The organism is Gracilibacillus boraciitolerans JCM 21714 (assembly GCF_000521485.1).
In the GTDB taxonomy this organism is placed as follows: Bacteria; Bacillota; Bacilli; order Bacillales; family Amphibacillaceae; genus Gracilibacillus; species Gracilibacillus boraciitolerans.
This window is the reverse complement of record NZ_BAVS01000002.1, coordinates 1-57,671: the sequence shown is the minus strand read 5'-3', so window position 1 is coordinate 57,671 and position 57,671 is coordinate 1. Positions and strand designations below refer to the sequence as shown.

The 57,671-nt window shown below is 35.5% G+C and carries 59 protein-coding genes, 1 tRNA gene, 9 pseudogenes and 1 CRISPR repeat array (1 of these 70 running past the window's edge); of the genes and pseudogenes, 14 read left to right on the top strand and 55 right to left on the bottom strand.

Annotated features, from left to right (window positions below; translation table 11 throughout):
• The 6 genes and pseudogenes from JCM21714_RS20810 to JCM21714_RS03440 all read right to left on the bottom strand — a co-directional run.
• Positions 1-390 (bottom strand): annotated as a pseudogene (locus tag JCM21714_RS20810) (glycosyl hydrolase 2 galactose-binding domain-containing protein) (its annotated part extends 118 nt beyond the left edge of the window); the annotation flags it as partial.
• 227 nt (positions 391-617) lie between these two features.
• Positions 618-1,382 carry a sugar phosphate isomerase/epimerase family protein gene (locus JCM21714_RS03460; protein ID WP_035721906.1) on the bottom strand — a complete coding sequence of 255 codons (765 nt, stop codon included), beginning with the start codon at positions 1,380-1,382 and terminating at the stop codon, positions 618-620.
• Between the two features lie 152 nt (positions 1,383-1,534).
• Positions 1,535-2,578 (bottom strand): Gfo/Idh/MocA family protein, encoded by a 1,044-nt coding sequence (locus JCM21714_RS03455; protein ID WP_035721905.1) that lies wholly within the window; start codon positions 2,576-2,578, stop codon positions 1,535-1,537.
• A gap of 16 nt (positions 2,579-2,594) precedes the next feature.
• Positions 2,595-3,566: a sugar phosphate isomerase/epimerase family protein gene (locus tag JCM21714_RS03450; protein ID WP_035721903.1), complete on the bottom strand. Its 972-nt coding sequence runs from the start codon at positions 3,564-3,566 to the stop codon at positions 2,595-2,597.
• A gap of 21 nt (positions 3,567-3,587) precedes the next feature.
• Positions 3,588-4,614, bottom strand: a pseudogene (locus JCM21714_RS03445) (Gfo/Idh/MocA family protein).
• Between the two features lie 13 nt (positions 4,615-4,627).
• Complete coding sequence (locus tag JCM21714_RS03440) at positions 4,628-5,353, bottom strand: ThuA domain-containing protein (RefSeq protein ID WP_200868430.1); 726 nt, start codon at positions 5,351-5,353, stop codon at positions 4,628-4,630.
• 219 nt (positions 5,354-5,572) lie between these two features.
• Here JCM21714_RS03440 and JCM21714_RS03435 point away from each other — a divergent pair, with 219 nt between their 5' ends.
• A complete protein-coding gene (locus JCM21714_RS03435; protein WP_035721901.1) occupies positions 5,573-6,337 on the top strand; it encodes a helix-turn-helix domain-containing protein in 765 nt (254 codons plus the stop codon).
• A gap of 5 nt (positions 6,338-6,342) precedes the next feature.
• On the opposite strand, the gene JCM21714_RS03430 is transcribed toward JCM21714_RS03435, so the two are convergent.
• From JCM21714_RS03430 to JCM21714_RS03405, 7 genes are all read right to left on the bottom strand, one after another.
• Positions 6,343-7,023 carry a response regulator gene (locus tag JCM21714_RS03430; protein WP_035721900.1) on the bottom strand — a complete coding sequence of 227 codons (681 nt, stop codon included), beginning with the start codon at positions 7,021-7,023 and terminating at the stop codon, positions 6,343-6,345.
• 417 nt (positions 7,024-7,440) lie between these two features.
• The gene (locus JCM21714_RS03425) at positions 7,441-8,400 is read right to left on the bottom strand and encodes a glycosyltransferase (protein WP_035721898.1); all 960 of its coding nucleotides are present in this window, start codon (positions 8,398-8,400) and stop codon (positions 7,441-7,443) included.
• A gap of 47 nt (positions 8,401-8,447) precedes the next feature.
• Positions 8,448-8,813, bottom strand: coding sequence for a helix-turn-helix domain-containing protein (locus JCM21714_RS03420; RefSeq protein WP_035721896.1), 366 nt, complete (start codon positions 8,811-8,813; stop codon positions 8,448-8,450).
• A 238-nt stretch (positions 8,814-9,051) separates the two neighbouring features.
• Positions 9,052-9,186 (bottom strand): hypothetical protein, encoded by a 135-nt coding sequence (locus tag JCM21714_RS22695; RefSeq protein WP_268748275.1) that lies wholly within the window; start codon positions 9,184-9,186, stop codon positions 9,052-9,054.
• Positions 9,187-9,308: 122 nt separating this feature from the next.
• Entirely contained in the window at positions 9,309-10,172 is an 864-nt protein-coding gene (locus JCM21714_RS03415; protein WP_235182572.1) for a glycosyltransferase, read from the bottom strand.
• 213 nt (positions 10,173-10,385) lie between these two features.
• Positions 10,386-10,841: a YveK family protein gene (locus JCM21714_RS03410; RefSeq protein WP_235182571.1), complete on the bottom strand. Its 456-nt coding sequence runs from the start codon at positions 10,839-10,841 to the stop codon at positions 10,386-10,388.
• 276 nt (positions 10,842-11,117) lie between these two features.
• Positions 11,118-11,513 carry a DUF5392 family protein gene (locus tag JCM21714_RS03405; RefSeq protein WP_235182570.1) on the bottom strand — a complete coding sequence of 132 codons (396 nt, stop codon included), beginning with the start codon at positions 11,511-11,513 and terminating at the stop codon, positions 11,118-11,120.
• Positions 11,514-11,735: 222 nt separating this feature from the next.
• Here JCM21714_RS03405 and JCM21714_RS03400 point away from each other — a divergent pair, with 222 nt between their 5' ends.
• From JCM21714_RS03400 to JCM21714_RS03395, 3 genes are all read left to right on the top strand, one after another.
• Complete coding sequence (locus JCM21714_RS03400) at positions 11,736-12,455, top strand: metallophosphoesterase family protein (RefSeq protein ID WP_035721892.1); 720 nt, start codon at positions 11,736-11,738, stop codon at positions 12,453-12,455.
• Positions 12,456-12,784: 329 nt separating this feature from the next.
• Positions 12,785-12,943, top strand: coding sequence for a hypothetical protein (locus JCM21714_RS20045; protein WP_158413465.1), 159 nt, complete (start codon positions 12,785-12,787; stop codon positions 12,941-12,943).
• A gap of 275 nt (positions 12,944-13,218) precedes the next feature.
• On the top strand, positions 13,219-13,635 hold the full coding sequence (locus JCM21714_RS03395; RefSeq protein ID WP_235182569.1) for a hypothetical protein: 417 nt from the start codon (positions 13,219-13,221) through the stop codon (positions 13,633-13,635).
• A gap of 98 nt (positions 13,636-13,733) precedes the next feature.
• Here the strand turns inward: JCM21714_RS03395 and JCM21714_RS23590 are convergent, their stop codons facing one another.
• From JCM21714_RS23590 to JCM21714_RS03380, 4 genes are all read right to left on the bottom strand, one after another.
• On the bottom strand, positions 13,734-13,940 hold the full coding sequence (locus tag JCM21714_RS23590) for an HD domain-containing protein (protein WP_369403430.1): 207 nt from the start codon (positions 13,938-13,940) through the stop codon (positions 13,734-13,736).
• Between the two features lie 117 nt (positions 13,941-14,057).
• The gene (locus JCM21714_RS23585; RefSeq protein ID WP_369403429.1) at positions 14,058-14,375 is read right to left on the bottom strand and encodes an HD domain-containing protein; all 318 of its coding nucleotides are present in this window, start codon (positions 14,373-14,375) and stop codon (positions 14,058-14,060) included.
• 61 nt (positions 14,376-14,436) lie between these two features.
• Complete coding sequence (locus tag JCM21714_RS03385; protein ID WP_035721888.1) at positions 14,437-14,913, bottom strand: tRNA (cytidine(34)-2'-O)-methyltransferase; 477 nt, start codon at positions 14,911-14,913, stop codon at positions 14,437-14,439.
• A 68-nt stretch (positions 14,914-14,981) separates the two neighbouring features.
• Positions 14,982-15,827, bottom strand: a complete 846-nt coding sequence (locus JCM21714_RS03380) for an amidase domain-containing protein (RefSeq protein WP_035721886.1) — start codon at positions 15,825-15,827, stop codon at positions 14,982-14,984.
• Between the two features lie 212 nt (positions 15,828-16,039).
• Between JCM21714_RS03380 and JCM21714_RS20460 the strand changes: the two genes are divergently transcribed.
• The gene (locus tag JCM21714_RS20460) at positions 16,040-16,330 is read left to right on the top strand and encodes a hypothetical protein (protein WP_052000354.1); all 291 of its coding nucleotides are present in this window, start codon (positions 16,040-16,042) and stop codon (positions 16,328-16,330) included.
• 171 nt (positions 16,331-16,501) lie between these two features.
• The gene (locus JCM21714_RS20040) at positions 16,502-16,642 is read left to right on the top strand and encodes a hypothetical protein (protein ID WP_158413464.1); all 141 of its coding nucleotides are present in this window, start codon (positions 16,502-16,504) and stop codon (positions 16,640-16,642) included.
• 56 nt (positions 16,643-16,698) lie between these two features.
• Here JCM21714_RS20040 and JCM21714_RS20805 read toward each other — a convergent pair.
• From JCM21714_RS20805 to JCM21714_RS03355, 4 genes and pseudogenes are all read right to left on the bottom strand, one after another.
• Positions 16,699-17,195 (bottom strand): annotated as a pseudogene (locus tag JCM21714_RS20805) (methylated-DNA--[protein]-cysteine S-methyltransferase).
• A 25-nt stretch (positions 17,196-17,220) separates the two neighbouring features.
• Positions 17,221-18,363, bottom strand: coding sequence for a tRNA epoxyqueuosine(34) reductase QueG (queG, locus tag JCM21714_RS03365; RefSeq protein ID WP_035721884.1), 1,143 nt, complete (start codon positions 18,361-18,363; stop codon positions 17,221-17,223).
• 14 nt (positions 18,364-18,377) lie between these two features.
• Positions 18,378-20,087: an ABC-ATPase domain-containing protein gene (locus JCM21714_RS03360; RefSeq protein ID WP_035721882.1), complete on the bottom strand. Its 1,710-nt coding sequence runs from the start codon at positions 20,085-20,087 to the stop codon at positions 18,378-18,380.
• Between the two features lie 319 nt (positions 20,088-20,406).
• A tRNA-Gly gene (locus JCM21714_RS03355) sits at positions 20,407-20,480 on the bottom strand.
• 195 nt (positions 20,481-20,675) lie between these two features.
• On the opposite strand from JCM21714_RS03355, the gene JCM21714_RS19685 reads away from it, so the two are divergent.
• Entirely contained in the window at positions 20,676-20,810 is a 135-nt protein-coding gene (locus JCM21714_RS19685; RefSeq protein WP_148294956.1) for a lmo0937 family membrane protein, read from the top strand.
• On the opposite strand, the pseudogene zupT reads toward JCM21714_RS19685, so the two are convergent.
• The 27 genes and pseudogenes from zupT to JCM21714_RS03240 form a co-directional block, all read right to left on the bottom strand.
• Positions 20,800-21,650: pseudogene (gene zupT, locus JCM21714_RS03350) on the bottom strand (zinc transporter ZupT). The gene JCM21714_RS19685 and the pseudogene zupT overlap by 11 nt on opposite strands.
• Before the next feature lie 208 nt (positions 21,651-21,858).
• Positions 21,859-23,310: a PH domain-containing protein gene (locus JCM21714_RS03345; RefSeq protein WP_035721881.1), complete on the bottom strand. Its 1,452-nt coding sequence runs from the start codon at positions 23,308-23,310 to the stop codon at positions 21,859-21,861.
• Positions 23,303-23,785 (bottom strand): PH domain-containing protein, encoded by a 483-nt coding sequence (locus JCM21714_RS03340; protein ID WP_035721880.1) that lies wholly within the window; start codon positions 23,783-23,785, stop codon positions 23,303-23,305. Before JCM21714_RS03340 ends, JCM21714_RS03345 begins: the two co-directional genes overlap by 8 nt.
• Positions 23,786-23,810: 25 nt before the next feature.
• The gene (locus JCM21714_RS03335) at positions 23,811-24,437 is read right to left on the bottom strand and encodes an ATP-binding cassette domain-containing protein (protein WP_035721878.1); all 627 of its coding nucleotides are present in this window, start codon (positions 24,435-24,437) and stop codon (positions 23,811-23,813) included.
• 46 nt (positions 24,438-24,483) lie between these two features.
• Entirely contained in the window at positions 24,484-25,284 is an 801-nt protein-coding gene (locus tag JCM21714_RS03330; protein ID WP_084040561.1) for an ATP-binding cassette domain-containing protein, read from the bottom strand.
• Positions 25,262-25,633, bottom strand: a complete 372-nt coding sequence (locus tag JCM21714_RS24645; protein ID WP_439644443.1) for an ABC transporter permease subunit — start codon at positions 25,631-25,633, stop codon at positions 25,262-25,264. Before JCM21714_RS24645 ends, JCM21714_RS03330 begins: the two co-directional genes overlap by 23 nt.
• Positions 25,596-26,030, bottom strand: a complete 435-nt coding sequence (locus tag JCM21714_RS24640; RefSeq protein ID WP_439644442.1) for a hypothetical protein — start codon at positions 26,028-26,030, stop codon at positions 25,596-25,598. The genes JCM21714_RS24645 and JCM21714_RS24640 overlap by 38 nt, the downstream gene beginning before the upstream one ends.
• A gap of 37 nt (positions 26,031-26,067) precedes the next feature.
• Positions 26,068-27,057, bottom strand: a pseudogene (locus tag JCM21714_RS22690) (ABC transporter permease).
• Positions 27,058-27,079: 22 nt separating this feature from the next.
• A complete protein-coding gene (locus JCM21714_RS23580; RefSeq protein WP_369403428.1) occupies positions 27,080-27,460 on the bottom strand; it encodes a periplasmic substrate-binding domain-containing protein in 381 nt (126 codons plus the stop codon).
• A gap of 8 nt (positions 27,461-27,468) precedes the next feature.
• Positions 27,469-28,530, bottom strand: coding sequence for an ABC transporter substrate-binding protein (locus tag JCM21714_RS03315; protein ID WP_369403427.1), 1,062 nt, complete (start codon positions 28,528-28,530; stop codon positions 27,469-27,471).
• Complete coding sequence (locus JCM21714_RS23575; RefSeq protein WP_369403426.1) at positions 28,460-28,672, bottom strand: hypothetical protein; 213 nt, start codon at positions 28,670-28,672, stop codon at positions 28,460-28,462. The genes JCM21714_RS03315 and JCM21714_RS23575 overlap by 71 nt, the downstream gene beginning before the upstream one ends.
• A 152-nt stretch (positions 28,673-28,824) precedes the next feature.
• Positions 28,825-29,572, bottom strand: a pseudogene (gene larB, locus JCM21714_RS03310) (nickel pincer cofactor biosynthesis protein LarB).
• A gap of 173 nt (positions 29,573-29,745) precedes the next feature.
• The gene (locus JCM21714_RS03305; RefSeq protein WP_035721877.1) at positions 29,746-31,212 is read right to left on the bottom strand and encodes a gluconokinase; all 1,467 of its coding nucleotides are present in this window, start codon (positions 31,210-31,212) and stop codon (positions 29,746-29,748) included.
• Positions 31,213-31,322: 110 nt separating this feature from the next.
• Positions 31,323-32,122 (bottom strand): annotated as a pseudogene (gene larE, locus JCM21714_RS03300) (ATP-dependent sacrificial sulfur transferase LarE).
• Between the two features lie 30 nt (positions 32,123-32,152).
• Positions 32,153-32,929, bottom strand: a complete 777-nt coding sequence (locus JCM21714_RS03295) for an SDR family oxidoreductase (protein ID WP_035721982.1) — start codon at positions 32,927-32,929, stop codon at positions 32,153-32,155.
• A gap of 19 nt (positions 32,930-32,948) precedes the next feature.
• Positions 32,949-34,220, bottom strand: coding sequence for a nickel pincer cofactor-dependent isomerase, group 22 (locus JCM21714_RS03290; protein WP_035721875.1), 1,272 nt, complete (start codon positions 34,218-34,220; stop codon positions 32,949-32,951).
• 83 nt (positions 34,221-34,303) lie between these two features.
• On the bottom strand, positions 34,304-35,227 hold the full coding sequence (locus tag JCM21714_RS03285) for an AEC family transporter (RefSeq protein WP_035721873.1): 924 nt from the start codon (positions 35,225-35,227) through the stop codon (positions 34,304-34,306).
• A 128-nt stretch (positions 35,228-35,355) separates the two neighbouring features.
• The gene (locus tag JCM21714_RS03280) at positions 35,356-36,432 is read right to left on the bottom strand and encodes a Gfo/Idh/MocA family protein (protein ID WP_035721872.1); all 1,077 of its coding nucleotides are present in this window, start codon (positions 36,430-36,432) and stop codon (positions 35,356-35,358) included.
• Between the two features lie 70 nt (positions 36,433-36,502).
• Complete coding sequence (locus tag JCM21714_RS03275; protein ID WP_235182568.1) at positions 36,503-37,336, bottom strand: sugar phosphate isomerase/epimerase family protein; 834 nt, start codon at positions 37,334-37,336, stop codon at positions 36,503-36,505.
• Between the two features lie 90 nt (positions 37,337-37,426).
• Positions 37,427-38,374, bottom strand: a complete 948-nt coding sequence (locus tag JCM21714_RS03270) for a Gfo/Idh/MocA family protein (protein ID WP_369403425.1) — start codon at positions 38,372-38,374, stop codon at positions 37,427-37,429.
• Between the two features lie 20 nt (positions 38,375-38,394).
• Positions 38,395-39,549 (bottom strand): Gfo/Idh/MocA family protein, encoded by a 1,155-nt coding sequence (locus JCM21714_RS03265; RefSeq protein ID WP_035721870.1) that lies wholly within the window; start codon positions 39,547-39,549, stop codon positions 38,395-38,397.
• A 6-nt stretch (positions 39,550-39,555) separates the two neighbouring features.
• A complete protein-coding gene (locus JCM21714_RS03260) occupies positions 39,556-40,410 on the bottom strand; it encodes an AraC family transcriptional regulator (protein WP_052000352.1) in 855 nt (284 codons plus the stop codon).
• A gap of 116 nt (positions 40,411-40,526) precedes the next feature.
• Positions 40,527-41,399 carry a carbohydrate ABC transporter permease gene (locus JCM21714_RS03255; protein ID WP_035721868.1) on the bottom strand — a complete coding sequence of 291 codons (873 nt, stop codon included), beginning with the start codon at positions 41,397-41,399 and terminating at the stop codon, positions 40,527-40,529.
• The gene (locus JCM21714_RS03250) at positions 41,377-42,318 is read right to left on the bottom strand and encodes a carbohydrate ABC transporter permease (RefSeq protein ID WP_084040560.1); all 942 of its coding nucleotides are present in this window, start codon (positions 42,316-42,318) and stop codon (positions 41,377-41,379) included. Before JCM21714_RS03250 ends, JCM21714_RS03255 begins: the two co-directional genes overlap by 23 nt.
• A 66-nt stretch (positions 42,319-42,384) precedes the next feature.
• On the bottom strand, positions 42,385-43,572 hold the full coding sequence (locus JCM21714_RS03245; RefSeq protein WP_148294955.1) for an ABC transporter substrate-binding protein: 1,188 nt from the start codon (positions 43,570-43,572) through the stop codon (positions 42,385-42,387).
• On the bottom strand, positions 43,536-43,730 hold the full coding sequence (locus JCM21714_RS17980; RefSeq protein ID WP_052000350.1) for a hypothetical protein: 195 nt from the start codon (positions 43,728-43,730) through the stop codon (positions 43,536-43,538). Before JCM21714_RS17980 ends, JCM21714_RS03245 begins: the two co-directional genes overlap by 37 nt.
• Before the next feature lie 64 nt (positions 43,731-43,794).
• Entirely contained in the window at positions 43,795-44,427 is a 633-nt protein-coding gene (locus tag JCM21714_RS03240) for a YesL family protein (protein ID WP_035721866.1), read from the bottom strand.
• Between the two features lie 224 nt (positions 44,428-44,651).
• Here JCM21714_RS03240 and JCM21714_RS03235 point away from each other — a divergent pair, with 224 nt between their 5' ends.
• The 4 genes from JCM21714_RS03235 (at position 44,652) to JCM21714_RS03220 (ending at position 47,189) form a co-directional block, all read left to right on the top strand.
• Positions 44,652-45,404, top strand: a complete 753-nt coding sequence (locus JCM21714_RS03235) for a response regulator transcription factor (RefSeq protein WP_035721865.1) — start codon at positions 44,652-44,654, stop codon at positions 45,402-45,404.
• A 97-nt stretch (positions 45,405-45,501) separates the two neighbouring features.
• On the top strand, positions 45,502-45,666 hold the full coding sequence (locus JCM21714_RS20795) for a hypothetical protein (RefSeq protein WP_235182567.1): 165 nt from the start codon (positions 45,502-45,504) through the stop codon (positions 45,664-45,666).
• A 13-nt stretch (positions 45,667-45,679) separates the two neighbouring features.
• The gene (locus JCM21714_RS03225; protein ID WP_084040558.1) at positions 45,680-46,774 is read left to right on the top strand and encodes a sensor histidine kinase; all 1,095 of its coding nucleotides are present in this window, start codon (positions 45,680-45,682) and stop codon (positions 46,772-46,774) included.
• A gap of 55 nt (positions 46,775-46,829) precedes the next feature.
• Positions 46,830-47,189 carry a sensor histidine kinase gene (locus JCM21714_RS03220; protein ID WP_035721861.1) on the top strand — a complete coding sequence of 120 codons (360 nt, stop codon included), beginning with the start codon at positions 46,830-46,832 and terminating at the stop codon, positions 47,187-47,189.
• A 56-nt stretch (positions 47,190-47,245) separates the two neighbouring features.
• Here JCM21714_RS03220 and JCM21714_RS03215 read toward each other — a convergent pair whose 3' ends face one another.
• Positions 47,246-48,448, bottom strand: a complete 1,203-nt coding sequence (locus tag JCM21714_RS03215) for an ROK family protein (RefSeq protein ID WP_035721860.1) — start codon at positions 48,446-48,448, stop codon at positions 47,246-47,248.
• A gap of 141 nt (positions 48,449-48,589) precedes the next feature.
• Positions 48,590-49,989, bottom strand: a pseudogene (uxaC, locus tag JCM21714_RS03210) (glucuronate isomerase).
• A 334-nt stretch (positions 49,990-50,323) separates the two neighbouring features.
• Here uxaC and JCM21714_RS17975 point away from each other — a divergent pair.
• From JCM21714_RS17975 to JCM21714_RS03200, 3 genes are all read left to right on the top strand, one after another.
• Positions 50,324-50,527, top strand: a complete 204-nt coding sequence (locus tag JCM21714_RS17975; protein WP_052000349.1) for a hypothetical protein — start codon at positions 50,324-50,326, stop codon at positions 50,525-50,527.
• Between the two features lie 8 nt (positions 50,528-50,535).
• Positions 50,536-50,925: a hypothetical protein gene (locus JCM21714_RS17970; RefSeq protein ID WP_052000348.1), complete on the top strand. Its 390-nt coding sequence runs from the start codon at positions 50,536-50,538 to the stop codon at positions 50,923-50,925.
• A gap of 283 nt (positions 50,926-51,208) precedes the next feature.
• Entirely contained in the window at positions 51,209-52,297 is a 1,089-nt protein-coding gene (locus JCM21714_RS03200) for a M14 family metallopeptidase (RefSeq protein ID WP_369403424.1), read from the top strand.
• 167 nt (positions 52,298-52,464) lie between these two features.
• Here JCM21714_RS03200 and JCM21714_RS03195 read toward each other — a convergent pair.
• The 5 genes and pseudogenes from JCM21714_RS03195 to cas2 all read right to left on the bottom strand — a co-directional run bounded on the left by JCM21714_RS03195 (position 52,465) and on the right by cas2 (position 57,532).
• Positions 52,465-53,744, bottom strand: a pseudogene (locus JCM21714_RS03195) (TRAP transporter large permease).
• A 2-nt stretch (positions 53,745-53,746) separates the two neighbouring features.
• Entirely contained in the window at positions 53,747-54,253 is a 507-nt protein-coding gene (locus tag JCM21714_RS03190; RefSeq protein ID WP_035721859.1) for a TRAP transporter small permease, read from the bottom strand.
• Between the two features lie 58 nt (positions 54,254-54,311).
• On the bottom strand, positions 54,312-55,397 hold the full coding sequence (locus tag JCM21714_RS03185) for a TRAP transporter substrate-binding protein (RefSeq protein ID WP_035721858.1): 1,086 nt from the start codon (positions 55,395-55,397) through the stop codon (positions 54,312-54,314).
• A gap of 316 nt (positions 55,398-55,713) precedes the next feature.
• A CRISPR array of direct repeats spans positions 55,714-56,280; the repeat unit is 36 nt; unit sequence GTCTCATTACTACCAAAAAACGCAGAGTACTAAAAC.
• A gap of 16 nt (positions 56,281-56,296) precedes the next feature.
• Positions 56,297-57,310, bottom strand: coding sequence for a hypothetical protein (locus tag JCM21714_RS03180; protein WP_035721857.1), 1,014 nt, complete (start codon positions 57,308-57,310; stop codon positions 56,297-56,299).
• Between the two features lie 12 nt (positions 57,311-57,322).
• Positions 57,323-57,532 carry a CRISPR-associated endonuclease Cas2 gene (cas2, locus tag JCM21714_RS03175; protein ID WP_305037889.1) on the bottom strand — a complete coding sequence of 70 codons (210 nt, stop codon included), beginning with the start codon at positions 57,530-57,532 and terminating at the stop codon, positions 57,323-57,325.
• Between the last annotated feature and the right edge of the window lie 139 nt (positions 57,533-57,671).

Sequence of the window (57,671 nt, the reverse complement as noted above, 5' to 3'; positions counted from 1 at the left end):
GGTGAATGAATAGATTCGTAATGTGTTTTCTCCGATTGATAGAAATGGTTTTACATCAATATTCCATGTACGAAACATATTATTTGTCTCGATTAATTTATGATCATTTAGATAGATATCTGCGTATGTATCTAAACCTTCAAATATTAACACGACTACTTCTTTTGACAGCATTTCATTTGAAACATCAAAAACCGTTTTATATTCCCAATCTTTTTTATCAATCCATTGCATATCCAATTCGTTTTTTCCATAAAAAGGATCTTCAATTATATGATGATCTCTTAAGTCGTGATGTACACAACCAGGTACAGTAGCACTTAACCATATCTTTTCGTTGGCTTGTTTAAATTGCCATTTCTGATTAGTAAGGTTTTGCTTTATTTTCATTTCAATTACCTCCAACTCTATTATAATTTTGTTTGTATGTCGATATTACGGTAACATGAAAAAAATCGCTTGCTTTTCATATATCCATTTTAAATATTTTGACTTATTTCAAATAAATGGCCTGCCTTTTCATGAAAGACAAGCCATTTAAGATTAGTTATAAATGCTTATTTATTTTTTTGTAATTAAGAAAATTCCTTATCTCGTTAACTATGAGAAATGATATTTCAATTTTGTATCAATTTCCTTAAGTTCACTACATTTTCCTTCGCGCTGTCTAATGGATCTCCATCGAACTGCTCCTGTTCAATAATATACCAGTTGACACCAACGGATTCACCAGTTTCCCAAAGCGCTTTGATATCGAGCATTCCTTTACCTATTTCGATACTGCGTTTTACATCATTTTCAATTTTCATATCTTTAATATGTAAGGAAACTACCAGATCATTATATGCTTGTATCGTTTGTAACGGATCCACTCCGGCGTGTGTCGCCCAGTAACAATCCAGTTCCATTTTTACATACTCGCGATCTGTTTCTTCAAAGATTATATCAAATCCTCTTTTTCCATTACCTAAATCAAAAAACTCCATATTATGATTGTGATAGGCAAAAGTAAACCCATTTTCTTTACACTTACGGCCAATTTCATTTAATTCTTCGGCAGCACGATAGTATCCACCCTCATCTTGGCGGTATTCTTCTGGTAACATTGGACAAATAATCAGATCGTTACCTATTGCGCGATTATACGCTAACGATACATTTAATTGATCTCCTGTCAAACTGTCAAAAGGCATATGACTACCAGCAGCTACTAAGCCAGATTCATCCATTACTTGTTTTAATTTTTCTGCAGCTGTATCGAAAAATCCAGCAAATTGAACCGCTTCATAGCCCATTTCTCCTAACTTACTTAGTGTACCTAAAAAATCTTTATTCGTATGCTCACGAACCGAATATAACTGAATTGCTATTTTCCCCCCCATTACTCCTTCACTCTCCTTTAGTAACTAATTTTCAACATCTTGATAGGAATCCTGCAGTGCTAGGCAGGATATATCTCCCTCTTAACGGGAAATAATGACTTATCCCGTCAAGCGAGCAATATATCCCGTGAAGCGAATCCCCTAGCGACTGTTTAGAGATTAACCGCTTTTCCTGTTTCGGCTGATTGATATAGTCCATCGATAATTTTCTGGATGCTTGTTCCTTGTTTGGCAAAACGATCAGATATATTTCCTTCAACACAATCTGTTATAAAAGCATGTATTTCTGTTTCATGCGCATTCACTTCAGGTAAATAAGCTGGAGTTAGATCAATCAATGTATCATGTTTTTCCTGATACATTTTCAGCGGAAAAATATCTGCTCCACCTTGATCTCCCATCAATGAAACCTGCATGGTATCTCTCTTTTCTACATTTGCTGCGAAGGCTGATTCCAATACAAGTGAGGCTCCGTTCTTAAAAGTAATCATCCCAACAGCCATATCTTCAATCGTATAATTTTTATAATCCCAATCGCCAAGCAGTCCGACACCTTTTTTGGTACCTATTTGTTGGTGGGTTTGACCTAACACGACCGCTGGTTCTGGATAACCCATTAAATAAAGTGCCGTATCTAGCATGTGTACTCCAATATCAATTAATGGACCGCCGCCTTGTAATTCTTTATTTGTAAAAACGCCCCCCCATCCTGGTATGCCTCGACGTCTAATTGCCTGGACGCGTCCTGAGTAGATGTTTCCCAGCTCTCCTGCATCAATAAATCGTTTCGCTGCCTGTGTTTCAGACTGGTAGCGATAATGGAATCCGTACATTAACAATTTCCTTGATTTTAAAGCAGCTTGTTCCATTTGCTTTGCTTCTTCTTGATTCATTGCTGGAGGTTTTTCACACAATACGTGACAGCCTGCATCTAAAGCTGCAATCGTGGCCTCTTTATGAAATTTATTGGGAACGCATACACTAACTGCGTCTAATTCAACCGATTCCAACATGGACTGATAGCTATCATAAACATTAGGTATATTATTTTCTTTAGCAACTAATTGTGCTCGCCCATAAGCGACATCTGCTAATGCGACAATTTCGACTTGTTCCGATGCTTTTTTATATGCCGGAATATGCACAGCTGTCGCTATGCCACCAGCACCAATTAAACCAACTTTAAGCTTTGCCATAAAAATCTTCCTTTCCTTATGCCCACCACATATCTGTTGGACTTTCTTTGATAATGACAGCTTGCAAGTTATCAACAGCTCGAGAAAATCCTTCATCAATCGACATGATTGGATCTTCATGTTCAATACTTATCACATAATCATACCCAAACATTTTTAATGCACTTATCATGTTTGACCATTCTTGTAAACTGTGACCACAGCCAACGGATCGAAAATTCCATGCCCTTGTTTGAACGTTCCCATATGGCTGCATGTCCGTTAAACCATACATATTAACATTATCCTGATCAATATAGGTGTCCTTTGCATGAAAATGATGGATCGCATTTTCTTTTCCCAGGATTTTAATTGCTGCTACCGGATCGATTCCTTGCCACCATAAATGACTAGGATCCAAATTTGCACCAATAGCTGGGCTTGTCAACTCTCGCAACTTTAGCATCGTATAAGGTGTATGAACTAAAAATCCTGCATGTAATTCAATGCCAATCTTCACATTATGTTGTTCGGCTAATTGACCAACTTCTTTCCAATATGGCACTAATTTCTCCTGCCATTGCCATTCTAAAAGCTCGGCATATTCATTTGGCCACGGTGCTACTGGCCAATTTGGTGCCTTTGCATTTTCCTGGTCCCCCCCTGGTGTTCCTGAAAAGCAATTAACTACAGGAACTCCTGTTAAACCAGCTAATTTAATTGTTCTACGGAGGACATCATCACTCTCTTTGGCAAATGTATGATCTGGAGTTAATGGATTTCCATGGCAGCTAAAGGCACTGATCGTTAAGTCTCTGTCTTCAACCGCTCGCATAAATAAATCACGTTTGGTTTGATCATTTAACAGTTCATTTATCTTACAATGAGCATCGCCTGGATAACCTCCAGTGCCAATTTCAACAGCATCGAGACCACTTGCTTTCACGTGATCGAGCATATCTTCAAACTTCTTTTCCGAAAAAAGTACAGTAAAAACACCTAGCTTCATCCTATTCCCTCCTCTTGCGTATTAAAGAGTTACATTTTTCTTCGATTGATTTGCTTCTAATGCTGCTAAAATAATTTTAAGAGACTTATAACCTTCTGTTCCATCAATTAGTGGCTTCTGATCATGAAGTACACAGTCAACAAAGTGGTCAATGACACCGGAAGAAGTTTGACCATCACTATCATTTGTCTGAATTTGTCCAAGCTCATAATTTACTTTAGTACCATCGATAAAGGATGCAATTAAACTGTACTTCGGATCATCTTCCAGTCGTAAGTTCCCCCTTTTCTCCATATATTACAGTTGAATTATCTTCTCCCTTCTTGTACGCCCAACTTGCTGTTAGTGTGCCGATAATTCCAGTTTGGCTTCGTAGAATAGTAACAGCTTGATCATCGACATCACTATTTTCTTTTGCAGATGATTCAATCATCGAAGCAACCTCGATAAACTCTTCACCTAATATATATCGAAGTAAATCTGCTTTATGGACACCCAAATCACCTAACGCACCGATAAATGCTTCTTCTTTTCGGAAGAACCAACTGTCTTTTCCATCGATACTCCAACCTTCAGGTCCTCCATGACCAAAAGTAGTACGGAAGCTGTATATTTTTCCTAGTTCACCATCAGCAATCATTTGTTTTGCCTTTTCATGACTCGGAACAAAACGTTGATTATGAGCAATCATTAATTTTTTCCCAGCTTTTTCACTTGCCGAGATCATTTCTTCTGCTTCTTTTTCAGAGGTTGCCATTGGTTTTTCACAGAGCACATGCTTCCCTTGTTCTGCTGCAAAAATCGATACAGGTGCATGCAAGTAATTTGGCAAACAGACACTTACTAGATCTGCACCTGATTCCGTAATAGCTTGTTTATAATCTGTAAAAGCCTTAGCATTGTACTTTGACCCTGTTACTCGCGCACGTTCTTCATTGATATCACAAACCGCTACAATCTCTACATGCTCATTCGCATTAAATTCAGGCAAATGACGATGAATCGCAATACTTCCACATCCAATTACTGCTACTTTTAATTTACTCAATTTTCTACACTCCTTATGATTTTGGTTTTATATTTTCTAATGCTTTTGCATTTCCATAACTTGAGAAAGTTCTATCTGTAGGTTTTGCCCAGCGTACTGCATTTTGAATAACTCTTTGGACATCTTTATGATAATATGTCGGATAGGCTTCATGACCTGGTCGAAAGTAAAAAACCTTACCATGACCTCTGCGATAGGTGCAGCCGGATCTGAATACTTCTCCACCCTCAAACCAGCTTAGCAGCACGAGTTCATCAGGAGCAGGTATATCAAAATGTTCTCCATACATTTCTTCTTTTTCAATTTCGATAAATTCGCCTATGCCTTCCACAATTGGATGTGATGGATTAACTACCCACATTCTTTCTGTTTCGTCTGCTTCCCGCCATTTCAAATCACAACCTGTACCCATCAATTTTTTGAAGATTTTTGAAAAATGTCCTGAATGAAGAACGATTAAACCCATTCCTTCCATCACTCGCTGGTGTACTTGCTCTACAACTTCATCTGCCACTTCATGGTGTGCTAAATGCCCCCCCCACCACAGCATGACATCAGTTTTTGCCAATCTTTCCTCGGTAATGCCATGATTGGGTTCATCCAATGTTGCGGTTTCGACATGTATATCATCTGTTTCCAGAAATTCTTTTATTGCTCCATGTATTCCATCTGGATATATTTTTGCTACCTCTTCGTTCTGTTGTTCATGTCGATGCTCATTCCAAATTAATACGTTCATGATATCCTCCTTCATCAGTTATCCTATTTAGGTAGTTCCATTTACATACTTATGAGATATTCAGGTTCTAAATTATTTTCAAAAAATTTGTTAACCCTTACATATCTAATTTAACTACTTCCTATCATAAAGGAGTGTGTATTAATTGAACATAAATGATATAATCATAACATGAACTATTTTGCTATTATTATTATTTTTATTCAGGAAGGAGATCATATGAGAATAGATTTTTGTGGTTATTCGTATCATGACAGCAGATTTCACACTTCCCATCAGTCACGATTTGCATCTTATTTATTTCGCTTGCAAACAGAAGGTAGTTCACTTGTGAAAGTGAATGATAGAAAACATGTAGTAGAAAAAGGAGATTTACTTATTATTAAACCTGGTGAAAATTATGAATTATACATTGAAGATGGACAACAAAGCGGAGACTTTCATTTATACTGTGAAGGAGAATGGATTGATTTACGATTTCATGCTGCACCAACCATCGCAAATATATCTTTAGATGATACAATATTAGACTTATGGCATCATTTAATTATAGAGGGACGTCGCCCACAAAGGGAAAGAAACAGTGAACTTACCAACTATTTATTAAGTGCACTGTGTGTATCTATAGAGAGATCACTTGATAAAAAGAACATAGATATATACCGACCCTATGTAGTAACTAAAATGATGCGCTATATTGAAGAAAATGCGACAAAACAAGGTTTTAAAGTTCAGGATCTTGCTGATTTATCAAATCTTAGTATATCCCGATGTATACACATTTTTAAAGAACATATCGGTATGACAATAATTGACTATGCCCAGTCGATAAGAATGTCAGCTGCCATTAATCAAATGAAATATACTACCATGACATTAGAGAATATATCACATAATTGCGGATTTGGATCTTATTCTTATTTTCATCGAGTCTTCAAAAAGACATATGGAATTTCACCTGGTTCTTATCGAGAAAAGGTTTAGAAGATTCAGCCCGTCATATCAGAAAGAATTTGTAACAGTTCTACCCTATTTTTAATTTCTAATTTTTTGTAGATAATCGACAAATAGTTTTTGACAGTTCCTTCACTAATCCCTAATTGTTCAGCAATCATACGATTTGTCCAACCTTTTTTCATCAATTGGATGATCTGCCATTCCCTATTATTTAAATCTTTTCGATTATTAAATTGTTCTTTGATATAGTGCAAGGAACTTTCTCTTTCAAGTTTTAGTAAAGATTCTAATCGTTCTGAGAAGTAGTGAACCAGCTTTTGGGGGGGCGCAACAAATTTACCGTCAATGATAAATCGTAAAGTATCTTTAAACTCTTCTAAGCCTGAGCTTTTTAATATATATCCATCTGCAGCGACAGATAATACCGTTTCAATCGATTCTTCGTCATCATAGGCGGATAATAATACTACTTTAATATTCGGATAGATATTCTTTAATTGCCTCGCACATTCCAAGCCATCCATTATCGGCATATGAATATCTAATAATACGAGATATGGTCTTACTTCCTTTTCTTTAATAAAATTGATGACTTCTTGTCCATTCTTCAACGTTCCAATTACTCGGAATTCGTCCATATCTTCTACAAAATTTGTAATCATATCTCGAAAAAGAGTCTGTGATTCTGCCACAACTACTGTATATTTTGTCATGTATTTTTCCTCCTTAGTTCCTACTTATGTAATGTATTCTGAAAATTAAATTACATTCGCTCCTAGTATGCTTTTTTTATAACATTTATTTTATTCTTATTAAAGAACAATTAGTCTTATTTTACCCTTTACTATTTTGATTATATTCATCATTAATTATTCATTTAATGGATCACAACTCTTTGAAATTCTTTATAATGATATTTATATTCTATATAAAGAACAATACACTAGTTAGTGATGAATTTCAAGCCTTTTTTCCTATATTTTATTCATTTGAATTATTAAAAGTGACCAATATAGAAGCTATCTTCGATTCTTTATCACTTATATTGTTTATTCATTTGAATTTTACGCGCAGTTTTCAGCATTAATAATATTTCCTTTGTTAAATCCTTGCTTTGAAAGGGAGTTGTTTTAGTCATTTTTATAATGGCTTTTTTCTAATACTTCCGCTTCATAATAAATAGAAGAATGCTTATTCCATTCAACATATATATCTGCACTCATTAAGTAGGAATAAATATTAGCTTTTTCACCAATAAATATTATATTATCTTTTAAGTCTAATCGGTCCAAGTACTTACGAGTTTGCTGTTCATAGCTTCCGACTCCATATAAATACCATTTAAAGTCTGATTGTTGAGTTTTTAACTTTTTACAGAGATGAATAAAACCTTCTAATTGATATTTATTTTTCATCCCATTTGCAGATAAAATGTTTAACTGGTGCTGTGGAGAAATTACTTTATGCTCTAATTTACCTGCTAGTTTAATCGCTTCATTATAATATGGATCGTTATAATAACTCACTTTATAATTGGTATCGGTCATTAATTCGCTATACATGGTTTGCGATCCTACATAAATAATATCCTGTTCTCTTATATTTTCACTTATCGATCGATAATCTTTGGAAAATTGCCTGATAGGAAAGTAATATATTTTATGTTTTGCCTTCACTTTATCTCTTAAGTAATAGGAAGGTAACCCGCAGGAAAGGCTAACAGCTATATCATATAGTTGATTCTTCGGCATCACAACCGGGTTCATTTTTCTCCAAAAGAGTGCTGTTATGAAAGGATAATTATAAGTAGATTTCCTAATGTGGTCAGGGATCTGATACTTCTCAAGCTTGAAAATCCAATTTTTTTTGGAATTTATATCTTTAAAAGACTCTATGATAACATCTGAAACAGCTGGTAATAACTTTGTACTTGATAGTAATGGGGGGGAGTAATGTATATCTCGCTCTACTAATTTTATTTCAACTTGATCTTCATGATTAACATGACGTTGTAGAAGAAATAAAAGATGATCTTTTGATAAAACCGGATCATGGTGGTCAACTATACATAATATACGTCTTTTCTCCAATATCATTTGCCCTCCTGTTCAAACTAACATGATTTGTCCCAATCTTCTTAATTTAGTGATTTTCCTTTAGAAGACATCTTGTTGTCGTCCTGTTTATTTTTCCATTTGATGAACTCAAAAATAATACGGTATTCATCAAAATCGGGTTTAGTAATTCCAAGCGCTTTCAATTCCCCTATAAATTCCATCCATTCATTATTTGTAACAAATGGATCATTTTCATCACTTAGTAATGTAACGACCTCGACGCCTAAAACTTCCGCAAGTTTTTCTATAATTTGTATAGATGGATTATCATTAAGATTTCTCTCAATATTACTTAAATAAGACTTTGAAACATCTGCTCGTTCTGCAAGTTCTGATAATGTGAGATTTTTCCTTTTTCTAATTCGATTTATATTTGTTCCAATCATTATAAACCCTCAAATCCTATCGATATTTTTCTGTTTTTAAATGTTTTTGTTATTACGCAAGTTACTAATCTTTTCTATATAATTAATTCACATTCTACTTACAAAGGGATTTATAAGAATTCCTAATGGCAATGGTTCCTCCAAATAGTGAAGCATGTCCAATAAAACTTCTTTATCAAATTATATGTCTTAAACTATCGATGGATTTTATAATGAAGTTATTTATGGATGTATATTTCTATATTCCATCATCTCTTAATTGAAGATACTTTCGTTCTGTTTTCTTTGCGACTTGTTTTACATCATAACCTTTTTCTATGAGAACGTCTGAATTTACAGGTTTGCGATATTTATTGTTATAAGCTTGATACATAGCGTCTAGCCAATCCTTCTTTACATCTATTGGTAGAAACTGAATAAGGCCATTTCCCAGATCTATTTCTTTAGTAATACGATCTGAAGCAAGAATAGGTAATCCAGAACTTTGAGCTTCAATTAAAGGTAACGGTAAGCTTCATGAAAGGAAGGCGATACAATTAGATCAAATGCTTGTATCCAGTGTTCTGTATTATCTTTTGCGCCCAATAAAATGACATGATCTGCTATATGGTATTGATTAATTTTTTTTTCAATATTCTCTCGCAGGGGGGGACCCTCACCGATTAAGATTAATTTAGATTGAGGAATCTTTCTGCGAAAACCTACGAATAATTCAATTAAATAATCGTGATTTTTTTGCCATATAAAACTGCCTATATGTCCAATCACAAAGTCTTTATCGCTAATATTTAATTCTTTGCGTACCAGATCTCTTGTAGATTGCGAATAACAAAATCGTTCTAACTCTATAGGATTACGCATGATTTCCACTTGATCTGCCCTTTTTTTAAATAGCCATTTTGCAGCATCTGCAGTGCAGGCAAAATAGTCAGTCGCATAATATGGCACAAGAGAACCTACTAGATTTGCTAGTACTTTTGACTTGAAAGTTCCTTCACTTCCCGTATTATGACTATGTGCAACACGCACCGGAATACCTACTCTTTTAGCAGCCCATAAAGCATAAGTACTCATTTGGTCTAAATGTGTATGTATAATGATATAATAACGGTGATCTTTAAAGAATTGTCGTAATGCTCTTCGATATCCTTTTACACCTACATCACCTTTGTTAGAGATTCGGTAGATAAAACCGCCCAATCTCCGAACTTCCTCATCATAATCTCCTTCTCTATTGGTAAGAAAGTCAAATTGAATTTTACTTCGATCCAGGTTACGATACACATCCATTAACGCAGTTTCAATTTCTCCATGATTCATACTGTGAACAACGTGTAATATTCTTAAAGCACCTTCCACAAAAAATCCTCCTGTTTCTCCAACATATTCTGATCTGTAATCTATTTATAAATAACTATTTAATTCATAGAATCATCATCAAAGATTTTTAAAGTGTCATTGACTTGTTAAAATCTTAATGATTGACTAAGTTGTATTAATACAGATAATGTTTTATTGATAAGACTAATGACTCATTTATTTAACATAACCATCAATACTTATAATAATTAATTATTCCTTTGCTTCATCTAATAACCTTATACTCTGAATCCCTAGTTCCTTACCAAGATCAGATCGAATTATTTTTACGGTCGTATTAGCAATCAATGCTGCTCTATCCGCTTTCGTATCAATTATGGATATTCGAATAATTCCTGAATGGTCAACGCTCTGCGCAGTGATATTTTGACTTAATTTTTTAGATGAATAAGGTAATTGTAGTTCTTTCACTACTTCCTTTAGAAGAGGATCAGCTGTTATCATATCCATTAATTTTGATATTGTGTTAATATCTGCATCAACAATAATTCTGCTGGAAGCTTTATATAGAGGCGTATCTGACTGCTGATAGAAATGCCAGCCACTTAGGGGAATAACCAGCAAACAGAAAAGTATTATCCAATATTTATTTTTGAATATATCGGTAAATCCAGTATTTTTTATTTTCATTGATGTCACCTTTTTCACTATAACGAACGATTGATTATAGTTTTTAAAAATTTAAGTTAACTTGTCTAGATTTACCACCAAAAATTTAGTAAACTAAAATTTTTCTATTGATATAACTATTAATAAGAATAGTTAATTCTTTATAAAGAACACTACTATATAATCTCATGATTTAAAAACCTTGTCAACCATATATCTTAAGATAAATTTAAACTAAAATAATATTCTAAATATTGATCATGATAAGGAAAAATTCCAATTTAATATGTAATCCAACAAAAAAACCACTAGTATTTAGTGGTTTACATCTTCCATCATTCTTTTTCGCTCATTTTCCTCCGTTAGGAAATTCATAAAGGTCTGGATTCCTATTCCGGGTTGTGACTTAATGAGTGAAATATAGTCATCTTTTTTATAATCGTTAATTACATCACTTTTTTTGATTCTAGTAACCATATGCTCCATCTCTAATTCTTTGATTTTTTTCTTAATATGCTTTGATTCTTTATATAATGCCATACCGACTGCTGCCATTAACGCATATACTACAGCAATAGCGAACATACCATTGGCGAAACCACCAAAGAAAAGGAAAAAGATAAGGTTAAAAATCGACATAAATAATAGCGGAACAGCAAACATCATATACTTTGTATTTTTTTTGATTAAGGGATTTAATTTTTTAAACAATTTTTTCTAATTCCAGCTTCATGAAAGATGGTATTTCACTCGTAATGAAAGAAAACATTTTTAAAAACCTCCTTAATAGAGTTATTCCCATCGGTAAGAAAAGAAAACCTACACTTACATCTTATATACTTTACAAATATTATATGTTGCGATGATTCAGAACGTCAAAATTTTTGCTTTTAAAAACTCATTTATTTTATTATATAAATTGAGGTGATGAAAATGAGATTTGCATTTATATCCGATATTCACGGAAATGCGGAAGCACTTGAAAAAGTATTGGAAGACATGGAAGTAAAACAAGTCGATCGTATTGCAGTGTTAGGTGATCTCGCTTATCGTGGTCCTGAACCAGCAAAATCAATTGATCTCATTCGTTCCTTGAACACTGATGTTCTAAAAGGCAATGCCGATCAGTGGATCATACGTGGAGTTCGGGAAGGTGAAGTACCCAATCAGGCACTGGAAATCATGCAAAAAGAACAACAGTGGACAAGAGAACAATTAACCGACGAGCATATTGCTTATTTAGAAACATTACCTACAGAACTTTCTTTTGAAGAAGGTGGCATTAGAATCCACGCATTCCATGCCACACCTGATAGTTTATTTGATGTGGTTCTACCTAATGTCACGGATAATGACTTGTTGGAGAAACTAACTATGAAAGAAGAGGCAAACATTTATTTATATGGTCATATTCATAAAGCATACCAACGGACGGTGGAAGGAAAAACAATCATTAACTTAGGCAGTGTCGGTCTACCTTTCGATGGAATCGCTAAAGCTTCCTATTTATTAGTAGACATTATCGACGGTCAGATACAAACCAGCCATGTTCGCCTGCCATATGATATGGAAAAGGTATGTCAGCAATATGAAGATTTTAATTATCCCAATATAGAAAAAATGCAAAACATCCTCCGCTCTGGTCGGAATTAAATAGTTATTCAGAAAGCCTGTACACTGGAATATTCGATATTTCGTGGACAGGCTTATTTATTTTCGCAAAAAGGTTACAAAGCAGCAAAACATTATCAAATCAATCCTGCAACTGCAGCAAAAGGGATTAATTTACTCGTTAGTCAAGAGATCATATTTAAGAAACGAGGAGTCGGTATGTTTGTTTCAGAAAATGCACGAGATATCGTGATCAACAAAAGAAGAAAAACAATTTTATGATCAATATGTTAAACCAATGCTTCAAGAAGCGACAAGAATCGATCTAAGTGAAGAGCAGCTCACAAAATAGATTAAGGAGGTTTACAATCGTGGAAATTAGAACAAATCATTTATCTAAGATATATCGAAAAGAAGTGGCGCTAAATAATTTATCCTTCCATCTCCAAGGTAACAAAATTGCCAGTTTGCAGGAACTATTTGTCTATTTAACCAAAGAAGAGGTGAAACGTCATGCTCGAGCAAATTAAACTGAATTTATATTATTTTTGGAAAACATCGTGGCTAACCATATCCACATTTTGTTCATTTATTTAGGTTTCATACTATTTATAATTCTGCTAACTATTTCACTAGATGGTGGAATTGAAATGATGGGATTTAATACCTTCCCAAGTATGATTTTTTGCACGATCTTTGGAGTTAATTTTTTCAGGGAAACCTTTTTTACATGTCGTTAAATTCGGGATCTCCCGCATTAGTTACTTTGTATCGCTTATTGTATATATTTGCTTTCAATATTCTAATGAACTTTATCAGTCAACTCGTTATCAATTTGGTAAATTCACTTATTGAACTTTTTAACGTTACAAACTTTACTTTCACTGGCATTAACCTCAACATGATTGAGAATGTGTCACAAGCAGAGCTCATTTTATATGAGGGATTAATCTATATGTTACTGTTCCTGCTTAGCCTATTATTTACAAGTATTTTTTATCGTTTAGGATTAAAAATAGGATTAATATCCTTAATGATCTTTCCTTTATCCTTTGTATCAAAAGATATTACGGTAAAAATTTTCGATGCACTTGGCTATCTTTTAATTGGAAGCGAAAAATATCAGCCGTTTTACTTCCTAATTCCGTATCTTGTGCTTGCGTTATTCCTTTTTCTAATCACCAAGAACCTGAGTGTAGTCGATCAGGTGACTTATAGATAAAGTAATACGTTTTCTCCCTAGCAATCTCAGACAGCTAGTCCATTAATAAAAGTGGATAATAGTAGATGGGAGTTGCTTCATCTATTATTATCCTCTCTCTATTCGCCGATCTCACGATAAAATTGATCAAGAAAGTGATTCATAAACTGATGGCGCTGATTTGCTAAGCTTTGGCCAGTTTTTGTGTTCATTAAGTCTTTTAATTTTAATAGTTTTTCATAAAAGTGATGAATGGCACTCGACTTCCCATTTCGATATTCCTCTATGCTCATATTTTCTCTTACTTCAATAGTCGGATCATACATAAGTTGTCCTTTTTGCCCAGAAAAGAGAAAACATCTTGCAATACCAACAGCACCTATCGCATCCAGTCGATCTGCATCCTGGACAACTTTTCCCTCTATCGTTTTAAAGGAATGCCATTACCCCCCTTTAAAAGACATATATTTAATGATGGATAGGATATGTTGAATATCGTCAGAAATTAATTGTTGTGATTCCAACCATTTTTGAATCATTGTTAAGCCTTTTTCGTCGCTTTCTACCACTTTGTCATCGGCTAAATCATGTAGTAAAGCAGCCAATGTTACAATAAAAAAATTTGCATTTTCTTCTTTTGCTATTTGCCTTGCTGTATTGATTACCCGTTGGATATGGTACCAGTCATGACCTGACTTTTCGTCTGTTAATTGCTTACGAACCATCTCTTCCGTATCCAAAATAACTTTTTCATAATCCATTTTCTCACCACTTTTATTATCATTCTTATTTCACAAAAAAACCACAACTATGATGCTGTGGTTAGTCTAGTCCTGGGAAGCCTTGTTGCTTCATTACATCATAGACAACAATTGCAGCCGTATTGGATAAATTCAAAGAACGTACTTTATCTGTCATTTGAATACGAAGACAGCGATTTTCTTTTCCCTTTAACAATTCTTTCGGAATGCCATTTGTTTCACGACCAAATACAAAAAACAAATCCTTCCCACTATCACTAAAATCAAAATCAGAATAGTATTTCTCCCCCCCAAAATTCTCGATATAATAAAATTCACCTTGTGGAAAGCTTTGATATAGTTCATCAAGTGAATCATAATAATTTATGGAAACATGATGCCAATAATCTAATCCTGCTCTTCTAAGCATTTTATCGTCCGTTGAAAAACCGAGTGGACGGATCAAGTGTAAATGTACATTCGTTGCAAGACAAGTTCTTGCTATATTTCCTGTGTTTGCAGGGATTTCCGGTTGATATAATACCACATGTACTGCCAATTTCGTTCACCTCTACTATTGCTTACTAACCTAAGATATTATACCATAATTCAGCGCATTTGCATCTATTAGTCGCCAATTCTAAAAAATAGATACTTACAATTTGGCGTCCATGCTGCCGAATCCTCATACGTCCAATAACGATTTCTGCTATTATTGGTATGTGCATTCACGAGCGGCATATTTGCGTCATCTTTTGCTACCACAATTGTCGTATGATTCCACTTGTTATCCCCCCCTTCAAAATCATAACAAATAATATCACCTAGAAGAAGCTGAGTTGGTTCGCTAAGTTCTTCCCCCCCTTTTAAACCAGAAGTCGCACCACTCAGATACCACCGGAAGGCATTGGCGACAGACCAGCTGTAACTCCAGCTGCTAGCATTGTACCACCATCCCTTTGAGCGATTGGGTGCACCATGCATTGGAGCTCCACCTGCTCGTAAACATTGGGAAATATAATTCGTACAGTCATTGTCCTCAAAGTATTGATATGCAGGGTTTGCATCATTCCACCATGTTTGTGCATATTGAACAGCCGCTCTTCGATCATATCCGAAGCGCTTGGATGATTCGGACGGAATTATTTTGTTCACTTCTGTTAATTCTATCTTTTTATTTTCTAGTAAAATATCTGTTTTTAGTTGTTTATCAACAAATTCTGCTTTTCTATGCTCTGCATCTTGTTCATGATAAAACGATTGATGATCTTTAATAAAATAAGTACGTATTAGGTGGTAATGAATGATTAGACGATCATCTCTCTGACAGGATCTAATCTTATGTCCAGAAATTTGAATTTGTTTGATGGCCTTACCACATCTAAGATGAAGGTTTCTTTTTGTTAATAATACATTATCTTTAAAATTTGATTTTTCCATCCAATATAATTCTAACTCCTTCCATTCCGACACCTAATCCCCCCCTCCCTTTTTCTAATTATATTCGGAAAAGTTAATCACATGTAATAATTCGCAGTTTCTGTACAAGATATAACTATTTATATTTCTAATACTTTTCTAGCATTACAAAGTATTACGATTCTATTAAAAAATTCGTTATTATGATTATTCTATTTCTTTCTCGGGTATATACTTTATGTACAATCGAAAAGGAGGAATTTAATATGTTAAAAAAATCGTTATCAATGATAGGTGTATCAGTATTAACAGTCGGAGTTTTAGCAGCTTGTGGTGATGAGGAATCTCCAGAACCTGTAGAGGAAGCTCCAATGGAAGAAGCACCGGCTGAAGAAGAAGCTCCAATGGAGGAAGCTCCGGCTGAAGAAGAAGCTCCAATGGAAGAAGATGCTGAAATGGAAGAAAATGGAGACGACATGGAAATGGAAGACGACGCTGAAATGGAAGAAAATGAAGACGACATGGAAATGGAAGACGACGCTGAAACAACAGAATAATATCAATTATTAAAGGCAAGCGAGTATTCGCTTGCCTTTTTTCTATTTACCATTCACGCTTCATATGATATTAAGTCCTTGTAAATTTTGTAAAAAATGATTCATAGACGTATCATTTCTTCGCTACGTAACGTATATATCATTAGAACAAACAGAAAGGAGGAGTAAACGATGAAGAAAAAATGGTTGTCTATTTTTGCAGTTGCTGTTATTGCTATTGGTGGACTGACTGCTTGTGCAGAAGATGATAGTGATGTGGAAGATCAGTCAGAAGAAACGACAGAAGAAACAAATGAAGAATCAGCAGAATAAAAAACTTGGATTACATACCAAGTTTTGTGTGAAGGGTGGAAGAGAAATTCTTCCACCTATAAATTATTCTTCTCTAATGCCAACAGATATTCCTTTTTATCAAGACCTCCACCATACCCTATTAATTTTCCATTCTTTCCAATGACCCGATGGCAAGGTACAATAATCGAAATCGGATTTTTGTTATTTGCTCCTCCCACAGCCCGTACTGCTTTAGGCGAGCTGTATAACGAGCAATATCCTGATAAGAACATGTACTGCCATAAGGGACTTTAGTAGCTAATGCTTCCCATACCTTTTGTTGAAAAGACGTACCATAAAAGCGGTAAGGAATAGTAAAAGTTGTACGCTTCTGTTGGAAATAGTCATCTAATTGCTTGATTACTTGTTTAAATGGTTGCTCTGACATTTCTAAATCAGCTGATAGATCATATTTTTCCAGCCATTGAGTAATCTTTTGGCGCTTGTCTTCTAATCTGCCATACTCTGTACGGATCAAGTGTTGACCTTGACTGATTAAGGTGATCGCACCTAACGGGGGATTGAAATTCATAATAATACATGGTAACCTCCATTTATTAGTGAGATAAGATTTCCATTTCCAAACCTTTATTCATTTCCTCAATCACTTCTGCATTGTTTTCATGGCCTTTTGCACCTCTTATTGCTTCGAACCCACGCTCTTCACCTATTTTTGCTATCGCCCATGCCGCTGTACCTCGTATCACAGGCCGTGGATCCTGGTTCATTACATCTATTAAAGTGTCTAATGCAGCTACTTCCTTGTAATGTCCTAAAGCAAGAATCGCATTTCGCTGAAGAGGTTTTTTCCCTCTCCATGATCCAGCCATCTTACCAAACTTTTCTTTGAATTCGCGATTAGAAATAGCTAACAAATCAACTAACCGCGGCTTTACTAAATCAGGATCTGGCTCAAATTCCGGATGATGATGAAAATCTATTCCTTTATTATAGGGACATACGACCTGGCATGTTTCGTACCCATAAATAAAGTTACCAAGTTTATCGCGATGTTCTTCCGGCATGAACCCTTTAGTAGTCGTTAAGTAAGCTAAGCATTGTTGGGCATTTAATCGACCTGGTTCAACAAGCGCTCCGGTAGGACAAGCATCGATACATTTCGTACAGGTGCCGCAGCCATCTGTAAGTGGCTGATCTGGTGGGAAGGGAAGGTTGGTAATCATTTCGCCCAAATAAATATATGAACCATATTCTGGAGAAATAATCAGTGTATTCTTACCACTAAAGCCGATTCCTGCCCGCTCTGCAACAGCGCGATCAGATAATTCCCCCCCCGTATCCACCATGGAACTGTATTGAAAGTCTTCTACTTTTTCTTGTAAAAAGGAAGCAAGTTGATCCAGTTTTTCTTGTAAGACTAGATGATAATCTGTTCCCCATGATGCCCTGCAAAACATACCACGCCGGTCCCCCTTTACGCTTTTTGGATCATTTTTTATTCTGGTTGGATAGGCAAGTGCAATAGCAATGATCGATTCTGCTTGGGGCATCAGACGCTTTGGTTCTGTTCGCTCTTCATTAGTGCCTTTTTCAAAACCTGAGGCATAGCCTAATGTTTGCTGCTCTTCCAGCCTTGACTTCAAATCAGAAAATGGTTCTGCACTGGCAAATCCAATTTTTTCAATGCCGATTTCTTTACTAAAAGCAATCAATTCTTCTTTTAATTGCTGATATGCCATTACACTCACCTTCTTTATTTAATCTTTGCTGTTCGCATCCGGTTAAGACATGCCGCAATTTCAAAGCGTCTAGGTCGTGCAAGATCCCCCCCTGGATGTTGATTCGGAAAAGGCGAAAAAGCTTGTAAACCTGCTTGATCGATGAGTTTGTCAATATCATTTAACAATTCTGTTAAAGGTTTGCCTTCTTTTAATACACTTTTTGCTTCCATATACCGAAGAATTTCAGCTATCGTTCTTGTTTGAGATGGATCTATTAATTGCTCTACTCCCTGTAACTGAATCGTTGTTCTTCCCATAAAAATAGTATCCAGGCTTTTCGCCTGAACTTTTTTCTTTTTGCCTTTGTGAACATTTAAACTATTCGGCAAAAAGATTCTCTGATTCATATCCTCGACGAATGGATTATCGGTCCCTTGCCGGCTCACAGGCTGCTGTTGGATGATCTCTTGTACTTTTTCGGTTACATTATAGGGTTTATATTGGTCCATCATGATTACTTCATCAGCTACATCAAAATAATCACCAGAACCGCCCATAACTAAGATCGTAGAAACAGCTAATTGATCACGCAATTGCTTTATTTTATCAATAAAAGGTGTAATAGGTTCTTTATCAGGATGTACTAATGCCTGCATTCTGGCGTCACGAATCATAAAGTTCGTTGCACTGGTATCTTCATCAATTAATAATGTCGAAGCAGAAGCCTCAATTGCTTCCACCACATTTGTTGCTTGAGACGTACTTCCACTTGCATTTTCAGTGGTAAATCTCTGTGTATCTTGTTGTTGTGGTAAGTCATTAATAAAAGCTGATATATTGACTGCTGTTACTTGCCTGCCGTCTTCTGCTCTAATTTTTACTGCATTTGGGTCTGTTAGAACATATTCACGGCCATCACCAGTGATATGATGATATACCCCCCCACGTTCTAAAGCCTGTAATAATGTACTTTTACCATGATAGCCACCACCAACAATTAAGCTGATTCCCTTTTTGATCGCCATTCCTGTTAAGGGTTGGACTTGATGGGGGGGAACAGCTATTTCGACACGATTTTCCTCTGAACTCTCAAATGGTACTGCCTTGGTTAATGGTTTATCACTAATTCCACTTGCTCTAGGGAGAATGGCGCCATCTGCAATAAAGGCGATCCAATTATTATCCTTCATTTTTTGACGTATCGCTAGATGCTGATCTGCCAAATGCACTCTTTTCTCAATATCCTCATCTGATATCGCAAATACGGAATTCTTTAGAATGGACGGCAGAATCGTAAAGAATAATTTTTCTGCTTCTTTTCCATTAATTTTGCGGCCATTAGCTGGTAAACCAATCGATAAACAAATGATCATCTGATCCTGTTTTAATTGTACGGCAGTCCGTTCCAAAATTTCCTGTCCTGGCTTATCAACGTAAATCAGACCACTTTTTCCGGATCCTTTACTAGCATTGGATTCTTTCTGAATGGCTTCGGCAATGGAACGAGCTAGAAGATCTGCTGTATAAACACTTCTTTCTTTTGATTGTTTCCATTCTTCTTTAATTTCTCTATTTTCATTTGGAATTATAATTCGTATTTTTGAAGGTGCTGCAAAGGGATCGCCTTGTACATAGTCAATTGCTATCTCATATTGATCAAAGGAATAACTTCCCTGCAATGATTTATAGCCTTTATAACCTTTACCGTCGATGTTTCTCAAGAGATGTTGTAAATGCTTCATTATATCAAAACTCCTCTTTTAATAAATGCTATGTTAAGAATACAAGTTATTATTATTGATTATCAAGTAATTCTAACCAGTTAACATACTTAATAGCAAAACTAAACTGTGAAGCAGCAAGTAGCTAAACTTAACAAAAGTTGTAGATGAAATTTAACCTGTCGCTGCGGAAAAACACTATGGACGGAGCTTTTTCCTAGCATTCATCATACTTTCAAAATTGTCACTAGTACGCAGTTGCTGTCTACTGTTCAAATTGTATCCATAAAAAAACGTAATGCTTCATTTAAAACGAAACACTACGTTTGCTCACTATGTATGGAGCGGGTGAAGGGAATCGAACCCTCGACATCAGCTTGGAAGGCTGAGGTTTTACCACTAAACTACACCCGCATTTTGAATTATCCAAAACTAGCATCTAATCGCCTGCACCTTTACTAAAACTTAATTAATCATTTACAATCTCTTAACGTGATGTGTTTTATTATAACAATCGATTCATCATTTTTCAACATTTTTCGAAAAAAGTTTAAGAAAATAGTATATGGGTATCTTATACTTATACAAATTACAAAGGAGTGTTTACAAATGATTTGGACAATTATAGGTATTTTATTATTAGCATGGTTATTAGGATTTCTATTTGAATTTGCAGGCGGATTAATTCACATTTTATTAGTAATTGCGATTATCGTCTTTATCGTAAAAATGATTAGAAAGTAAAAACGGGGGGGAAACCATCCCCGTTTTTACTTTTATATAAACAATAATAGCTTAGAGCCATGACCGCCATACCTGTGATAAGTCCATAAATAGAGGTATGTGCTTCATCATACTTTTTCGCAGCAGGTAATAGTTCATCTAACGAAATAAAAACCATAATTCCTGCTACACCTGCAAAAATCATTCCAAACAATACTTCCGATAAGAATGGCAGTAAAAATAAAAATGCTGCTAATGCCCCCAATAGGTTCTGATAAGCCTGATAAAAAGGATAATTTGAAGGCTTTCTTTTTATCACCTGATGCAAAATAAATGGGTACAGATACGGCAATGCCTTCTGGAATATTATGAATTGCTATGGCAACTGCGATAGCAATCCCTAATGCAGGATCTTGTAAGGCCGCAGTAAAAGTAGCAATCCCCCTCTGGAAAATTGTGAATTCCGATCGCTAAAGCAGTAAATGTTCCCATTTTCAATAAAGCTTCATCACCATTAGGATTTTTATTCATATCTTCTACTTTTTTTAATTCATGTGGATTTCCTTGAGATGGAATAAATTTATCAATCAATGCAATTAAAATCATTCCCGTAAAAAACCCTGCAACCGTCATCCAATTACCAGAGGTTTCTCCTAATTCTCCTACTAAAGAATCTTTAGCTTTTACAAATATTTCTACCATTGACACATAAATCATTACACCAGCGGAAAACCCTAAAGCCCATGATAAAAATTTCGTGTTTGTACTAGAAGTAAAAAACGCTAATACACTGCCAACCCCCCCTGTAGCAAGACCTGCTAACAATGTTAAACTAAATGCAAAAACTACCCCCCCTTCCATTTCCATAAGTTTCCCCCCCTCTCCCCCCCACTATTGATGAATAAAATCAAATATTATATTCATATTATACATAAATATATATATGTCATAACACTCAAAAAGTTTCTCATAGGAAACATATTACACCTAACGAAAAAGTACGTCAATGTATTTAAGAAAAAGAAGTTACTATTAATATAAAAAAGCCCCCCCTTACAATAAGAGACTTTTAAGAATTTATTCGATAGGAATACCAATCCGCAATTTTGTCGACATCTTCTACCTTTAGCTCTCTCACGACAAGGTGGCGACCGACAAATTTATTTAAAATCGCTGTATCTAACGTAGCCAATTCTTGCTTACGATGTAAAATATGCTGTTTCTTTTTGAGTGACTGCAGTCTTTTATGATGAACTAAGGCAGTATCTTTACTTATTCCCCCCCGACTTTGAATCATCAGCTGTTGATCTTGCAGGAGATAACCTGTCGTTTGAAACTGGAAATAACCATATAAACATGCTAGACCTGTAACCATGAGTGGAATCCAGGCAAATTCAAAAAACAAAATTGCAATCACAATCGTCGCAATAAAAGGTAAAATACCTAGACGAAATAAATAATATGGAATCGATTTTTTCGGTAGCGATATCATACCTTCTGTCTGATAGTGATACTCTGGCAATAATTCCTGGATAAAAGCTGCTACCTGACTTTTTCGTATGAGCGGGAAAATCAAAGTATGCATATCTTGATTTTGTCCTATCTCACCGCTTGCAATCTCCACATACAAGGTAGCAAAACCTAATGGTTGTCTAATTAGTGTTTCTTTAATTCCTACAGCTTGAATTCGTTTTAATGGAATAGTGGATTGTTTTTTCTCAATTAAACCCCCCCTCGTAATAAACAATTCCTTATCATATCTGGTAATCGTAAAGTTCCAGTATTGAATTAAGGTTGTCAATATTCCTAAAGCCCATAATATAATAAAAATAATAATCGCAAAAATGATGAGAACCTGCATTGCCTGAGAGAACATCCATTCTGACACATTATTATAAAATCGGTCAGGAATGACACTTTCCAATTCAGAAAAACCAAGACCAAATAACCCTAAGATGATCCCGAAACTGCCTGATGTTGATCCAGCTATCACTAATGCCTTAGGCGTTATCTTTTTCTGAGGATAATCTACTGCTTCTGCTTCGACAGTTGTTTCCGTTACTTCTTCCTCTTGTACGACTTGTTTTTTATATTTAAGTTGATCATGAAGCTTTTTACCTTCTGCCATTGTCACGGCAGAAAGTGCTGCATCGATGCGATGGTCACTTCCAGCTGTTTCAATTTGAACCTTCGTTAAGCCTAATATTCGGTGAATGAGGTTCTGCGAAAGATCAATAGATTGAATTCGATGCTTAGAGATGGTACGTTTTTTTCTTATTAAGATTCCTTGATGAATGCGAATCTGATCTTCTTGTAACTGATACGTATAACGAAACCATGATAGGATACTAAATATAATAATAAGTGCTGCTAATACCGAAGCTCCAATGATCACATATATCCACATATCATTTCCAACCGCTAAAATTACCAATGGTAAAAATCCAAAAATCGTCTGCCTGATTGCTTGAATGGTATTAAAAATCATCGCTGCCGGGTGTAGTCGCTTTGGTTCAGACATCATCTTGTTCCACCCTCGCTAGTTCCGATATTTGGTCACGTAAATCCGCTGCTTCTTCTTCTAATAATGCTGGGATCTCATGAGTGGTTGCTGCAGTGGATATTTGCAAAGTGGACAGACCGTATTTTTTAAGTATTGGCCCTTGTTGTGTATCGACATGTTGCACGCGAATCATTGGCACTACTGTTCTGGTAACAATTAAGATACCATGTTGTATGTAGATCTCCTGATCATAGATTTGATATCGCCATCTTTTCCATCGTAGTTTAGGAATAATTAATGCTGTTACCACCCACTCTACAATTGTGACTGCCAGTGCAATTAATCCTACCCAATACGATAGAAAATCAAAAAAGTACGCAATAACAAAGGCTGCTATTGTTATTAGCAATGGAATAATAGCAAATAGATGTGCTGTTAACTGCCATGCCTTTACTGCATCTGTAGCAATTCTTTCATTTGGCTGTTCTCGCATTAGATTTTCACCCTTTCTAATCTTACTAGTTTATACGATTTTTCTGCTTAATCGGTTTCATTAATTCCGAAAAATCTAAAATTTTATTACATAATTTATCTAATAAAATTTTATCATGACTAATAATCACTAAACCAACATTATTTTTTTTCACATAATCGAGTAGTACTTTCCATATTTCTGCTTGTGAGATGGCATCTAACATGCTTGTAATCTCATCGGCTATGATAAACTTTGGTTTAGCTAACAAACACCTTGCAATACAGACCCGTTGTAATTCCCCCCCTCCAGAAAGTTGGTAAGGATACCGATTTAACCATTCCAGAGAAATATTTAAATCGATTAGTAAAGAAGCATCCAGTGATCCTGCTTCTTCTAATATTTTTTGTATTCGCCATTTGGGGTTAACTGCAAGTTCAGGATGCTGCCAAATCAATTGGATAGGATGTGCTTTATGTTTTTTTTGCTTCCAATTTATATCACCTGTTTCTTGCGATATATAACCGGCAACAACTTTCGAAAAAGTCGTCTTGCCAATTCCACTGGCACCACTTATTCCTATAATTTCTCCATATTCGATGATCATTGACATATTTTTAAAAAGAGCCTGACCGTTTGGCAATGAATAGGATATGTTATCAATTTTTAACATTTAGATACTCCTTCTAAAAAGAGATTTTTCAGAGTGTCTTCCGCCGTTATCTCTCATTTATCTTCCTTAGTATATTCAGAGTTTTACATGGACAATTGGCATCGTGATAAAATTGATGTTGCGGTAATGAATTCCAAAGTTTCTTTGTGAATGGATGGTATAAGTTTTCACCGAACTCTTCAAAGTTGTCACAGTGGGTGACTTCGATAATTTTTCCTTTTTCCATTACAGCAATTCGATCCGCCAGATTTATTGCAACATCAAAGTCATGGGTAATCAGCAGCATCGATTTACCAGCCGATTGCACTTCTTTTAGTAAAGTTAACATTTCTGCTTTCGCTTCATCGTCTAAGCCTGGAGTTGGTTCATCCGCAATGATTACATCTGCAGAGCTGCCAAGAGCAATAGCTACTAAAATTCTTCGTGCTTGTCCACCTGACAACTCGAAAGGATAGCGACTAGCAATCTCTTTCTTTAGACCTAATCGACTTAACAACACTAACATTTTTTGTCGAGGATTGTTTCCTTGTATCAAACCTTGAATTTGCTTTCCTACAGTCATTAACGGGTCAAGTGCATCAATTGACTGTGGAATTAATGCAATTTGACTTCCTCGATCTACAGGTGTAATAGGCAGATCTCGAAAAAGTATCGTTCCTTCTTGTTGTAAATTATCAGGTAAAAGCTGAAAGATAGCTTGCGTAATTAAACTTTTCCCTGAACCACTCGCACCAACCAATGCAACTATTTCTCCATCATTTATTGTTAAATCAATAGCATCTAATAGTGGAAGATTACTAGTTTTGTGAAAAATCGACAACTTATTAATGCTTAACATGTCGTTCATATGATCGATCCCTTTCTAAGTAGTTTTTGAATGAAGAAGCAAAACCTTGAAAGATAATAATCATTACTAAAAGGACCGCCCCTGGAAAGAATGCTAACCACCACATACCACTCGATAGATACTGCATTGATTCTGATAAAATAATACCGATGGCAGGCTCTTCAGCAGACAAACCAAAACCTAAAAAGGTAATCGATGCCTCATGGAGAATCGCATGAGGAAATATTAACGTAAAGCCAACCATTATTTGTGGCAGTAGATGCGGTAAAAAGTGATGTCTCGCTCTCCACCAAAACCTTTTTCCAAATTGCTTAGACATCTGTACATATGGCATTTCCTGTAGCTGCATGATTTCCGCTCGCAGCACACGGGCAATCGATGGCCAATGTGTTAATATTAAGCCAATTGCAACCCCCTTTAAAACCGCCACCGAGAACGAATGATATTAAAATCAGAGTGACCAAATGTGGTAAACTTAAAAAGAGATCAATTAACCAGGTAACCAACTTATCTATTGATGGATGAATAGAAGCTGCAAAGCTGATTAATACTCCAAGAATGGTAGAAAGCACTGCCGTCACTAAACCAATACTTATACTTAATTGTAGTCCTTTTAACGTCCTTAGCAGCATATCCCGGCCAAGCCAATCTGTACCGAATAAGTGACTGAGTCTAGGTGATTGATTTATAGCTAATAAATTGATTTTGATCATAGTGGAATCAATCGAAAGCGAGATAATATACAAGCATAAAAAGAGCAAAAGTGAGAAAATCATCTTTTTTTCATGATCCTGTCCCCCCCCTTTTCCGTAAACGTGGATCAAGCAAATAGTAAAAAATATCGGCTATCCAGTTTCCGACAAAAACAAAACAGGCACTAATTAATACGATCGCCAAAAATAAGGGGATATCTCCCTGCAAACCTGCATCCACCACTGCTTGACCTAATCCGGGATAACTAAAGACCTGTTCGACCAAAATCGCACCGCCAAACAATTCCCCCCAAAAGACGCGAAATGAACCGAAATAGCTGGAAGCAGCATATTACGTAAGGCATGCCTTTTAAATAAATAAAAACCAGTAAAACCATTTGCTCGTGCTTGCAGGATAAAAGGGGGGGTTTGTAGTATATCCAGCAATTTTTCTCTCGTATGTAAACAGACATTAGCAACACCTATGAGGCTTAAGGTGATAGCTGGTAAAATTGCATGATACATTTTGTCACCTATCGTAATTTCTGAAGCTGTTACTCCAATCGGTGCACTCAATCCTGTCGGAAAAACTCCTAACCAAACAGAAAATACCATTAACAGCAATAATCCTAACCAAAAACCTGGTGTCGACAATAACAAATAACAATATCCTTTAATTAACCGGTCAAGTACGGAACCTCTTTTCATTGCTGCAATTGAACCTAATCCGATTCCAACTAAACCAGACAAGACCCATGACATTCCAATTAAAAGAATCGATGAGAAAAACCGATCGGCAATAACATCAATAACAGGCAGACGATAAATGAAGGAAGTACCAAAATCACCAGTAAGAAGGCTTGTAATCCAATGAAAGTACTGAATATAAATGGATTGATTTAATCCCCCAATACGCTTCAATCAGCTCTCGCTGTTCTGCACTAACCAGTAACATATCTGCGCCAATGTAAGCCCTAATTGGATCGATCGGAGACATACTCACGAGTATAAAAGTAAGGAGACTTACTACAAAGAGCAAGGTGATTAAACGAAAAAATTTCAAGAAAATGAAGCGTGCCATTACTATAAGTCTCCTTTATCTTTTAATCTACTTTTTCCCATTCTGTGATAAAATCTGTGATTGGCCAGCCATGCCCATGAGGTTGGACTTTTTGTTTTCCAATATCGATATTTTCATTCACATAATAGATATGATTTAGGTTCACTAGCCATACCCACGGTGCATCGCCAAGCATACTCATACCGGTTGTTCCATCCCACTGTGCCTTTTGCCAAAATTGATTTGCTTCTTTCTCGGAAGTTGCATGCATAGCTTGTTCTAAATAGTCATCCACCTGCTGATTTTGATAATAATTGGCATTATAGTAATCAATACCCTTCATATTAGAACGATATAAGGAGTAGAGTTCGATCGGATTATGACTGCCCCCCCACCCCCCCATCATCACAGGATTTGCATGCATTTGACGTTCTATTTCATTCCAGCTGCACCTTTTGTACTTATTTCTATTCCAAATTTTGTCATCATATCTGCAAACACCAAAGATAAGGCTTGGCGCATTTGGTCTCCAGAAGGATAATACAATGTTAAACTAGCTTTTTGACCATTTTTTTCAAATATATGATCTGCTCCACGCTGCCAGCCAGCATCCGTTAAAATCTGTTCTGCTTTTGCCTGGTTATTATCTTCGATTGCTATATCCGAATTACCCCATGGAAGCCCATCGACACTAGAATACGCCACCGTTCCCTCTCCATGCAATACTCCTTCAACTATTGCATCGCGATCTACAGCAACATTCATTGCCTTTCGTATCGCAATATCGGAAGTCACTGCATTTCCAATCGGCTCGCCGTCTTCATTAAAACCTGGACTCGGATAAGGCAACATTACCCCGCGATTATCAACACTCTCGAAGGATAAACGTTTCATTCCATCAATTTCCTGATCTGAAAAAGTAATCGGAATTGATAAGACATCAACTTGTCCTGCTTTGGCAGCTGCAAGTGCCTGATCTTCTCCTACAAACAAAAAGGTTAACCTCTCAAAAACAGGTGAGTCCCCGTAATAATAAGGATTTCGTTCGACAATCAATTGTTCTCCTTTACGCCATTCCACAAACTGATAGGGACCGGAACCAATCGGCTGTTCTGCATAATGATTATCATAAGCATGTTCCGGCACGATGCCTAATGTTTGTAAGGTATATAAAAAAGTGGACTGCGGCTCTTTTAAATAAAAGGTTATTTGATTTTTATCTGTTTTCTCTACTTTTTCTAAATTAGTTAAATCCACAGTTGACTGAGCATTTTTTGCTGTTTCGTATGTGAAAATCACGTCGTCTACCGTTAATTCCTGTCCATCTGAGAATGAAACATCTTCGCGAATGGAGACGACCCAAATTTGTGCATCATTGGAAACATGATATTCAGTTGCTAAATCATAGCTTACTTCCAGATCCTTATTCTGACTTAAAAGCGTACTTTGAAATAAAGGAGATCCATATCTTCCCCCATCCTGTTGTCGGATCAAATCCATTCTCCGGTTCGCCACCGATTGCTAACGTTAACTGATCTTGATTTTGAGATTTCGCATTAGTAGACAGCGTTTTTTCATTACAACCTACTAATATACTAGTGATTAATACTAGTATTATAAAAATATATTTTTTCAATTTCAATGACTCCTATCATTTTCTAAAATAACTCTATTTATTATAACATGAGAGAATAAGTTACGTATAATGCTCAACAGTCTTTTAATTCATATCGAAAAACGATTAAAAAGAAAGGAGACCGAAAAGTGATTTTCGACCTCCTTGTTTTGTTATTCTTTATTAGAATCCGCAATACGTTGAATAATCACCGCGTTGTACGCAGCTCCAAAACCGTTATCAATGTTTACAACACTGATTCCAGACGCACAGGAATTCAACATCGTTAACAGTGCTGATAATCCTTGGAAATTAGCACCATATCCAACACTAGTCGGAACTGCGATAATAGGATGTGATACTAAACCGCCAACTACACTTGGCAGTGCACCTTCCATTCCGGCAATAACGACAGAAACGGTTGCTTCTCGGATTTCATCGATATGTGCGAATAACCGATGAATTCCTGCAACACCTACATCATAAAACCGTCTTACTTCCACATTAAAAGCTTCTGCTGTTTTTGCCGCTTCTTCAGCAACTGACAAATCCGAAGTACCAGCGCAAACAATCGCAACGTAACCCTTTGAAATGACATTATCCTCACTATTTTCATGAAAGTGTACGACTTATATGATCATAATTAAAGTTTGGCAATACTTGAACGACAGCTTCTGCTTTTTCTGAGTTAATTCGAGTTACTAATATATTATCATTCTTTTTCATCATTGCCCGGGAAATATCGATAATATGTGACGCTTCCTTGCCTTCACCGAAGATAACTTCAGGAAATCCCTGTCGCTTTTTCCGATGATGATCTACCTTCGCAAACCCTAGGTTCTCAAAAGTCGCTAATTCTTTTTGTGCGTCCTCTGGAGATAGTTCGCCATTTGCAACTTTTTTTAATACTTCTTCTAACATTTGATCACATCCAAAAAATAGATGCACATAATACTATGACATCAGATTTATTGGCCACTTTTAAACCTTTTATGGCCACTTTCTGCATTTTTATGGTCACTTTTGATATCTTTATGGCCACTTTATGAGGTTTTATGGCCACTTTTCAGCATTTAATGGCCACTTACCTTATTTTAAAAATATTTTTCAATATCCTTAGCTAATTGTTGATACTTTGCAAAAATTGCATTGTATTTTTGGTGATTCTCTAAATTTGGTTTGATCACTTGATCAATTGGAATATTATCTTTGATTTGCTCGAAGGATTCCACTCTGTTAATCGCAACCAGCGCTGTCCAGCTTGCTCCCCCCCAGGCTGCCGCATGATGCGTCTCCGCTAACTGGATTTCCTGTCCAAACACATCTGCTAAGATCTGCACCCAAAGTGGTGATTTGGTTAATCCACCATTAACGGAAATAGTAGTTGGTTTTCCGGCGATTTCTTCAAGTGATTGGCCAATTTGATAGATGTTAAACACAATACCCTCTAATACCGCTCTGACTAATTGTGGTCTTCGATGTGTCACACTTAAACCATAGAAATTGCCTCGAGCCTTTTGATTCCATACAGGAGCACGTTCACCATTTACATATGGAACAAAAAGTAAACCATCTGACCCAATTTCTACATCTTCTGAGCCTTGCAAAAATTGCTCATGTGTTCCTTCGTATTCCATCATATCCTTTAGCCATTGTAACGCAATGCCACCGTTATTCGTTGGCCCACCAATAATGGATGTATCCTTGGTAAATGCATAGCTGAAGGTTTCTCCATTATCATTGACATGCTGACCGGAAATCAGTTGCCTTATTGCTCCACTCGTACCAACCGTAACCGCTACCTCGCCAGGTTTAATCGCGCCATTACCGAGATTTGCTAATTGGCCATCCGCTGCACCAATAACAAAAGGAGTTTGCTCTGGCCAACCAACTTCATCGATAATTTCTGATTGCAGACCATCTATAATTTCAGTTGGTGGAACAATTTTAGATAACTGAGAACGCTCGACTCCAGCTAAAGCCAATGCTTCTTCTTCCCAATCGAGAGATTTCACATTCATTAAACCAGTTGCTGAAGCCATCGAATAATCGATCACACGTTTTCCTGTCCATTTATAGATTAAATATTCCTTAAGTGACATAAAATATGTAGCTTGCTGATAGGCTTGATAGTCATTTTCTTTCATCCACATCAATTTTAATAAAGGAGACATCGGATGAATTGGTGTTCCTGTTTTACTGTACACACTTTTTTTAATTTTAGGATCCAATTTTTCTACTAGATCACTGCTTCTCCCATCAGACCAAATTGCCATATCTGATAATGCATTCCCTTTATCATCAACACAAATCAGTGAATGCATTGCACATGAAATACCTACTGCCAATACATTTTGCTTATTCGTTACTGTAAAAATTTCCTTTAATACGTTTCTTGTGCTTTTTTCAATTTCATCTGGATTTTGTTCCACAAAGGAAGCTTGTGGGTAATAGGTTTCGATTAATTGTTCTGTTTCATTTACTACATTTCCTTTAAGATCAAAAGCTACTGCTTTTACACTAGTTGTTCCAAAGTCTAATCCAATCACTACTTCACTCATAATATCCCCCCTTCTCCAATAGCTGAAAAGCCTTGGAAATATCCAAAGCTTTTCAATACCATAACTATCATAACATATGATAGTGTATTGTGATGGAAGGAAGCCACACATTACGATAATGCTCGGTTCATGCTACCACTTTTATATCCTACTAAATCCATCGTAACAAATGTATAACCATAGCTCTGCAATTTTTCGGTTATCCGTCCATGATTGGCAAGTAATTTTTGCATATCTTGTGGCTCAACTTCAATACGTGCAATATCGTCATGAGTACGAACTCTCACCTGACGTATTCCAATTGTTTTCAAAAAGGCTTCCGATTTATCTACTTTTGTCAATTTTGCTTTTGTGATCGTTTCCCCATATGCTATTCGGGAGGATAAACAAGCGAATGAGGTTTATCCCAGGTTGGCAAACCTGCTTTTTTCGATAATTCACGTATTTCCTCTTTATACATATCAGCTTCTGCTAGAGGTCCACGTACACCTTGTTCTTTAGCAGCGCGCATTCCTGGACGATATTCATTCATATCGTCGGCAATCACACCGTAAACGATATTTTCAAAGCCTTTTTCTCTCATAATCGGTACCAAATGATCAAATAAACTATTCTTGCAGAAATAACAACGGTTTCGATCGTTTTCTGTATAGCCTGGTATTGCTAGTTCACTTGTTTCAATAACTTGATGTCTTGCACCAATATGTTCTGCTAAACGTTTCGCTTCTTCTAACTCACTTGATGGGTAGGTTTCTGAATCCGCTGTCACTGCAAGAACATTGTCAACACCCAACGTATGAACCGCTACATGTAACAAATAGGTACTATCGACACCACCCGAAAAAGCAACAACTACTTTTTTCATATCCTGGAGAATAGAAACTAACGTCTCGTATTTTTGGTTACTCATTTTCTATCTCCTTCCTTATATAAATATAAATTAGATTGTCATACTTCCAAATCCACCGTCGACTCGAAGTAATTCGCCTGTCACAAATCCACTTGCCTTATCAGATGCTAAATAGATGGTAGCACCCTGTAATTCTTCAGGATCACCGAAGCGATTCATTGGTGTATGGCTCATGATCGAATCCACGCGATCCTCACTTAAAATTTTTCGATTTTGTTCTGCAGGAAAAAATCCTGGAATAATAGCGTTTACACGAATATTATGGGGGGGCGCAAATTCACGTGCAAGATATTGAGTCACACTATTTATCGCTGCTTTAGAAGCAGAATAAGTAAACACTTTAGATAACGGTGTAGTAGACGAAACAGATGAAATATTAATAATACTGCCACTACGCTTTTGCTCTACCATTTTCTTTGCAAAAATTTGGGTAGCAAACACAATCCCTCTTAAATTAACATCCATGATTTTGTCCCATTCTTCCGTTTCTAATTCTAAGAATGGCGTTGTGCTATTCATACCGGGTGCATTAAGAAGAATATCCCATCCTCCAGACCATGCTTCAATTTCTTTTGCGGCATTCTCTACTGTAGCAAGCTCACTAACATCAGCTTGAAATGCTTTTGCTTCCCCCCCACCAGCAGCCAAAATCTCTTTGACAACTGCTTCTGCTGTGTGTATATTTCTACCAACAATCGCAACCTTAGCACCATGCTCTGCTAAACTTTTAGACATGGAACTGCCAAGTGTACTGTTTCCTCCTAGCGCAACTGCTACTTTTCCAGTTAAATCAAATAGTTTACTCATCGTTATTTCCCCTTTCATTTTATTGTAAATTTCCTTCTTTATCAAAGGACAAGTTATATAAATCTGATATTTTTTCTAATCTATCATGTTTTTCTACGTCGTCTAACATATTTTCTGAAACTTCAATTTCTCCAATTTCTAATGTGTTTTTGATTCTAACCACTCTTGCTTTCGTAAAATCTAATATATTACACGTTTTAATCGCTGCCTGAATCGCTGTTTCTTCTGTAGGCATTGCTGTCGAAATATGGGTCGGTCCTACAACAGTTGAGGTTAAACCATTGGCATAGGTTGATTCGCGATTCATTTTGTCAACTAACTTCTGAGTAGTAAAATCCGCAGCACCAACTCCATTTGCGTTACCTTCCGTTGCTTCCGTTAAATCTAATACGACCATTTTGGTTACCTCTGGCCCTCCATAGGCATATGGAGTAGGATAACGTCCAGTAATATTGGGATCCATGCCATCTCCACTAATGTTCTTACCAATCTCATCAATCACTAACACATCAATTTGATCAAAAAAGAGCTTTGGTAAAGATTTTTTAGCTAATTCTTGTAAGTCAGGTTCTTTTTCTTCAATTTCTTCTGGTAGTAATACTTCAATTTTAGCCACTTTATCGAATGCATTTTCAACCGTAGCCACTGCAAAAAGAATTGGCATTTTATCAATAATTATTTTTCCCATAGCAGGTACATGCTCTGCCATATGTTTAAAGCCTAATTGATGACAAGCTTCTGCACCTTTTTGTTTCCCTAATCCAATACTGATCATTTTCATAATGCCACTTTCATATGGTCCTCGAAATGCTGTATGCGGTTTTACTCGATTGATCACAACAATTCCATCTGCTTCAGAAGCAATCTTATCGACATAAACAGGTAAACCATTATCTAACTGATCAATTTGGATCACTTCCATAGAGGAACGAATCTCTGCACCAACTACTTCTTCTTTGACACCAAGGTGTTCTAGCACTGCTTTTTGGCCTGGTCCAGTGGCACCACCATGACTCCCCCCCATACAAGGGACAATAAAGGGTTCCGCTCCGTGTTCTTTTAAAAAGGCAATCGTTACTTTTGTCGTTTCAACTAATCGATCAAGACCACGGCTTCCGACAGCGACAGCGACTGCCATTCCTGGTTTAATTTGACTATCTATTTGCTTTAGATTCAATTGATCATAAAGCTCTTTACCTAAATCCTCCACTTTTTGATCATCAAAAGATTGCTTAACTTTTATCATTTTTGGAATCGGTATATCTTGTACTAACTCATGTAAAATACTCAATCTATTCACTCCTTTAAATATAATACTTACTATTTAATCTGTTATAAACAGTATATCATTAATTTGTTTGGCGGACAAATTAATTAAAACAAAAGTTTTGCGATATACACTACAATGGTGACAGTTAGCATACTCGCTACTGTTGAAAACAATACGGTTTGTGCAGCAAGGTCTGGGTGACTTTTATATTCTTCTGCAATAACAGCGCTGTTAACAGAAGTTGGCATTGCGGATGCAATAAATAAAGCTTGCGCCATAATATCCTCAAGTTGGAAAATGACAATGATACATAGTGCCAGAATTGGTCCACCAATTAAACGCAAAACAACACTAGCATATACAGTGTATAACCCTTTTTTAAATTTCATTTTGGCAACCTGAGCACCTAATGTCATTAATGCGATAGCAATCATAGCATCAGCAATATAATTTGCCGGGATCCAAATTGGTTCTGGAATAGGCACGTTCCAAGCGTTTAATAACACACCTGACAGCATTGCATATAGAACAGGCATTTTAAAATAACCTAATGCCGCCTTCCATCTTCCTTCCTTGGCAGCTCTTAAGGAAAATATCCCATAGGAAAAAAGAAAAATATTTTGCAACGTAAGTACAATCACCTGGATTGACATTGCGAATGGATCGCCACGAAATACTAAATCATTAACGGGTACGCCATAGTTACCAGAATTGAAGAACATGACACTATTCGCAAACGTCGTCTTCTTTCCACCACGGATCTTCATGATATATGCTGTTATGAGAGCGAGTATATATAATAAAAATACAAGTAACAAAAAGAATGTTAGTACATACAAAAATAATTTTAAACCAAAAGTAGCTTCATATAATTTCACAAAAATAAAGCCAGGTACTAGAAAATAAATGTTCAATTTAGCTAATGTAGCTAAATCCAAAGTGAATCTCTTGTAAAGGAAGTAACCAATTGCCATTAATATAAAAATTGGGAGAATTATATCCTTGAAGATGACCAAAAATTCTACCAAGCTTCTCACTCCCTTAATAACAACGTTGTTATTTTTATTTTATCATATAATTATTTAAAAAGAAACTCATCCAGTTATAATGTCAGAAAAGCTGCATTCTGATTATGAAATGCAGCTTTTCCATGGATTTACTGTGTTACATTTAATGCCTTATCTTGTGCTTGCAAACATAACTCTGCTGCTTTAAACGCATGTCTTTGAGTCATTGCATTTTCTGTCCGGTTGATACAATCAAGTATTAGATCACCAAAGAATGGGAACCCGACTTTACCTGTGAGATCAAAATGCTTTTCACCTTCTTGATTTACAAGATAAAGTTGATTTCCCCCTTTGTCTGTTGCCAAATCTACATACTTCCTAATTTCAATTGTACCTTCCGTGCCAACAATAAATGTACGTCCGTCTCCCCAAGTACTCAAACCGTCTGGAGTAAACCAATCAACACGGAAAAATTGAGTGGCTCCATTTTCACCCTTTAATGTAGCATCCCCATAGTCATCTAACTCTGGATAAGCAGGATGCCCATAATTACCGATCTTACTATGAAGGACTTCCGCTTCTTTGCTATTCGTATAGAATAAAAATTGTTCAATTTGATGGCTTCCAATGTCACAAAGAATGCCACCATATTTTTCTTTTTCAAAAAACCAGTTAGGTCGACTGGGAGCATTTAATCGATGTGGTCCAAATCCTGTAACCTGGATTACTTTACCAATGGCACCTTCATTAATTAATTGCCCGGCAAAAATAGCACTTTCCACATGTAGTCGCTCACTGAAATAAACCATATATTTTTGACCCGTTTCTTCTACTACTTTTTTCGATTCCTCTAGTTGAGCGATGGTCGTAAATGGCGTTTTATCGGTAAAATAATCTTTACCAGCTCTCATCACCTTATTTCCTAATGCACTGCGTTCGGATGGAATAGCTGCTGCAGCTACTAATTTCACTTCTTCATCTTCTAAAACTTGTTCTAACGATTCTGCCTGTTTTGCTTGAGGGAACTTTTCGATAAATCCATCTACTTTGGCTTGATCAGGATCATATACCCACTTTAAAGTGGCACCAGCTTCCAATAATCCATTACACTGACCAAAAATATGACCATGGTCCAGACCTACTGCCGCAAAAACAAATTCCCCTTCTTTCACCACTGGATTTGGTTTACCTTTCGGCGCATAGTTCATACCATCTGCTTTGTTCACAAATCTCCACTCCTTTTTTTTCTATATATAATCTATCATTTTTTGTAAGGGTTTTCAACTTATTATCCAATTAAAACCAATCTGCATAACCCATTTTCCTTAGATTTTCTGCTGAATCATATAAACAGTCAAATGGGTCACGTCCATAGGTATCATCCTGTTCAATCAGAAAATACTTCGCGCCTGCCTCCAGGCTTGCTTCCATGATCGCTGGCATATTAAGATTACCCTCCCCCCCTACCTCAGCAAATTCTATTAAATTGACAAACTTATTAAAAAAGTTACCCATATCCTTTAAATCTTCTTCTGTTACATCTAAATTCCCAATTCGATAGTCTTTTAAGTGAATGAGTGAAACACGATCTTTATATTGCTTGATAAAACTTACTGGATCAACACCGGCTCGATGAATCCAGTGTACATCTAACTCAAAGCCAAGCTGACTTGTGTTTTCTTTCATGATATCCAATAAAAATTTACCATCGAAACGCTGGAATTCAATATGATGCGTATGATAATACAGTTTTATACCTTCTTCTGTTAGACGTTTTGCTGTATTTTCTGCTCGATCAATGAATTCTAAGATTTGCTCTTTATCTCCCATAATAGAAAATGGCAGCATTCCAATACGGATAAAATTACAATTCAATGCCTTACAATCTGCTATAATTTTGTCGTAATCATCACGCAAGTTTTCTTGTATTTGCCCAGGCATCATTGGTTCTAAAGGTGCTGTGATTGCGGTAATATCTATTCCAAAATCATCACTGGCCTGCTTGATCTCTTTGACATTTTCTGTTGTCATTGGGATTTGTGAAACTTCCACGGAGTGAAAGCCGAGCTCATGAATCTTTTTCATCGTTTCATAGGCACCGATCTCTTCTACCTTACCTTTCAACATCATCATTTGAACCCCCTATTTGCCCTTTTATCACTGTAAAACCCCCCATTTTTATGCTTTCTTTAGCTTCAGATGATTGTCGGATAAGTTCGATCATTTCCATGGAATTTGGGCATCTTTTGCATGGATATAGTCATTTCCATCTTGCTTAATCTGATCATAGAAATGATGTATTAATTTCATATGACTAGCACCATAATAAAATTTTGATCCTGGTAACTTTTCATCTTCTACTAACTTCACCTTTTCTCCCTCATTATTTGTCATCGTTAAAATACTGTCTTTAATAGTTAACTCGGCACTTTCTAATATCACTTGAAACTCAACTGAAGAATTCTGCGCATTTGCAACCGTAGCAAAAAATAATCCCGTTGCACCATTTTTAAATTGGATCCGAGCTGTTGCTGTGTCTTCGACATCATATCCATAGTTTAATAAGCGGTCAACAGAACCACGAATAGTATCTATTTCACCACCAAAATATTGTATTAAATCAAGTGTATGAATGGACTGATTAATCATTACACCACCGCCGGCTGTTTTCATCGATGCCCTCCAAGGTTTTGTTTCGTAATAAGATTTTGGGCGATGCCACGCCACCATTCCTTTTAATCCTGTAACCTTTCCATATCTTCCACTGGAAATAATCTTTGCTAGTTCAGCTACTGTATCATTTAAACGATTTTGTAAGCTCACACAAATTTTTACATGAAGATTTTCTTCTTCCAATCGCACAATGGCACGGCTATCTGCTAAATCATGTGCCAACGGTTTTTCGAGAAAAACATGTATTCCTTTCTCCACTGCCGCTTTTGTCGCAGGAAAATGAAGATGATGTGGCAAACAAATATGTACACAGTCCATTTCAACTTCCTCTAGCATCTGATGATAATCAGTGTAACAGGATTGATTAACCGGTTCTTTATCGTCTATATTTCTGTCACAGACTGCTACAAGTTGAACATTCGGGTTTTGCTTGATGGCTGCCAGATGAATCTTCGAAATATCTCCAAGACCAATTACTGCTATTTTTAACACCATATTTCACCATTCCCTGCTGATTAGGATTCCTTCTCTTGATTACGTCGTCTATTTAATTCCTCCAGATATAATTCTTCATCTATTGGTAAGCTAACTTCCTTGTTTAACCAGCTCGATAAATGCATGGCATTCGCTAACTCTACACCATTAATACCATCTGACCCAGGTGCAATTAGTGGTGTGTTATCGATAATGTTAGCAGCAAAGTTTTCCAAAACAGCAACATGCTGCCCACCCCCCCAAACACTTTCGAATTCTAATACTTCTTCTTGATAGATGGATCCAGGTCCCTCACCTTGGAATAATTTCGCCACCTCTTGCATCGACATCTTGTCGCTCATTTCTTTTTCTGGTGTGTGAAGACGCTTAATGGTTACTTTCTTACTATCAACCACAACGATTTTTCCTTTATCACCGTGAATTTCTAAGCGATCGGTACCCATAATATCGTGTGTACAAGTAATAAACACACCCGTTGCACCATTACCATAATCAAGTATTGTCGTTACATCATCTTCCACCGGAATATTGCGCTGATAGCCGTATTGTGCCTTTGTATATACTTTTTCTGGCATACCACAAATCCATTGTAGTAAATCAATTTGATGTGGTGCTTGATTGACAAGGACACCGCCACCTTCACCGTCCCAAGTTGCTCTCCAAGAACCAGCATCATAATAACCTTGTGGACGCCACCATGTCGTAATAAGCCAATTTGTTCGACGAATGGTGCCAATTTCCCCCCCATTATCTATGATTTCTTTTACTTTCCGGTAAAGTTCATTCGTCCGTTGGTTAAACATAATAGCATAGGTAAGGTTTGGTTTCGTTGCTGCAAAGTCATTTATTTCTTTGACTTGCTTCGTATACACACCTGCTGGCTTTTCCAGTAAGGCATGAACATCACGCTTTAACGCTTCGATTCCCATCTCTGGATGTAAATAATGTGGAACACACGTTACGATAGCATCAACATTACCACTTTCTAGCATGTCGATATAGTTATCATAGAATGGTACACCTGAGAATTCTTCATCTGCTCTTTTTTTCTTTTCGGGATCATTATCACATATAGCACCGATTTCCATATTACTTACACGAGCCTCTTTGATAAAATTACCATATGCTCCACCTTGTTGTCCTAATCCGATAATTCCTAATTTTACTTTTGCCATTATTCTTCACTCCCTTTTATATATTTCAAGGCGCTTCTGTCGATAGTTTCTAGCCGTCATTCCAACGTTCGCCTTGAAAAAACGGCTAAAGTGTGAAACGCTTTCAAATCCGCACTCATCTGCTATTTGCTGCAAGCTTTTCTTTTCATCTACTTCCAATAGAAACTTTACTTGCCTGAGACGAGTTGCCATCACATACTCCATAATGGTGTACCCTGTCATTTCCTTAAATACATGTGAGACATACGATTTGCTAACATTTAGTTCAGATGCTATTCGTTCAATGGAGAGTCGTTCGTGATAATGTTCTTGTATAAAGGAAGCGATATTTTCTGCATGGTGTGCTTTATCGTTTTTTTCCGTCACTGCCTTCTGAGAGGAAGTTAGTCCTAGCCGGTTAACGTAAATCAATAACTGAGTCAAATACGTTTTTAATTGCCATTCCTGTTCATGCGTTGCTATTGACATATCGTTTTTTACTTTACTCATTTTTTTGAAAATGGCTTCAACTTCCATACTTGCATCTCGATCCACTGGACGGATCAAACAGTGATGCAACCGACGAAATACATCTAATAAACTGGTAGCACCCAAAGCTTGTAATACAGGCAACATTACATCTGGAGAAAAATGGACATGACTTCTAACATATTCACTGTTTTGCGGTAAATTGGGTTTATGCAGTGCAAGCCCATCCATTAATAAAATGTCTCCAGGATGCAGGTCATAAATTTGATTATCGATCAAATACCGACATGTACCCTGATGGAATAAATAAATTTCATACTCCTGATGTGAATGTGCTTTCACTTCTCCAAATTGACCCTGTAAACGATAATTCACCATTAGTTCTCGATTCATCTTTAATCACCTTCATCATTTACTCTTTTATTCTATTGTAAACGACAGGATAAGAAAATAACTAATATTGCTCTATTTATTTTATTTTTTGACTGAGAGTGCACATCTTCTAAGCATTAGCCTTTTACACTTCCTGCTGTAATTCCTTCTACTAAATACTTTTGAAAAAACAAAAATACAAGCAACTGAGGTATAATGGAAGCAACACTCATCGCGAACATTGGCCCCCATGCTGAAACAGATGATGGGTCTGAGAACATCTGCAGACCTAGGGCAACCGTGTATAATTTGGTATCATTTAAATAAACTAATGGAGTCATAAAGTCATCCCATGTCCAATAAAAGGAGAAAATAGCAACGGTTGCAATCGCTGGTGTTGTCAAAGGTAATATGATTCTCCAAAAGATCGCAAACGTACTAGCACCATCCATATAAGCAGCTTCATCTAACTCTCTAGGAATCCCTCTAATAAACTGAATCATTAAAAAGATAAAAAACGGGATACCACCTATAAAAGCTGGCACAATTAAAGGTAAATACGTATTGACCCATCCCAAATTATGAAAAAGGATATATTGCGGAATTAATGTTACCTGTTGTGGTAACATTAGCGTTACGATCATACAAACAAACAATGGTGTACGAAAACGAAACTTCACTCTCGCAAAACCAAATGCCACTAATGTAGAAGAAAAAATAGTTCCAATTACGACCATAGTAGTCACAAATGTAGAGTTTAAAAAGAAGGTAGCAAAGCTAAGATCTCCAAACCCTTCCCAGCCTCTTGCATAGTTTCCCCCCCATTTCCATTCAGAAGGTATTAATGAAGCGGCGTTTCTAAAAATTTCATTTTCTGCTTTCAATGAACTAGCAATCGTCCATAAAATCGGGTAAATCATTAATAATCCTATCACCCATATGGATCCATGATATACAAGTGTTCGAAGTGATTTATTTTTTTCATCATTAATTCCCTCCTTCCGATTCATAGTGAACCCAGCTTTTAGCGGTTCTAAATATAAATGCAGTGAATAGTCCACAAATTATCAGTAAAATCCACGCTAGCGCAGAGGCATAGCCCATGTCAAAGTGAGCAAATGCTTTCTCATATAAATAAACAGCGTAGAATAAAGTATTATCCATTGGCCCACCATTTGTGATTAAAAAACTTTGTGTAAATGCCATAAAACCTTGGATCGTTTGCATCACTAGATTAAAAAAGATAACAGGAGATAACATGGGTAATGTAATCTTAATAAATTGCAAAAACGGATTCGCTCCATCAACAGAAGCAGCTTCATACAATTCATATGGTATCGCTTTTAATCCTGCCAAGAATATTAACATTGGCGATCCAAATTGCCATATTACCAATAAAATTAGTGTTGATAATGCAAAATCAGGACTTGTTACCCAACTCGTAGTTGGTATGCCAAAAATGGCTAATATGTCGTTTACTGCACCATCTCGGCCAAATAGTTGTTTCCAGACTACAGCAATCGCAACACTTCCTCCAAGAATCGATGGTACGTAATAAAGTGTACGGTATACGCCGACACCTCGACGCTTTGTATTAAATAGCATTGCCACAAACAAGGCAAAGGCTAACTTTAACGGAACACTTCCAAATACAAAAACAAGTGTGACACGAATTGCCTTCCAAAAACGATCATCATTTGTAAACATATTGATGTAATTATCTAATCCTATCCAGCTCGGGGGGGCAGATAATAAATCGTAATTGGTAAATGAAAAATATAATGATGCGATCATTGGACCTATAATAAAGCTTAAGAAGCCAATTAGCCATGGTGCAATAAATGCAAACCCTATTAAATCCAATCTAAATTGACTACGTAATTTTCCTGTGTTTTTCCTTTGGTTTAATTCATTTATTTCTTCAGCCATCCCCCCCAACACCTCCAGTAATTAAAGCAATCAGAAGCCACCTTAAAGATGGCCTCTTTTTGCAATTTATTCATTTTTCGCTAGTATTTCTGATGCTTTTTCTCTGAAATTAGCCGCTGCTTCCTCTGGAGTTATTTCTCCATAATGAATCGGATCTTGTACTTCATTTTCGAACAATGATTCAATTTCTGTTGCACCTTGTGGATCTGGCGGATCAATTTCACGGCTATATTCTTGCGCTAACTCTACATATTCAAACATTTTCTTTCCAGCATCTGATGCATTTTCTTTTAGATGCTCTCGCACAGCTGTTGCAATAGGTACACCACGTTCAGCATTTAAAATTTCATTCGCTTCGATACTATTGGTGAAAAAGCTGATAAATTTAGCTGCCTCTTCTTGTTGTTGTGAATCACTTGAAACCGATAAAAACTGACCTGGTTTAATATAATGACCTAATTCTCCGCCTTCTAGAGTTGGTTGAAGCATCAAGTCTAAAGGTCTACCTGCAGATGATTCTAATGCGATTAATTGATTACTGTGAATATCCATCGTAATAGCTGTCTCTTCGGTCACGATAGGAAATTGTTCAACATTTGCATCTGCATCCATAAATACTTCTGGTGGTGCTGCTCCACCTGATTCCAACATATCTACTGTAACCTGTAAATAATCTTCTAATATTTGATCGTCCTCATATCCTAATTTAGTTCCATCATCACTATATAACCATTGACCATTTTGTCTTAGATAATGTTTAAAGCCCATTACACCGGCCATTGGGTGCACACCATAAACACCATCCCCCCCAAGATTTTCTGACAGTTTCGCTGCAGCTTGCTTTAAATCTTCATACGTATAACCAGGTTCAAATGGTTCAACTCCTGCCTTTTCAAACATCGCATTATCTACCGCTATCGCATGGGCATTTGCTCCAATATTAACAGCAAATAATTGATCATCGATATACCCACCGCCAACATACGTATCTTCAACATCACTTAAATCAAGAGCACCACTCTCCACATGCCCACTTAGATCTGCTAATAAATCTTTGCCTACATACTCTGCTAAATATTTATAATCCATTTGGACGATATCAGGGAGATTTTCACCTGCTGCTTGTGTTGCCATTTTTTCCCAATATCCATCCCATCCAGTAAATTCCGCTGAAATCTCTACTTTCGGATTTTCTTCCATGTATAAATCGATTACTTCTAATGTACGATCATGTCGATCTTGTGAACCCCCCACCACAGCATTCTTAATTCAACTTTATCTGCGCCTGATTCTGACTCATCGGCAGCACTATCTGATCCAGAAGAATCGCTATCAGAGCTACAAGCTACTAAAATACTGATAAACAAAAATAATACCGCCATGAACATTCCGTTTTTCCAAATTCGTTGCATCTTAAAATCTCCCCCCCTTTTCTTTTAATATATCTAAAACAATTTTCATTGTCTTAAATCTCCATTAATTGCTATAGCGCGCTTTTAATACTGATATTTGGTCAAAAGCATGTGTTGCCATGATCATTATTATAAAGAAAGTTAAACTAATACCTATCGAAAACATGATTTGTGAAAAGTTTAATGACAGATATAGCATTCCACCTGCAGCAACAGCCATTCCAATTGTTTTAAAAGGATTTAACATGGCTACAATGAAAGCGTAACGGATCGTTGTAAATAACTTTGCTTGATAATGGGTATAAACAGGAAATACATATAAAACAACCATTATATACCAAATAGAAAAAATAAAAATGAGAATACTAATTGATCTGTATAATAGTCCTTCCTTTTCCATAAAAAACTGAAGATCAAAATAAATAATAGCACCTATCCCAATCAAAATAATTGTTAAGATATTTACTTTTAGAAAATTTGACTTGTACTCTTTCCAAAAATCTAAAAATATAGAATAAACGTTTTCATTTTTTAACCATCTATCTTGAATTTTACATAATGCTGCTGTGGCCGGACCTAAGCCGAATAAAACAAAACCCAACATTGTAAATAAAAACCACAAGATATTCAAATAGGTTAATTTTAACGCAATGATACAAAATGTTCGCATGATTTCCGTTAGTTTTACTGAATTCATTTCCTCATCCCTCATTTTGACATTGTCAATTTTCCTTAGTTCTATTAAAATAGAAATGGCATCAATGTTTAATCGATAGGTTTAGTATACTTGATACAAACAATCAAAAAAGACTTTAGATTTAATAAAAACACCTAATTTTTAAGCGCTTACATTTAAAGGTTCCTTATTTTATCTTTTGAAGTAATAAATGATACCTTTATCAATCGAAAGGAGGTTTTTGGATGTATAAGATCCTATTAGTTGATGACGAAGTAGAAATCCGCAGTGGATTAAAAAATTATTTCCCTTGGAACAATCTAGGATTCGAAGTTATCCATGATTGTGAAAATGGAAGAAAAGCATTAGCTTACCTTGAGGAGAATCAGGTGGATGTTATACTAACCGACATTCGTATGCCCATAATGGATGGGATTGAACTAGCCAAAAAGATATTTGATGATAAGAAGCAAAAGAAGGTAATTCTTTTAAGTGGTTATAAAGACTTCCATTATGCAAAAGAAGCAATGAAATACGGAGTGGTAAACTATATCGTAAAACCAGGAAAATTCGATGAAATCCAAGAAGTTTTCACTGATTTAAAAAAACAACTTGATACCGATATTTCTACTAAATATTCAAAAACCTATCCAAACTATACAGAAAATATTATTGAAACAATTAAAGCGTTCACGATAAAAAATTATGCAGATATATCGTTAGAAGATTTATCTAACCTGTGTAAAATGTCGCCTAATTATATTAGTACTTTTTTTAAAGTAAATACCGGAAAGAATTTCTCCACCTATGTAACGGAAATCAGAATGAAAAAAGCTGCCGAGATGTTATCGGATTTTCATTATAAAACATATGAAATAAGTAGCTTAGTTGGTTATACAAACCCGAAAAACTTTACTCGTGTGTTTAAAAAGTTCTACGGGGGGGTGACACCTCGAGAATACAGAAAACCGAAAGAAGTACCCGTAAGTCATGAATAATAAAATATTACTCAAAAATATTGTGCTGTTTCTATTTCCTTTGTTGATTCCTGTCTTTATTTTAGGGTCTTTTGCTATCATCATAACCGATAAATATATGAAGGAATCGATTACAAATGTTAATTTAAACACACTTCAACAACTCGAACAGCAGACCAACATCGTTTTGAATGAAATGCATTTATTACATTTAGATTATAATTGGAATCCAGAAATTATATTATCGCTACAAAACATCCTTGATTCCAATTATTTAACTTGATCAAAAAAGAAATTTGAAATACGGGAGGGGGGGAACGTTACGCAGAAAAGATATCGCTACAAATTATATCCATTCTATTTATGTATACTACAGGAATGATAAAGGTCGAGTACTCACATCAAGTTCCGGTGTACAATACATTGAGAATATGTTTGACCAAGACTGGTTTAAAGAATTCAATACTAATTCAACTAATGACGAGTTGTGGATTGAGACAAGGAAAATTGCCCAATATGAATTTGCAAAACCTGATCCCGTGATTACCATTTATAAAAATGTTTTTAAAACAAACGCTCCAAATGCTGAAGGATTGATTGTCTTAAATATCAATCAAGACTTTTTTCAAAATTTAATTAGTGAGCTCAATCATTATCATAGTCAAAGTATTTTTGTCATAGATGAAAATAATAATAAATTATATGGCAATGCGGCTAGCGATGAGATAAATATTAATGATTTATCTCTGTCTAACCATCAAGATACATATGAAGTGACTATTAATAATAAAAACTATATTGTCAATAAATTCCAATCAAAAGATCATAATTTAAGATATTTTTCGGTAATCGAAAAGAATATTATATACTTCTTACCGAATCAATTACGTTTATTAACCATTGCTTTCGTAGTTTTATCTCTTATTTTAGGGGGGGCTGCTACGATTTATTATTTATCAAGAAAGAATGCGCGCCATGTTAGTGATATAATTAAAATTTTAAACACTACCAATCAAAATGAAAAAGAATTGATCAAAAACGTATCCTTTAAGGACAATGAATATCAACTGATCGTTCGACGAATTCTTAAAAATTACATTTCAAAAAACAATTTGGAAAAAGAACTTAATAATAAGGAATATCAGCTACAATCAGCGGAGCTGCTTGCTTTGCAAAATCAAATCAATCCGCACTTCCTGTCTAATACTCTAGCTATCATTTATTGGAGGGCAATGGCGCTTACAGGAGAACCGAATAAAGTAACTAAAATGCTTGAAACATTAACAGATATATTAAATTTTTTCATTAAGGATAAAAAATCATACGGTAACACTCAAAGAAGAAATACTCCATACCAAAAATTATCTCAAAATCATTCGAATTCGATTTGATCAAGATTTTACGATTAATTGGGATTATTGTGAAAATGATCTTGAAGAACGAGTATTGAAATTCATCTTACAACCTATTATTGAGAATTGTATAATCCACGGTAGCTCTGAGGAAGAAATTACGACTGACATAAAAGTAAAAATAAAGAATAAAAAGGAAAATATTCGTTTTACTATTATCGATAATGGTAAGGGAATATCATCAAAAAAATTAAATAGCCTTTTAAATGAACTCGACAAAGATCAATACAGAACAAATCATATTGGTCTTTCCAATATTAAAAAAAGGTTATCATTATTATTCGGTGAAAACTTTCAATTTATCATCCGAAGTAAAGAAACGTGGGGGGGTACAATTATAATCATTGAACATCCTCTAGAACATTCTAATAATCAGGAAAAAAATTATTCTTAAGACTTATACTATTGATCAAAAACCTATCATTAGGTTAATAGCAAAGAAGCGCATAATCATAAAGAAAATGCGCTTCTTTCGTTTTCGCTAATCGAATTATTTGTTTCAGATAAGGTTAATCGTGAAAGTTCAAGAAAACGTTGGATCCCTATGGCACATGCTCCAACAACACTTGCTTTTGCACCTAAACCGGATATCACAATATCACGATAATGTGAAACAGAGGAAATTAAGTGTTTTTTTATTTCTTCCAAAGCTTGAGGATATATTTTTAGAATTGGACTATTTAGCACGATCATTTCAGGATTATAAATATTAATCACATTGTTTAGTCCAATCGTCAGATCAGATATCCATTCATTTAAAGCAAAGATTACATTTTCATTTTTCTCGTTAAGCAGTTTCTTAATATCAGCGTGCGTCTCTACTTTAGTTTCTACATATTTATTAACATTTTCAAAAAAACTTGGTTCTGAGGCATAACGCTCCCAACAGCCTTCGTTTCCACAACGACACGGTTTTCCCTTGGGATAGATGATCATATGACCCATTTCTCCTGCATGACCATGATAGCCTGTTTGCAACACTCCATTAACAATTATTCCTGATCCAATCCCTGATGAAAGGTTAATATTTAACAAATGATCGCTTTTGTGATATTGAAAAATTCTCTCTGCATATGCAGATAAATTCGCATTGTTTTCAATAGAAATATTTTCAATTCCTTGTGATTTCAAATCATCGACAATATCTTTATCTCTCCATTGATAACGAGGGACAAAGTGAATTTTCTTATCACTTGATACCGTTCCATGAATAGCGATGACAGTTTGAACTAATCCATAATGAGCCATTTCAAACTCTTGTTGATATTTTTTTATTCTCTCAGCGAGTACTAATACGATCTCATCGTAAATATCTGTTTTAAGATCGACTCTTTCATATTTAACTGTGTTTCCTTTTAAGTCAGCAATATTAAATAGGATATGCCCATAGTCAAGATCGATACCTAGAAAATAGGCAGCTTGCTCATTAATAGACAATGAAATCGGTCTTCTTCCAACTGTGTAGTGTTCTTCCTGTGACTCATAAATTAAATTTTCAACGAGCAAATCATTTACTTGAACAGAAATCGTTGCTTTATTTAGCCCAGTGACTTTGGAAATACTAGCCCTTGATATTTTATGATGTTCAAATATTTCGGTTAGTATGTTACTTCTATTTATTTTTTTAATATATGAGCCATCACCGGTAATCATACGAATTCCCCCCTAATTACATTTATTTGTCCGGGAAACAAATTAAGATTTATTTATAGTATACCAAATAACGTACACCAATGGATAGTTCTTTAGAAAGAAACTGAAGTCGAACACCCTTTTTAAGTTACCAAATCCAAGTTATAAATTAAAATATTTTTTCGCATTATTATAACAGATATCTGCTACATATTGTTTTAAAAGGTTGATGTCATTTGGTACTTTTCCTTCTTCTACCCATGTACCGATCACATTACATAAAATCCGTCGGAAGTATTCATGACGAGAAAAGGATAAAAAGCTTCTGGAATCCGTTAGCATTCCAATAAAGTGGCGAATCAGTCCAAAGTTAGCTAGTGTTTTCATTTGGTATTCCATTCCATCGATATGATCATTAAACCACCAGGCTGTTCCAAACTGCACCTTTCCAGGGATTTCGGCGTTTTGGAAGTTACCTGCAGTTGCAGCTAATACTTCGTTATCGCGAGCATTTAATGTGTAAAGAATCGTCTTGGGCAACTTGTTTTGTTGCTCTAGTGCATCCAGGAACTTATTTAATGGTTCTGCTACTAATTTATCCCCCCCTAACGAATCAAAGCCTGCATCCGCTCCAATTTGATCAAACATTTTTGTGTTATTATTTCGCTGAGGCCCGATATGTAATTGCATCGCCCAGCCTTTTTCGGCATACCATTCACCGAGTTGAATCAACGTATGTGTTTTAAATTGATTTACTTCCTTGCTTGTTAAGGATTGCTTCGCCAAACGCTTATCAAAGATAGTCGCTATCTCTTGTTTTGTCGCTGCTTCATAGAACATTACATTGATCCCATGGTCCGAACTGCGGCAACCTATTTCATCAAAAAAGTTGACTCGTTTTTCAAGCGCTAATAAGAAGTCATTGTAATTTCCAATGGTCACGTTGCTTATACAAGCTAATTTCTCAACCCACTTAATAAAACCCTCTTTTTCAATAGCTAAACCATTATCAGGGCGAAAGGATGGCGACACTTTTGTCGGATAGCCTCTTCTTTTAGTTTGATATGATAGTTTAGATCATCTGTAGGGTCATCTGTTGTCCCGACTAATTCAACCTTGTCCTTTGCTAAAATAGATCGAACGGATAATTCTGGTGACTGTAACTTTTCGTTTGCATATGTCCATATTGATTCGGCAGATTGTTCATCGAGTAAATCATCAATTTCAAAGTATCGCAATAATTCCAAGTGGGTCCAATGGTATAAAGGATTTCCAAAAGTGTTTGGTACCGTTTTTGCCCATGCCTTAAATTTCTCTAAGTCACTTCCATTACCGGTAATTAAATTTTCCTCGATACCATTTGCTCGCATTGCCCTCCATTTATAATGATCACCAGATAACCAAATATTATAGATATTATGATAATTTTTATCTTCATAAATTTCATTTTGCTGTAAGTGATTATGGTAATCAATAATCGGTAATCCTTTTGCTGTTTCATGATACAATCGTTTTGCAGTTTCATTATACAATAGAAAATCTTCTGTAATAAACGTCTTCATTATTTTACTCCTCTCTTCCTTAGTTTGTTTGGTAAACAAATTATAATACTATTCAATTAATTTTACAAGCTAAGTTTTTAAAACTAAATTTATTCTAGGTATTTAATATACCGTTTTTCTAACCGATATAATAGACATCCTTCAAATAATAAGACTTTAAAAATATTTATTTTACACCTAAATTTTCCCTTTATTGCTTAATATTTTCTAAGTCAAAACAATTGCGAAAATAACATCGTGTTATTTACAATAATAATAGCTGCTGACGTAATGTCATTTTATTGAGAGGGTTCGCATATATTCACAAACTAACATTAAAGGAGCTATAAAATCATTGCCCAAAGAAACCTTTTATAATTTACCTGACGATAAAAAAACTAAACTAATTGCCGCCCTACATAAAGAATTCTCACAGGTTTCTTTAGTAGATGCCTCTATTGCTAACATCATCTCTTATGCTCAAATTCCAAGAGGAAGTTTTATCAGTATTTTTCTGATAAAGAAGACGCCTACTTTTACTTATTTGACAAGCAGATAAGTTTTGCAATGGAACAATTCATCTGGATTTTACAAAAACATAACGGCAGTCTATTTGATGCATCTATTGCCTTCTATCAGTTAATTGTTGAAGAGCAGGAACATTTTACTTTTTTCAAAAATGCCTTATTAAATATGAATGCTAAAATTGAGAAATCTGTTTCAGGTATATTTGCCAGTGAAGAAGAGCTCGATCATTTTAAGAATATTTATAATCACTTAAACCTTTCGCTGCTTAAGATTCAAACAGAAGAAGAAATATTTCAACTAATGAAAATGATTTCCGCTATAACTTTTTATAATATCACAGAAAAATTCTCAAAGGACTTTCCTATTGAAATCTCTATTAAAAATTATCAAAGTCAATTAGATCTATTAAAAAAAGGCGTCATACGCTAGTTCATTATAATTTTGAAAAATACACTTAGTTTTTTACTTAGGTGTATTTTTTATCGCGGTGCTATTCTTCTGTAAGACCAACCACTGATCATAGTCTCACTTAATTTTTTATTCATCAATTCTTTTTTTGCTTCATATGATGAAATAGTGCCTACCTATGATCGGAGGAAAAAATGATGAAGGTTAAAGTCAGACAAGGCGATTCCATGTGTATTACAGTCAATTATTCCAACTACCTCTTCCCTTAATAGTAGCATCTAATTCGCAGTTAAATCCTAATTTATTGACAATTGGGCAAGAAATTCAAATACCTGGATATCTTCCGCAAACCTATACCATTAAAGCAAATGATACATTCTGGCAGATTGCTCAAAGTCTATCATTACCAGTTGACGCTCTACTATTACTGAATCCCACTGTTACAGCAACCCAACTTCAAATAGGTCAAAATCTTATACTTCCTCAAAAGATAACAAATTTTGTTATCTCAGATGAAAATAATTATACTTTTGAGAAGATGACTGGAGATATCCAACATTTAGTTACTATCTATCCATTTATTCAGCAACAAGTGATTGGTAAATCTGTTTTAGATAAGGATCTGATCGAATTGCAAATGGGCGTTGGAAACCGTCAGAAACATATTAACGGATCTTTTCACGCTAATGAGTGGATCACTACTCCTGTTATTATGCGATTTATCAATGAATATGCCTTAGCTTTAACAAATAATACATCGATTCGCGGTTTAAATACTTTACCGTTATTTGAAAATAATACGTTGTCTCTTGTTCCAATGGTAAACCCTGATGGAGTTAATCTCGTATTAAATGGCGTAAACGCTGCCGGAAATTTAGAGGATTATGTCTTAACATTAAACAACGGAAGTAATGATTTCTCGGGATGGAAAGCGAATATTAATGGGGTGGATCTCAACAATCAATATCCGGCATTATGGGAAGAAGAAGCGAAAAAAAAACCAACTACACCTCAACCACGCGATTTCCCGGGTTATCAGCCATTAACTGAACCTGAGGCAATTGCGATGGCAGAGTTAGCGCAACAAAAGCCATTTGAAATTATGAATGCTTTTCATACACAAGGTGAGGTTATATATTGGGGATTCCAAGGGTTAGAACCTCCTGTATCCCAAACAATTGTTGAAGAGTTTGAACGAGTAAGCGGCTATCAACCGATTCAATATGTGGATAGCTTTGCCGGTTACAAAGACTGGTTCATACAAGAATTTCAAAAACCAGGAAATACGGTTGAATTAGGCCTTGGAACCAATCCCCCCCTTCCTATTAATCAATTTGAGGAAATCTATCAGGAAACGTTGGGGGGGATTATGTTGGCTACTTTATATTTATGAAATAAGGGTAAAATAACTCACAACCGTAAAGTAGGTATGAGTTATTTAGGAATTGATTAAATAAACTGAAAAATATAAGTTATCAAACCGAAAGATCCATGAAAAGAATGCTCAGATCATGGATCTTCTGTGTTGGTATATTATAAATTCGGTACTATAAACTAGCATTAATACCCAAACAATGACGGTAAAAATAGTGAAATTTTTGGGATATATGCAACTAATAATAATACGATGATCATTGCAGCATAGAAGGGTAACATACCTTTTGATGCCTTTTCTATGGATATTTTTCCGATTGCGGATCCAACAAAGAGTACTGATCCAACTGGTGGTGTAACTAAACCAATTGATAGGCAAAGAATGAGCATCACACCAAAGTGAACAGGATCAAATCCTACAGTTATTGCTACAGGTAATAATATTGGCGTCGCGATTAAGATTAATGGTGCCATATCCATTATCATACCTAATCCTAATAAAATTATGATGATTAGCAAAATTGTTACATAATCATTTGGTGAAATACCGATTAGTGTTTCTGAAACGATTGCAGGAACTTTCAATAATGCAAGCAACCAACCAAATGAAGATGAAGTAGCAATTAAGAACATTACCATTGCTAATGTTTTAAACGTTTTATGCAAAATAACTTTCATATGTAAAAAGGGTATTTCTCGATAAACAAAAAATGTAATAATAAAAGCATAAAGTGCTCCTATTGCCGCAGATTCAGTCGCTGTAAAGAAACCGCTCAAAATACCACCCATGATAATTACTACAGTAAATAGTCCCAAGAGGCCTTCCCACATAATGCGTGGAACTTCTTTTCTTTGAATTACTTCGCCTTTAGGATAATTTCGTCTAACAGCAATCACATAAGTCAATATCATTAAAGATAACCCGAGTAATAACCCAGGACCTAGTCCACCCATAAATAACGCACCAACTGATACACCACCAGCAGCTGTAGAATAAATGATCATGTTATGACTCGGTGGAATTAAAACACCTTGTGCTGCACTTGAAATTGTTACAGCTACAGCATAATCGGAATCATATTTATTTTTTTCATCATTGGAATTAACACCGAACCTAATGAAGAGGTATCTGCTAAAGCAGAACCAGAAATACCACCAAAAAATGTACTAGCTAAGACATTAACCATAGCTAGACCTCCGCGTATTTTTCCAATGAGAACGTTCGCAAAGTTAATAAGACGTCGTGAGATTCCTCCTTCATTCATTATTTCACCTGCTAGGATAAAAAAGGGAATTGCTAATAGTGAAAATGAGTTTACCCCACTAACCATCCGTTGAAAAATAGCCGAGGGATCAATTTCCATATAAACCCCAGTAATTAATGATGATAGTATTAATGTTAATGCTATCGGTACTCTTAATAATAAAAGAAGTGCAAAACTTCCTAATAGGATTGCTATTTCCATAATTAATTCTCACCCTCACTAACTTCATTAATATAATCTTGGTAAAGTCCCTTTTGGAAAAGTAGTTCAACTCCATACAATATCAGAAAAACTCCCCCAATTGGTATACAAGCATATAAACAGCTAGATTTCAGTCCAGTTCCAGGCATAGTAGATCCACCCATAAGTACAGTAAATTGATATCCGTAATAGACCATCATAATACCAAAACCAACTAATAACAGTTTAGAAAAAATATCAAAAACATGCTGTACAGACTTAGGAAACTTATTTACAACAAGACCTAAAGCGATATGCAGTTTTTCCTTTACACCATATGCAACACCTAGAAAACTAATCCAAACTAATAATACTCTAGAAAGTTCTTCTGACCATGATGGAGTATAACTAAATAATTGACGCGAAAATACTTGTACTACTATTACAACTACCATTACCGCTAACATCGTAAGTACTGTAAACAAAAAGGCTTTATCAATGAAAGATTTAACTTTCTTTAATACTTGCACTATAAATCCCCCCCCTATAGTATCGAGAAAGAGGGAAACCCTCTTTCTTATACTTTTTTTATTCAGATAACTTATTTACCCATTCGCCGTATTGTTCACCAAATTCATCATAGACAGGTTGTACAGCATCTCTCCACTCAGATAGATCATCAACTTCTGCAATTTCAGATCCAGCTTCTTCTACTGCTGTGCGAGCTTCTTCAGTCAACTCTGCCCATGCTTCACGTTGTGCTTCAACCGATTCCATTGCTGCTTCTCTAAACAATTCTTTATCTTCATCACTTAATTGATCCCAAACTTGTTGAGAACCAATAACAATTTCAGGTGTACCAGTGTAACCTGGTAAGGTATAATATGGAGCTACTTCATAATGATTAACTGTATAGTAGCTTGGAAAGTTATTCTCTGCTCCATCAATTACGCCTGTTTGAAGACCAGAATATACTTCTTCATATGCCATTGGTGTGGCAGATGCTCCTAAAGCTTCTACTACTGCAATTGCTAAATCAGATTGTTGAACACGAATCTTCATTCCCTCTAAATCTGAAGGTGAAGTTACAGTGTATTGCGTATTATAGAAGGCACGTTCACCTGAATCATAGTATGCTAAGCCTACCATATTAGATCCATCAAAAGTATCTAGTAATTCTCGGCCTACATCACCATTTAACTTTTCCCATTTTTGTTCTTCACTTTCAAATAAGTATGGCAAAGATAGCACGCCAATTTGATCGTTAAACTGCGTTAAAGGTGAAGCGTTTACACGAGCGAAATCAATAGATCCTAATTGAATTTGCTCAATAACGCTTACTTCATCTCCTAATTGACCTCCAGCATACACTTCAATTTTATATCGACCATCTGTTTTTTCTTCTACTAATCTAGCAAATTCTTTATCACCTACAACTGTTGGATAATCTTCTGGTTGATTGTCTGCTAGACGAAAAGTAACTGTTTCGGCAGATTCTTCTGTTTCTTCACCACCATCAGTACTTCCTTCGTTTTCCCCCCCATCTTGATCTTCTGTTCCCTGATCCTCATTAGTGTCTCTGGCACTCTCTTCGGATGAATCACCACCACAAGCTGCTAGCAATAGCACAAGACCTAACAACATTGATACTAAAAATAATAGCTTTTTATTCATGTTTTTACCCCCCTAGGTAGTATTGTTTTAATTAATTTGTTTATTGAACAAATTAATATACTATCATTATATTTGTAAGGGCTTTAAATTTCAAGTGTTTTCTTTAAAATTATGAAAAGGGATTCATTACTACCAAAAAACGCAGAGTACTAAAACTTCGCTTGTTCATTCGCCATTCACGACCTTGTCTCATTACTACCAAAAAACGCAGAGTACTAAAACTAGAAAGTATATTATATTTACTGAACAGTGGTCTCATTACTACCAAAAACGCAGAGTACTAAAACATCTTTTACAACCTTTTTAACATCTTGCATGTCTCATTACTACCAAAAAACGCAGAGTACTAAAACTATGAGACCATTTATAAGTAAAAGTGGTTTGTCTCATTACTACCAAAAAACGCAGAGTACTAAAACTGCGCTGATTCAAATCTAAACGCATGAAGTGTCTCATTACTACCAAAAAACGCAGAGTACTAAAACAGAGAAGAGTGGATGGTAGCGCAAGTCTTAGTCTCATTACTACCAAAAAACGCAGAGTACTAAAACCACTCGGTTCTTCACTTTTAAGCCTTCGCCGTCTCATTACTACCAAAAAACGCAGAGTACTAAAACTCGAGTGGATGATCCTACCAGTTATCGATTGTCTCATTACTACCAAAAAACGCAGAGTACTAAAACTTGATAACTTACGATAAGCATCTGCCCATTGTCTCATTACTACCAAAAAACGCAGAGTACTAAAACAGGGGGGTTTTACGATGAACATTAAAGCCAGGTCTCATTACTACCAAAAAACGCAGAGTACTAAAACATAATCTTTGGTTAAAAAAATTTTCGATTGGGTCTCATTACTACCAAAAAACGCAGAGTACTAAAACCTCTAATGAAAATATATCAAATTTTTTCATAAAGATCTACAATATACTCGTAAACAGGATTGTCCATAATTGTTTCATCCACATTTAGCACAAATTTATATTTCATTTTATACATTAAAGAAGTAAACACATAGAGATCAATCGACTTAAATAATATTACATCTGCATCTGTATTATTAGAAACTGTAGGATTTAGTTCAAATACATCTGCATATCGTTGAAGTATTGATAAAACACTATCTTTCAAATCCTCAAACTCATATATAACGGGACTATTCCATTCCATGTCTTCTATAAATTGATTACTGAAAGTTTGTTTGTTTTCAATAAAATAATTCATTCCTTCTAAGTCTTTACATAGAAATTGCTTTGATTTCGTAATCACAAAAATAGGGATAGTATCGCTAAATATTTGTAATAATTTATACATTTCCTTTTGTTCTAAAGGACTCAAATATGTCTCAGGATAAAAGAAGAAAACAATTCCTGGCTGCTTTAAGTTTGTCATTAAATATCGATTTAAAATAGGCAACAGCAACTTATTTTGATAGATAAATTGATTTGTTTCATCTAACATATTAGATCCTAAATCAATTTCAAGCAATTTAATAATTGAATCATACGTTAGTAATCGTGGCCGAATCGGCAATTCAGAAATAGAATGCTCAACTAAATCCTCCAATAATACATTAATATTATTTATATAGCCATCCGCTTCCACATTATTCAAAAAACTCTGCTTTACTTGTCCCTTTAATAAGGACTTCGACCCTAGTTTCGTTTCTTCCAGTAATAAATCATTAGTAAACACTATCGCATGAAAACGCGCACTTGAAATTTCTTCATAATCATCCATAGTATTTAATACGTTTAACTCATTCTTCACTTTACTTCTCGGCTGAAAATAATCAATTATTGGCTGAATGAGTGATCGTTCATTCGTTGTATAATTAACAAACAAAGAGCTATACTGACCTATATTTAACTCGTATTCTTCAATATCCTTTCGTACTAGTAAGCGCAAATCCAAACAACCACCACCTTAAAATTCAATTGTTCTATTTTCACCTAAAATATTTAAGTTCCTATCTTCTTCTCCTACTAATACTTTCATCTTTTCAAATTGTTTTTCTGTAATAATAATAGATCTTACATGTCCATCTCTAGGAAGAAATCTCTTTATTAAATTAATTGTACCTTCAGCTTGTTCTTTATTTAAACATGATTTTACATAGATGGAATACTGCATCATCAAAAATCCATGACGAATCAGTCTTTACGAAATTTCGAATACGTTCTCCTCTGTATTTTTGTTTCTACTGGTAAATCAAACATAATCATAACTCGCACAAATCTAAGGCTCATGTAAAATTATTTTTTCAATACTTGGT

Bases quoted from the DNA above. Each gene is read 5' to 3' on its own strand.
- JCM21714_RS03395 (WP_235182569.1), top strand. From the start codon at position 13,219: ATGAACTTTATCAGTCAACTCGTTATCAATTTGGTAAATTCACTTATT.
- JCM21714_RS03265 (WP_035721870.1), bottom strand. From the start codon at position 39,549: ATGGCAAAAGTAAAATTAGGAATTATCGGATTAGGACAACAAGGTGGA.
- JCM21714_RS17980 (WP_052000350.1), bottom strand. From the start codon at position 43,730: ATGCAACGAATTTGGAAAAACGGAATGTTCATGGCGGTATTATTTTTG.
- JCM21714_RS03430 (WP_035721900.1), bottom strand. From the start codon at position 7,023: ATGACAAAATATACAGTAGTTGTGGCAGAATCACAGACTCTTTTTCGA.
- JCM21714_RS03255 (WP_035721868.1), bottom strand. From the start codon at position 41,399: ATGAATCGGAAGGAGGGAATTAATGATGAAAAAAATAAATCACTTCGA.
- JCM21714_RS03360 (WP_035721882.1), bottom strand. From the start codon at position 20,087: ATGAAGCATTTACAACATCTCTTGAGAAACATCGACGGTAAAGGTTAT.
- JCM21714_RS23585 (WP_369403429.1), bottom strand. From the start codon at position 14,375: ATGGATTATGAAAAAGTTATTTTGGATACGGAAGAGATGGTTCGTAAG.
- JCM21714_RS24645 (WP_439644443.1), bottom strand. From the start codon at position 25,633: ATGCAGCTACAGGAAATGCCATATGTACAGATGTCTAAGCAATTTGGA.
- JCM21714_RS03275 (WP_235182568.1), bottom strand. From the start codon at position 37,336: ATGATGTTGAAAGGTAAGGTAGAAGAGATCGGTGCCTATGAAACGATG.
- JCM21714_RS03460 (WP_035721906.1), bottom strand. From the start codon at position 1,382: ATGGGGGGGAAAATAGCAATTCAGTTATATTCGGTTCGTGAGCATACG.
- JCM21714_RS03455 (WP_035721905.1), bottom strand. From the start codon at position 2,578: ATGGCAAAGCTTAAAGTTGGTTTAATTGGTGCTGGTGGCATAGCGACA.
- JCM21714_RS22695 (WP_268748275.1), bottom strand. From the start codon at position 9,186: ATGTATCAAGCTTATAACAATAAATATCGCAAACCTGTAAATTCAGAC.
- queG (WP_035721884.1), bottom strand. From the start codon at position 18,363: ATGGCATATCAGCAATTAAAAGAAGAATTGATTGCTTTTAGTAAAGAA.
- JCM21714_RS03450 (WP_035721903.1), bottom strand. From the start codon at position 3,566: ATGAAGCTAGGTGTTTTTACTGTACTTTTTTCGGAAAAGAAGTTTGAA.
- JCM21714_RS23580 (WP_369403428.1), bottom strand. From the start codon at position 27,460: ATGCATGCAAATCCTGTGATGATGGGGGGGTGGGGGGGCAGTCATAAT.
- JCM21714_RS23590 (WP_369403430.1), bottom strand. From the start codon at position 13,940: ATGTATGATCCGACTATTGAAGTAAGAGAAAATATGAGCATAGAGGAA.
- JCM21714_RS17970 (WP_052000348.1), top strand. From the start codon at position 50,536: ATGGAACAATTCATCTGGATTTTACAAAAACATAACGGCAGTCTATTT.
- JCM21714_RS03330 (WP_084040561.1), bottom strand. From the start codon at position 25,284: ATGAACGACATGTTAAGCATTAATAAGTTGTCGATTTTTCACAAAACT.
- JCM21714_RS03270 (WP_369403425.1), bottom strand. From the start codon at position 38,374: ATGGTGTTAAAAATAGCAGTAATTGGTCTTGGAGATATTTCGAAGATT.
- JCM21714_RS20460 (WP_052000354.1), top strand. From the start codon at position 16,040: ATGTTAAAAAAATCGTTATCAATGATAGGTGTATCAGTATTAACAGTC.
- JCM21714_RS03335 (WP_035721878.1), bottom strand. From the start codon at position 24,437: ATGTTAAAAATTGATAACATATCCTATTCATTGCCAAACGGTCAGGCT.
- JCM21714_RS03240 (WP_035721866.1), bottom strand. From the start codon at position 44,427: ATGAATTCAGTAAAACTAACGGAAATCATGCGAACATTTTGTATCATT.
- JCM21714_RS03345 (WP_035721881.1), bottom strand. From the start codon at position 23,310: ATGTCTGAACCAAAGCGACTACACCCGGCAGCGATGATTTTTAATACC.
- JCM21714_RS03250 (WP_084040560.1), bottom strand. From the start codon at position 42,318: ATGGCTGAAGAAATAAATGAATTAAACCAAAGGAAAAACACAGGAAAA.
- JCM21714_RS20040 (WP_158413464.1), top strand. From the start codon at position 16,502: ATGAAGAAAAAATGGTTGTCTATTTTTGCAGTTGCTGTTATTGCTATT.
- JCM21714_RS03440 (WP_200868430.1), bottom strand. From the start codon at position 5,353: ATGAACGTATTAATTTGGAATGAGCATCGACATGAACAACAGAACGAA.
- cas2 (WP_305037889.1), bottom strand. From the start codon at position 57,532: ATGATGCAGTATTCCATCTATGTAAAATCATGTTTAAATAAAGAACAA.
- JCM21714_RS03215 (WP_035721860.1), bottom strand. From the start codon at position 48,448: ATGATTACCGGTGATGGCTCATATATTAAAAAAATAAATAGAAGTAAC.
- JCM21714_RS03260 (WP_052000352.1), bottom strand. From the start codon at position 40,410: ATGAATCGAGAACTAATGGTGAATTATCGTTTACAGGGTCAATTTGGA.
- JCM21714_RS03185 (WP_035721858.1), bottom strand. From the start codon at position 55,397: ATGAATAAAAAGCTATTATTTTTAGTATCAATGTTGTTAGGTCTTGTG.
- JCM21714_RS03305 (WP_035721877.1), bottom strand. From the start codon at position 31,212: ATGAGTGAAGTAGTGATTGGATTAGACTTTGGAACAACTAGTGTAAAA.
- JCM21714_RS03400 (WP_035721892.1), top strand. From the start codon at position 11,736: ATGAGATTTGCATTTATATCCGATATTCACGGAAATGCGGAAGCACTT.
- JCM21714_RS03420 (WP_035721896.1), bottom strand. From the start codon at position 8,813: ATGATTGGAACAAATATAAATCGAATTAGAAAAAGGAAAAATCTCACA.
- JCM21714_RS03295 (WP_035721982.1), bottom strand. From the start codon at position 32,929: ATGAGTAAACTATTTGATTTAACTGGAAAAGTAGCAGTTGCGCTAGGA.
- JCM21714_RS03235 (WP_035721865.1), top strand. From the start codon at position 44,652: ATGTATAAGATCCTATTAGTTGATGACGAAGTAGAAATCCGCAGTGGA.
- JCM21714_RS19685 (WP_148294956.1), top strand. From the start codon at position 20,676: ATGATTTGGACAATTATAGGTATTTTATTATTAGCATGGTTATTAGGA.
- JCM21714_RS03340 (WP_035721880.1), bottom strand. From the start codon at position 23,785: ATGCGAGAACAGCCAAATGAAAGAATTGCTACAGATGCAGTAAAGGCA.
- JCM21714_RS03435 (WP_035721901.1), top strand. From the start codon at position 5,573: ATGAGAATAGATTTTTGTGGTTATTCGTATCATGACAGCAGATTTCAC.
- JCM21714_RS20795 (WP_235182567.1), top strand. From the start codon at position 45,502: ATGAAGGAATCGATTACAAATGTTAATTTAAACACACTTCAACAACTC.